Origin of the sequence: Sphingobium sp. AP49, from assembly GCF_000281715.2 — a bacterium.
GTDB lineage: Bacteria > Pseudomonadota > Alphaproteobacteria > Sphingomonadales > Sphingomonadaceae > Sphingobium.
The window spans coordinates 4,269,660-4,325,522 of the sequence record NZ_CP124576.1; the positions used below are offsets into that span (position 1 = coordinate 4,269,660).

Here is a 55,863-nt window from a genome sequence, read left to right on the forward strand (position 1 = left end):
CCATGATCGCCTGGCGTCCGACCTCGTGAAAGGCGATATTCTGCGCGCTGTGCCGGGCCGTAGAGGCGATGACGATGCAGCGTTCGACCCGGTCGGGGAACAGCGTCGGCCAGGTCAGCGCCTGCATGCCGCCCATCGACCCACCGATCACCGCCGCCAGCCGATCGACCCCCAGATGGTCGAGCAGCGCCGCCTGCGCCCGCACCATGTCGGCGATCGTCAGCACCGGGAAGCGCATTGCATAGGGATCGCCCAGCGCCGGATCGATGCTGGCGGGACCAGACGAACCCATGCAGCTGCCGATGACGTTGGAGCATATGATGAAATGACGCGCCGGATCGACCGGCTTGCCAGCGCCCACCATCCGCCACCACCAACCCGGCTTGCCAGTGACAGGATGGTCCGACGCGACATATTGATCGCCGGTCAGCGCATGGCAGATCAGGATGATGTTGGACTTGTCCGCATTCATCTGCCCATAGGTTTCATAGGCGATGTCGACCGGACCCAGGCTCGCGCCGCTCGACAGCGGCAGCGGACCGGTCAGGCGGGCCTGGCGACGCAGGCCGAAACGGCTGTCTTGCGATAAGGGGACACTGGCCATGATGCAGCGGGGCTAGGACCGGCGAAACGGCCTGTCAATCGGGCAGGCAGGGGTGGCGATCGCACGGCCCAGACCCTAGATGTCCGACATGACCGATCAGACCCGACCACCCATCGTCGCCTATGGCCCGCTTTACCCCTATCTGACCGAGCAACTGGAACGGCGCTTCACCGTCCATGCCGTGGCCGCCGACGCGGATCTGTCCACCTTGCCGGCCGACGTACGCGCGGCGCGCGCGCTGGTCAGCTTCGGATCGGTCGGGGCGCCGGCCGCAATCATGGACGCGCTGCCCAGGCTGGAGATGATCGGCCTCTTCTCGGTCGGCTATGACAAGGTCGATGTCGACCATGCCCGGGCCAAGGGCATCCGCGTCACCAACACGCCCGACGTGCTGACCGACGATGTCGCCGACCTGGCCGTCGGCCTGCTCTATGCCACGGTGCGCAACATCGCGGCCAATGACGCTCTGGTGCGGTCGGGCGGCTGGGCGCGCGGCGAGAAGCCGGCGCTGTCGGGCCGGGTGACGGGCGCGACCATCGGCATATTGGGCCTGGGCCGGATCGGCCGGGCGATCGCCAGGCGGCTGGAGCCGGTCGCGGGTGCAATCCTCTACCATAACCGCAAGCCGGCGGCGGACACGCCCTATCGCTATGTCGCCGACGCCATCGACTTCGCGCGGCAAAGCGACGTGCTGATCGTCGCCACATCGGGCGGGCCGGAAGCGGCCAAGCTGGTCGATGGCGCCATGCTCGACGCGCTGGGGCCACAGGGGGTGATCGTGAATATCAGCCGGGGTGGCGTAATCGACGAGGATGCGATGGTCGAGCGCCTCGCCGATGGCCGCATTGCCGGCGCCGGCCTGGACGTATTCGCCCATGAACCGCATGTGCCACAGGCGCTGTTCGCGATGAACCATGTCGTGCTGCAACCGCATCAGGGCAGCGCCACCGTCCACACCCGCAAGGCGATGGCCGATCTGGTGCTCGCCAATCTCGACGCCTGGTTCGGGGATCAGCCGCTGCTGACGCCGGTGGTGTAGCGCCCCGTCGCCGGACAACGGGTGATCTTCCATAGGGGAAATCGGGGATAACCCCGATGGGCCGTCCACCACGCAGCTTCTAGCCTCGCGCCGTGTCACAGGCGGCGACGAACGATGCCGCGCGAAACGGAGTCGTCCCCATGGCCGAAGCGAATGTCGATCGTAGCAAGCTACCCCTGCCGGAGCCGAAATTCACCGGCAAGATCGGCAAGACCTATGATGTGTCGGAATCGGCCTGGCCCGGCCTGCCGACGCCGCCCAAGGGCGCGCCCAATGTCCTGCTGATCCTGCTCGACGATGTCGGCTTCGGCCAGGCCGGCACCTTTGGCGGGCCGGTACCGACCCCGACGCTCGACCAGTTGGCGGCCGAGGGCCTGCGCTATACCCGTTTCCACACGACGGCGATCTGCGGCCCCTCGCGCGCTGCGCTGATCACCGGGCGCAACCACCATAATTGCGGCACCGGCTTCCTGTCCGAATGGGCGACGGGCTTCCCCAGCTACAATAATATGATGCCGCAATCGACCGCGACGGTCGGCCGCATCCTGAAGGACAATGGCTATGCCACGTCCTGGTTCGGGAAGAATCACAATACGCCCGACTGGGAAAGCAGCGTCGCCGGGCCGTTCGATCGCTGGCCGACCGGCATGGGCTTTGACTATTTCTACGGCTTCATCGCCGGCGAGACGCACCAATATTATCCGGTGCTGTTCGAGAATACGGTCGCCGTCGAGCCCGATCGCCTGCCCGAAGAGGGCTATCATTTCATGGAAGACATGACCGATCGCGCGATCAACTGGATCCGCTATTCCAAATCGGTCGCACCCGACAAACCCTTCTTCTGCTATTTTGCCCCGGGCGCCGCGCACGCGCCGCATCATCCCCCGGCAGAATGGCGCGACAAGTTCAAGGGCCAGTTCGATGCGGGCTGGGAAGCGGTGCGCGAGGAGACATATCAGCGCCAGCTGGCCGGCGGCATCATCCCCGAAGGCACCACGCTCACCGACAAGCCTGAATGGGTGCAGGAATGGGAAGGCCTGTCGGCCGACGAGAAGAAGCTGTTTTCGCGCTTCATGGAAAATTTCGCCGGCTATCTCGCCTATGCCGACCATGAGTGCGGACGGGTGGTGGAGGCCGTGAAGCAGCTGGCCGATGCCGACAACACGATCATCATCTATATCGTCGGTGACAATGGCGCATCCTCGGAGGGCGGCTTTACCGGCACGGTGAACGAGGTGATGAACCTCAATGGCGTGCCGTCCACGATCGAGGACAATCTGGCCGCCTATGACGATATTGGCGGCCCCGACACCGAACCCCATTATCCGCTGGGCTGGGCCTGGGCCGGCAATGCGCCGTTCCAGTGGGTCAAGCAGGTCGCATCCCATTTCGGCGGATCGCGCAATCCGATGGTCATTAGCTGGCCCGACGGGATCAAGGACGTGGGCGGCATCCGCCCGCAATTCACCCATCTGATCGACATCGTTCCGACCCTGCTGGATGCCGCCGGTATCCCCGCGCCCGAGTCCGTCAACGGTGTGCAGCAGAAGCCGATGGACGGCGTGTCGATCCGGTCGACCTTCCCCAGTGCCGATGCCCATGCCGTGCGCGAGCGCCAATATTTCGAGATTTTCTCCAACCGCGCCATCTATGACAAGGGCTGGATCGCCTGCGCCCAGCATACCTTCCCCTGGCGGCAGGATTATGCGCCGGGCCATTGGGAGAAGGACAAGTGGGAACTCTACCATATCGACGAGGATTTTTCCGAGGCGCATGATCTGGCCGCCCAGCATCCCGCCAAGCTGGAGGAGCTGAAAAAAATCTTCGACGAGGAAGCGGAAAAATATGGCGTCTATCCGCTCGACGATCGTGGATCGGGTCGGCTGGCCGAACCCAAGCCGTCGCCCGGCGGCGCCGATCCCAACCGGACCGAGTTCACTTATTATCCCGGCGCCTTCCGCCTGCCCGAAACCGCGTCACCCAATACCAAGAACCGATCGCACAGCATCATCGCCCATGTCGAAAATCCCGACGGCAAGGCCGAAGGCGTGATCGTCGCATCGGGCGGCATGTCGGCCGGCTTCTCGCTCTATGTGAAGGACGGCAAGCCGACCTATCATTATAACTGGTTCGATCGCGAGCGGACCAACGTCGTGTCCGCCAAGCCGCTGCCGACCGGCACGGTGAAGATCGAGCTGGCCTTTTCCTATGATGGCGGCGGACTGGGCAAGGGCGGCGAGGCGATCCTGCTGGTCAATGGCGAGGAAGTCGCGCGCGAGCGGATCGAGAATACCGTCGCGGGACGCTTTGGCATCGACACGTTCGGCGTCGGCGCCGACAGCGGCGCACCGGTGTCGGACCAGTATAAGCCGCCCTTCGCCTTCAAGGGCGGCAAGATCGACCGGGTCGATATCAAGCTGGCGCCGCGCAACCTGAGCGAGAGCGAGGAAGCCGAACTGCAGGAGCGCTATCTGGCCTTTGCCCAGCATATCGAGTGAGGCACGCCGTTGCGGCAGGATCGCGCGCCTACCCTGATCCTGCCGCGTCCCGCGTCTTCCATCCAGCCGCTTTGCCTTTGGCGCGGAAGCCGCTAAAGCCGCGCTCCATGAGCGACGCTGCAGCAAAACCCGCCCCCAAGGACTGGATTCTCGGCATTCATGCCTATGTGCCGGGCAAGTCCGCCGCCGATGATGGCCGGCCGTTGATCAAGCTGTCTGCCAACGAGAATCCGCTGGGCACCGGCGCGGCCGCCCGTGCGGCCATGGTCGCGGCGACGACGGACCTCGCCACCTATCCCGATCCGGGCGCGGCCAAGTTGCGCGAAGCGATCGGCGCGGTCCATGGGCTTGATCCGGCGCGCATCATCTATGGCACCGGGTCGGACGAGCTGCTGCACATCGCCGCCAGCGCCTATGCCGGGCCGGGCGACGAGGTGCTCTATGTCCGCTACGGCTTTTCGGTCTATGACATCGCCGCCCGCCGCGTGGGCGCGACGCCGATCGAGGCGCCCGACGCCGATTATGCGACCGATGTCGACGCCCTGCTGGCCTGCGTGACGGAGAAGACCAAGGTCGTTTTCCTCGCCAATCCCAACAATCCCACCGGCACCATGACCAGTCGGGAGGAGATTGCGCGGCTGCATGCCGGGCTGCGCCCCGACATATTGTTCGTGCTGGATCAGGCCTATGCCGAATATCTGGACGCGGACGAGGATGATGCGGGGCTGGAACTGGCAAAGACCGCGTCCAACGTGTTCGTAACCCGCACTTTCTCGAAAATCTATGGCCTGGCCGCCGAGCGGATCGGCTGGGGCTATGCTTGTCCCGACGTGATCGACATCCTGCATCGCATCCGCGCGCCGTTCAACGTGACGACCGCCGGCCAGGCGGCCGCCGTCGCCGCGATCCACGACCATGAATGGGTCGAGGCGAGCCGCGCCCATAACGCGCAATGGCGCGAATGGCTGGCGGGCGAGATCGCGTCGCTGTCCAACCATGGCCTGCGCGCCGTGCCAAGCCGCACCAATTTCCTGCTGATCCTGTTCGACGGCAAGCTGACCGCCGAGGCAGCAATGAAGGGGCTGTGGGACGAGGGCTATGCCACCCGCTGGCTGCCGGGCCAGGGTCTGCCCAACGGCCTGCGGATCACCATCGGCACCGAGGAACAGACCCGCGCCGTCGCCGCCAAGCTGCGCGCCATGGCGGAGGCCGCCTGAAGCGATGCTGCCCTTTTCCCGTATCACCATCATCGGCCTTGGCCTGATCGGATCCTCGCTGGCGCGGGCGATCCGCGAATATATGCCCACCGTCCGCGTCACCGGCCATGATGCCGACCCCGCCGTGCGCGAGATCGCCCGGCGTATCGACCTGTGCGACGACATCACCGACACGGCCGGCGCCTCCGTCACCGACGCCGAACTGGTGGTGCTGTGCGTGCCGGTACGCGCGATGGGCGCGGCGGCGGCGGAGATCGCCGATGACCTGCCAGCCGACGCGATCATCAGCGATGTGGGATCGTGCAAGGCGGACGTGCTGGCGCAGCTCAACGCCGCCCTGCCCGGCCGCATCATCATCCCGGCGCATCCGGTGGCCGGCACCGAAAATAGCGGGCCGGAAGCGGGCTTTGCCACCCTGTTCAAGGGCCGCTGGTCGATCGTCACCCCGCCCGCCGATGCCGATCCGACTGCGGTCGAGCGCGTGTCGGAACTGTGGCGCCGGGTCGGCGCCGATGTCGAGACGATGGACCCCGCGCATCATGACCTGGTGCTGGCGGTGACCAGCCATCTGCCGCACCTGATCGCCTATACCATCGTCGGCACCGCCAGCGACCTGGAGAATGTCACCCAGAGCGAGGTGATCAAATATTCGGCCGGCGGCTTCCGCGACTTCACCCGCATCGCCGCGTCGGACCCGACCATGTGGCGCGACGTGTTCCTGGCGAACAAGGACGCGGTACTGGAAATGCTGCAGCGTTTTTCGGAAGATCTATCCGCGTTGCAACGGGCAATCCGCTGGAACGATGGCGACGCGCTGTTCAACCTGTTCACCCGCACCCGCGCGATCCGCCGGTCGATCATCGAACAGGGTCAGGACGATGCCAAGCCCGACTTCGGCCGTTCGCATTGATAGCAAGCTGCCATGATGCTCCCGCATCAGCAGCTTGAAACGCTCAGGCGCCGCGCGGGCTTGGCAAAGCGCGAAAGGCGCTTTGCGAATCTGTTCAATTAAGTGCGTTGATCGCCGCATGGACGCGGATTTCGGCCTCCTTGCGGTCGAGGCCGGTGGGGACGATTTCGCCCACCTTGTAGGTGATCGTACCGGGGCGCTTGAGGAACTTGCCACGTGGCGACACGATGCCGCTGTTGATGGCGATCGGCACCACCGGCAGGCCGAGCAGGCTGTAGAGACCGGCAAAACCGGACTTGAGCGGCGGCGCTTCGCCATGGGGCACGCGCGTGCCTTCGGGGAAGAGGCAGACGGCCCGCCCCTGTGCCACCGCCGCCTTGGCCGCAGCGCGCAGAGTTCGCAGCGCGCTGGCACCGGCGGTCCGCTCGATCGGGATCAGGCCATAGCGGCGGGCGATGCCGCCCCAGAAGGGAATATCGAGCAGTTCGCGCTTCGCGCCGATCGCCGGCTTGTCGAACAGGCAGAGCAGGTCGATCGTCTCGAACATCGATTCATGCTTGACGATATAGAGATAGGGACCGTGCGGCAGCTCCCCATCAACCACCACCTTCTGCCCCAGCAGCCAACGCGCACAGAAACGGTGGTAGCGGCTCCAGCCGGTCGCGACCGAGGCGACATAGGCGGGATTGAAGAACCCACCGATCACCGCGCCGGTCACGAACAAGGCGGTGCCGACGTAGAAGGCCAGCATGAACAGGAGCGAACGGAGGGCGGTAAGCAGGATCATAGCCTTCATATGCCGATCAGGGCGGCCATGCGGCGCGCCAGATATTTATTATATTCCCGCACCAGAATGGTGAGGCTGGGCCGACTAGGCACGGCGTCATACACCAGGTTGATGCGGCCGGGCAGCGCCTGATGCAGTTCCAGTGCGGCGCGGCGCATGTGCCAGTCGGTGGTGATCAGGCGCACGCTCTGATAGTCACGCCGCTCCAACCAGCGCGCCGTCTCGATCGCGTTGGACCGTGTGTCGATCGCCTCGCGTCCCAGCGTGATGCAGCAAGTGAAGAGCGACAGCCGCGCTTTATATTCGGCTGCCAGCTCGACCGGACGCACCGCGCGATCGACGCCGGAGATCAGCATCCGCTTGGCCGCCCCTTCTTCCAGCAGGGCAAGACCGCGATCGATCCGTCCTGCCCCACCGGTCAACACGACGATAGCGTCGGTTTTCCGGCCATCCAGCGGCTGAGGCAGGAAAATCGCGAACCAGGCAAAGCCCAATATCCAGCCCAGCAGCGAAACGGCGAGGATACGAACGATCACAGTGCCCGCCCCAGCGCCCGCAAGACCGTCCAACGCCCCGCCAGCGTCGCGAGCAGGATGCCGGCAATCGGGACCGCCACCAGGACCGCCCAACTGGCCGGCGGCAAGGCGACTGCTGCCAGAAGCTGCGACCCGGTCGCCGACAGGCGCGCGCCGATAAGCAGGATCACCAATATTCCAAAGGCGAAGCCCAGCGCCCCGCCCATCAGCGCATCCAGTGCGATACGACGCTGGAACAGGCGGGCGATCTGTACGTCGGTCGCGCCCATCAGGTGCAGTACCTCGATCGTGCCGCGATGACTGTCATGCGCCCCGCGCGCTGCCAGCACGACGACGGCCCCCGTCGCCAGCCCCATAAGCACGACGACGCCAATGGCGAGCCAGGTCAGGGCCGTCAGCAACCCCGCCAACGGCAGCAAAAAGGCGGCATGCGGTTCGATCCGCAGCTTGGGCGAGAGGCGCGCGAGCAGACCGCGCACCCGCTCGACCTTCATTCCGGCATCCCCGGCGGTCAGGGTCACATCGATCAACGCCGGGATCGGCAGGTCTCCGCTCGTCACATCCTCGCCCAGCCATGGCCGCAGCTGATCGGCCAGCGTGGCCGGGTCCACCATGGCGACGCTGCGGACATCGGCCGCGCCGCGCAGCGCCTGCTGCACTTGCCCGGCCAGGCGATCGCGCTGTTCAGCATTGGCTTCCACAATTTGGACCGTTGCCCGGCCGGCAAGGTCGGCGCCCATCGCCCGGACGGCGGTGCCCAGCCCCAGACCCGCTGCGGCGGCCAGCACCGTCAGGAATATCATGATCGCGATGATCCACGGCATCGGCCCCGCCACCCGCCCGGCCGGCAGCAGACGATGGCGTGCGGCCGCAGCGGCACGGCGATTGCCCCCAGCCATCAGCCCGCCCCCTGCGGACGGGGCGGATAGCGCAGCGCTCCGGTCGGATCGGCCAGCCGCCCCTTGTCCAGCCGCATCATCTGCGCGCCCGTCACCTGTGCCATCAGCGGCAGGTCATGGGTGGCAACGACGATCGTGGTGCCCAGCCGATTGAGCGCCTCGAACAAGGTCATCAGGCGACGAGCCATGTCGGCATCGACGTTGCCGGTCGGCTCGTCCGCGACCAATATTTCGGGGCGGCCGATCACCGCGCGGGCGATGGCGACCCGCTGCTGCTCCCCGCCCGACAAGGTTGCAGGCCGTGCCAGGCCCCGGTCTCCCAGGCCGACCCAGTTCAACATCTCCGTCACTGGCGCATCGATTTCCGATTCCTCCATGCCCGACACGCGCAACGGCAGAGCGATATTGTCGTAGGCCGACAGATGCGGGACCAGGCGGAAATCCTGGAACACCACGCCGATACGGCGCCGAAATCCGGGCAGTCGCTTGCGTGGCAAGGTCACCACATCCTCGCCAAACAGGCGGATGACGCCCCGGCTTGGCCGCTGGGCAAGGTAGAGGAGCTTCAAGAGCGAGGTCTTGCCGGCACCCGACGACCCGGTGAGAAAATAAAAGCCGCCGCTGTGCAGCGAGAAGCTGACGTCGGACAGGGTCTCGCTGTCCAGACCATAGCGCAGACCGACATTTTCGAACTGGACGATGGCCGACATGACTGAATTATGGCGCCGATGCGCTCCCTGGTTCCCCGAAGCCCAGCCATGGCACAGCGGGCAGGGAGCCGTAAAGAGCCGTGCCAGAATAGAGGTCCGCAGATCGCCGCGAGTCGCGTCGATCTTCATGCGCCTGTCGCTGGCATCTTGCCCTAGAGTCCCTGGCATGCCTATGAAGCGAAATGATCCTGGTGTGCCCCAATTGCGCGACGCGCTACATCGTGCCGGACACTGCCGTCGGCCCGGACGGCCGCCAGGTCCGCTGCGCAGCCTGCAAGCATAGCTGGTTCCAGGAGCCGCCAGCGCTGGCGGCTCGGGAAGCGGTATCGCCACCGGCACCGCCGCCCGTGCCCCCGCCACCACCGCCCGTGGCCCCGCCAGCGCCGATCGTGGAAGCGCCAGCGCCATCTGCGCCCGAGCCCCAAAAGCCGGCCTTTGTCGAAACGCCGGTCGAGGCGCCCGTGGTGGAAGCGCCTGTGGTGGCGCCGAATAATCGATTCGACGACATTTATGCGGGGGTTATTCCGCCATCGACCGAAGCCGAGCGGATCGCCCCCCCGGCGGCGGCGAAGCGACGGCGCAACCCCCTGAAGCTGTGGACCTACGCGGCGATCGGTTTCTGCCTGATCATCGCCGCCGCAGGCGGGGCGCTCTGGTATTTCGGCCCGCCGGGATGGGCCATCAGCATGGGCTTGGTCGCCGAAGAGGGCGATCCCGACCTGCTATTCTACCTGTCCAAGCCCGCCGAGCGGCGCAAGCTGCCGACCGGCGAGGAATATTTCGCCTTTGGCGCGCGGATCGTGAACAGCGGCAAGCAGGCGCTGTCGGTGCCGCCGGTACTGGTACAACTGCGCGATCGGCAGAACCGGCTGGTGTTCAGCTGGACCACCAAGGCGGACAAGAGCCGGCTAAAGCCCGGCGAGGAAGCGTCGATCAACGAAAGCCGGATCGACATTCCCAAAAATGCCGAGAATCTGTCGCTGACCTTCGTGGAGTAAATGCGCGCCCTTACCGTCAGGGATAGCTGACGGTCTTGGGCCGCCCCTGCGGGATCGGGATAAATTCCTGATCGTCGCCCGGGATCAGCGGGAAGCGCATCGCGTCCCAATCCTCACGCGCCTGCATCAGCCGATCGGGGCGCGACGAGACGAAATTCCACCAGACATGGCGCGGGGTCGCGAACGCCTCTCCTCCGCACAGGACCAGATTGGCGCCCTGATCGCTGTGCAGCGTCGCGGGCACGCCGGGGCGCAGCACATAGAGGGTCTGGGGCAGCAGCTCGACGCCGTCGAGCGTGGCCGATCCCTGCCAGAGATAGAGCGCCCGCTCCTCCGCGATGGCATCGACGGGGATGGAGCCGCCGGGGCGGAGCTGGATATCGGCATAGATGGTGTCGGCATAGGTCGAGACCTGTGCCGTCTCGCCCCAGAGCGTGCCCATGATGACCCGCACCCAGGAGGCATGATCCTCCAGCACCGGCAGGCCGCCGCCCTCGACATGCTCGAACGCTGGGTCACGCTCCTCGTCACGCTCCGGCAGGGCGAGCCAGGTCTGGATCGCCAGCAATTTGCTGTCATGGCCGCGATCGGCAACCGGTGTGCGTTCGGAATGGACGATGCCCTTGCCCGCCGTCATCAGATTGACTGCGCCAGGACCGATCAACTGCTCCGTCCCCAGCGAGTCGCGATGGAGGAACGTCCCTTCCAGCATATAGGTGACGGTGGCGAGGTTGATGTGCGGATGCGGGCGCACATCAACCCCCTGACCGGCCGGCAGCGCGGCAGGGCCGGCCTGATCGAAGAAGATGAAGGGGCCGACCATGGTCCGCTCCTTCGCCGGAAGCGCGCGATGCACCTTGAAATCGCCCAGATCATGGGTCGTGGGCATGATCGTCTGAATGATCGGCGAATCATCGGTCATGGTGCATCAAGCTCCGGATAGTGGCGGAAAATCCCGTCCTCGCTGAACGGGAGCCGCTGGTCACTGGCTAGATAGTCCGCCAATTCCGGGAGCGCCGCAACCCGATCATGCAGCAGCATCACCCGGGAATAACCCGTAGCCAGAGCAGCCATGCGGCGCGGAAAGGCATAGCGCAGCCCGGCCACGAGCTGGAACAGCGAGAGATCCGCATAGCTCCAGCGGTCGCCCGCCAGCCAGTCGCCCGGCTCGGCGCCCAAGGCGCCATCGAAATAGGCGAGGAATTTGGGCATGCGCGTGGTACGAAAGGCCGTAGCACAGCGTGCGGCTTCCGGCTTCTGGTCGGCATAGTAAAGGTCCATGGCGACCGGATGATGGGTGCCATGCACCTCTGCCACCATGTCCATGATGGTGAGCTGTATCTGCGCCAGCCAATAGCGGTGCCGGAGCGTCAGCGGACCGCAATCATGGCGATCCGCCAGATAAGCCAGGATATTGGCGGTCTGCGCCACCGTCATCCCATCCGCCATCAGATAGGGCGGCGCAAAGGCCGGACTGCGATCATGGCCTGCCATGTCCGAAACCAGCGCGCCGCCCCCTTCGGACCGGGCGCGATCATGATAGGCGATGCCGCAGGCTTCCAGCATCAACCGGACAAATTCGCCCCGACCGGGAATGTCGGGCCAGTACCAGAGATCATAGGCCATGGCGTCTCCCTTCCAAAGCGGAAGGTCAACGCCGCATCGCGCCAAAAGTCTCAAGCTTCTCCGGGGGCGCGGGCCTTGATGGCGAGGGCGTGGACCTTGTCGCGCAGCAGGTCGGCGAGCGCGGCATTGACCAGCCGCTGGCGGGCGACGCGGTTCTGGCCGGTGAAGCGGTCGGCCACGACCTCCACCGTGAAATGGCTTTCGCCCGAACCATCATGGCCGGCATGGCCGCGATGCTTTTCGCTGTCGTCGATGACGGCAAGGTGTTCGGGCGTCAGGGCGGCGCGCAGGCGCGCCTCGATCTCGATGGCGACGGGGCCTTTTGAAACATCGGTCATGGCGACTATATAGCCCCTTTGCCCGGCATTTCATCAGGACAATCTTGAGTAGCGATCCCTTCTCGACCCGTCGTTTCAACCGTTTCCACGGTCGTGTGGAAAGCGAGCGCCCCTGCGCGGTGCCCGGATGCCCGGAGCCGGGCGAATTCCGCGCACCATCGCAGGACGGCAGCCGGTCGCACCAGGACGGGCCGCGCTGGCGCTGGCTGTGCCTGGACCATGTCCGCGCCTTCAACCAGGGCTATAATTTCTTCACCGGCATGAGCCCGGAGGAAATTGCCGCGGCCCAGCGCCCCTATGCCGGGTGGGAGCGGGAAACCCGCGCCTTTTCGAGCAACGCCGCCAGCCCGCCGCCCAAATGGTCGGACTTCCAGGATCCGCTCGACGCGATCGGCGCCAGGTTCAAGGAACGGGTCGCCAAGGCGCGGGCCGATGCGCAGGTGCGGCAGGATGGCCAGCTCCTGTCATCCGAAGATCGCAAGGCCCTGTCGGTGATGGGCCTGCCGATCGACGCCGACCGCAAGGCGCTGCGCACCCGCTATACCGAATTGCTGCGCCGCTATCATCCCGACCATAATGGCGGCGACCGCACCAAGGAGGGGCAGTTGCAGGATGTGATCGAAGCCTATGCCCTTCTGCGCAAGGCACCGGTGTTCGCCTAACGGGCGACAATCGCTAGAACAGGAACCAGCCGATCAGGGCACCGATCTGCACCACGGCGATGACCATCAGCCGGGTCGAGAAAGGCTCCTTGCGCGTCTTGTGACGGAACATCTGGCGGGCGGCGAACGCGCCGGGCGTGCCGCCGATGAAGGCCAGCATCAGGAGGTCCGCCTCTGCCACGCGCCGTTCGCCGGCGATCGCCTGCCTCTTGTCGAACCTGAACATCAACATGGTCCAGGCGTTGATCGCCAGGAAGAGGATGGTGAGAATGATGAGCATCGCGCATCCATGCCTAGGTCGATTTAACAAGCGGTTTCCGCCCGATTGCCGATGGTCCGGAATCGGCGTCCATTCCGCTTAACTTCGCATATTTCCCGCATATTTTGACATCAACTTACAAGAGTTGGAAATCTTGCTGCGCGTACCGGCAAAGCCCATCCGGTCTAGCATCAGCCCCCGATGTAGGACAGGATGGCCTTGCCGGGTGGGAATGACGCTGCCATAGCGCCCGGCCCTCGATTTTCCCGGAGAGACCCCCATGCAGGATCAGCCACGCGCGCTGGGCCTTGATTTCGGCACGACCAACAGCGTCGCCGCCATCGCCGATGCCGGCCAGTCCGACCTGGTCGAATTTGCCGGCGCGCAGGCGAGCGGCGCCGTGTTCCGATCGGCCCTGTGCTTCTGGCATGACAGCCATGTGAAGGGCGGCATGGCGCATGAGGCCGGCCCCTGGGCGATCAGTGAATATCTGGAATTTCCAGAGGACAGCCGCTTCCTGCAATCCTTCAAGTCGGTCGCGGCCAGCCCGATCTTCGAGAGCGCCAGCATCTTCGAGAAGCGCTATCGTTTCGAGGAACTGGGGCAGATGTTCCTGGGGCGGATGATCGGCCATGCCGGCGGGATGCTCGACAAGAGGCCCGACCGCATCGTCGTCGGCCGGCCGGTCGAATATGCCGGCGCCCGGCCCGACGAGGTGCTGGCGCGACAGCGTTATGACGCGATGTTCGCCGGCTTCGGCAGCGAGATCCATTATGTCTATGAGCCGCTGGGCGCGGCGTTCAGCTATGCCAGCCGGCTCGACAGCGCAGCGACCATCCTGGTCGCGGATTTCGGCGGCGGCACCAGCGACTTTTCGCTGGTGCGGGTCGAGGCGCCAGGCGCGGCGCGGCGCTGCGTGCCGCTGGGATCGGCGGGCATTGGCCTGGCCGGCGACCGGTTCGACTATCGCATCATGGACCAGCTGGTGCTGCCGATGCTGGGCAAGGGCGGCGCCTACACCTCCTTTGGCAAGGAGCTGGAGATACCGCGCAGCTATTTCGCCGATTTCGCCGACTGGTCGCGCCTGGCGCTGATGCGCAACCGGCGGACGATGGACGAGCTGGGCAAATTGCAGAAGGCGGCGCGCGATCCCGCCGCGATCGGCCGGATGATCACGGTGATCGAGAAGGAACTGGGATATCCGCTCAATGATGCGGTCGGCGCGCTGAAGCGGGCCTTGTCGGACTCGGACAATGCCACCTTCCGCTTCGAGGGTGGCGGCATCAAGATCGAGACCGAGGTTGCGCGCACCGATTTCGAGCGCTGGATTGCGGCCGACATCGCCGCGATCGAGGCGACCGTCGACAAGGCGCTGGCCAAGGCCAATGTCGCCCCCGACACCATCGACCGGGTGTTCCTGACCGGCGGATCGTCGCTGATCCCGGCAATCCGCGATATCTTCTTCCTCCGTTTCGGCCATGACCGGATCGCCACCGGCGGCGAGCTGACATCGATCGCCCATGGGCTGGCACTGGTCGGACAGGAGGCCAATCTGACCGAATGGGCCGCTTGATCGCCGGACGCTGAGCCCCCACTGTCTCGACACACCCTTGCCCGATCGTCTAGGGCGAGAGTGACTCGCAGGAAGATGATGACGACATGACCGACATTTCCAACATCCAGCCCGATGCCCGTACCGAGACGCTGATGGAGGCGCCCGACCGGGAGGTCGATGTGCGCGAGATGTTCGGCATCGACATCGACATGAAGGTTCCGGCCTTTTCCCAGGCCGACGAGCGCGTGCCCGACCTCGACCCCGCCTATGTGTTCGATCCGGACACCACGCTGGCGATCCTGGCCGGTTTCGCCTTCAACCGCCGCGTCATGGTGCAGGGCTATCATGGCACCGGCAAGTCGAGCCATATCGAGCAGATCGCCGCGCGCCTGAAATGGCCGTGCATCCGCATCAACCTGGACGCGCATATCAGCCGCATCGACCTGGTCGGGCGCGACGCGATCGTGCTGAAGGACGGCCAGCAGGTCACCGAGTTCAAGGAAGGCCTGCTGCCCTGGTCGCTGCAGCGCCCGGTCGCTCTGGTGTTCGACGAATATGATGCCGGCCGCCCGGACGTGATGTTCGTGATCCAGCGCGTGCTGGAAACCGACGGCAAGATGACCCTGCTGGACCAGAATCGCGTGATCCGGCCGAACCCGCATTTCCGCCTGTTCGCGACCGCCAACACGGTGGGCCTGGGCGACACGACCGGCCTCTATCATGGCACGCAGCAGATCAACCAGGGCCAGATGGACCGCTGGAACCTGGTGGTGGCGCTCAATTATCTGCCCGCCGCGACCGAGGCGCAGGTGGTGCTGGCGAAGTCGGGCGAGTACGACCATGAGGGCGGCCGCAAGGAGGTCGAGAGCATGATCAAGGTGGCGGAACTGACCCGCCAGGGCTTCATCAACGGCGATATCTCGACCGTCATGTCGCCCCGCACCGTGATCAGCTGGGCGCAGAATGCGCTGATCTTCAAGGATGTCGGCTTCGCCTTCCGCCTCTCCTTCCTCAACAAATGCGATGAGGCGGAACGGCCGCTGGTGGCGGAATATTATCAGCGCGTCTTTGGCAAGGATTTGCCGGAGAGCGTGGCGCGCCGCGCGAACTGAGCGTTCGCACGGCCCCTTGAACGAAAGGGCTGGACCCATGATCGTCGTCGAACGGATCGACCCCAATGGCGGCAGTGCACACCGGATCAGCATCCGGGGCCATGAGATCGTCGCCGACATGTCGGCGCCCGACGGCGATGACGCCGGGCCGGACCCGCATGACCTGTATGATTCGGCGCTGGGCGCATGCAAGGCGATGACCATGTTGTGGTATGCGCAGCGCAACGGCATTCCGGTCGAGAATATCCATGTCGGCGTGGTGCGTGATGCGAGCCAGGAGCGGGCCGGCATCTACAAGCTGACCACCCGCATCGCGGTGACCGGCCCGATTAGCGACGAGCAGCATGACAGGCTGATCGCGGTCGCGGCCAAATGCCCGGTCCACAAGCTGATGAGCGAGGTCGAGACGCAGATCGAGACCGTCGCCGTGCCGCGCGTGCGCGATCCGGAGGGCCGGTGACCGAACGTTCCCCCCTCGACGCCTTCAAGGATGTGCTGGCCGGTACCGCGCGGGCGATGACGCGCGACGCGGAGGTGGAGGTGAGCTTTACCGCCGACACCCCGCACATGGTGGGCAAGGCCATCAAGGTGCCGACGCCCAGCCGCGCTTTGCCCGCCGACCAGGTGGCGCTGGCGCGTGGCTTTGCCGACGCCAATGCGCTGAAGCTGCGCCACCATAATCCCAGGCTGCATAACGCAATGGCACCGGGCGAAGCGGTGGCGCGCGCGGTGTTCGATGCGGTCGAGCAGGCCCGGGTCGAGGCGATCGGATCGCGGGCGCTGGACGGCGTGCGCGCGAACCTGAACGAGGCGCTGGCGATGCGCCTGAAGTCCGACCCGATCCGCCGGGCGCGGGCGGCAGACGAGGTGCCGCTGTCGACCGCTCTGGCGCTCAAGGTGCGGGAACGGCTGACCGGCCAGGCGGTGCCCGAGGAATTGCGGCCGGCGATGAAGCTGGTCGACCAGTGGATCGAGGACAAGGCCGGCACCGATCTGGATGCACTGGGCCTGGCGATCGACGACCAGCGCGCTTTCCAGAAGCTGACCCAGGCGATGCTGGAGCATCTGCAGCTGGTCGACGCCGACGTGCCGCCCGAAACCGACGATCCCGAGCCCGAGGATGAAGGCGAGGACAAGGAGGAAGAGCAGGAAGAAGGCGATTCCGGCCAGGAGGAATCGGGCGACAGCGACATGAACGCCGAGGCCCGGTCCGAGGATCAGGGCGGCGAGACCGAAGAGGGCGACACCGACTATAGCGAGGAGTTCGACGCCGACGCGGAAGACGGCGCCGACGATATGGGCGAGGAAGGCATGATGCCGGTGCGGCCCAATCGGCCGACATCCGACCTGCCCCCCGGTTTCGACTATAAATCCTATACCCTAAAGCATGACGAGGTCGTCACCGCCGACGACCTGTGCGACGAGGATGAGCTCAATCGCCTGCGTGGCTTCCTGGACCAGCAACTGGTCAGCTTGCAGGGGGCGGTCACCAAGCTCGCCAACCGGTTGCAGCGCCGGTTGATGGCGCAGCAGCTCCGCTCGTGGGATTTCGACCAGGAGGAAGGGATTCTGGATGCGGCGCGGCTGGCGCGGATCGTGATCGATCCGACCCGGTCGCTGACCTACAAGATCGAGCGCGATACCGAGTTCCGCGATACCGTCGTCACCCTGTTGATCGACAATAGTGGATCGATGCGCGGCCGGCCGATCAGCATTGCCGCGATCAGCGCCGACATCATGGCCCGCACGCTGGAACGCTGCGGCGTGAAGACCGAGATATTGGGCTTCACCACGCGCGCCTGGAAGGGCGGGCAGAGCCGCGAGGACTGGCTGGCGGCCGGGCGTCCGCCCATGCCGGGGCGGCTCAACGACCTGCGCCATATCATCTACAAGAAGGCCGACGAACCCTGGCGCCGGGCGCGCAGGAATCTGGGCCTGATGATGCGCGAAGGGCTGCTGAAGGAGAATATCGACGGCGAGGCGCTGCTGTGGGCGCATGCGCGGTTGATCGCGCGGCCCGAGGAACGGCGCATATTGATGGTGATTTCCGACGGGGCGCCGGTCGACGACAGCACCCTGTCGGTCAATAGCGGCACCTATCTGGAACGGCATCTGCGCCAGGTGATCGACTGGATCGAGAACCGCTCACCGGTGCAACTGGTGGCGATCGGCATCGGCCATGACGTCACCCGTTACTATCGCCGCGCCGTGACCATCATGGATGCCGAACAATTGGGCGGTACGATGGTTGAACAGCTTGCGGGTCTGTTCGACGAAGACTGACCGGCCAGATCGCCGGTTGTCCCGCATCATTGAAATTCTGGAGAGGCAAGATGAGTGTCGCCTTTCGTCGCGAGAGCGACGATGAGCATATGGAGCCCAAGTTCGAGCTGCCGATCCCGCCCGGCCCCAATTGGGTCACGGCGCGCGGATTGCGGCTGACGCAGGAACAGGTTGCGGCGCTGGAAGCGGTGGTGACCGACGGCATGACCGAGGAAGAGGCGAAGAAGCATAAGCGCCTGCTGCGCTACTGGCGCACCCGGCTGGCGACGGTGGAACTGCGCCCGGTGGCGGATGGCGAAGCGGTTACGTTCGGGACGCGGGTGACCTATCGGCTGAACAGGCAAGAGAAGACGGTCGCCATCGTCGGCGACGACGAGGCCGATCCGCATGACGGACGGATCAGTTTTTCCGCGCCGCTGGCCCGCGCGATGATGGATGCCGAAGCCGGCGAGGCGGTAGACTTTGCCGGCAAGGACGGGGCGATCGAGATCGTGGCGATTGCGGTGGTGGACGAGGCCTAAGCCCCCTCACCGATTGCGATAATGAAAAAGGGCCTCCCGGTGCGTGACCGGGAGGCCCTTTATTATAATCCGTCAGACGGTTCAGGCGCCGCGGGCGGCCTCGAACAGGAACCAGGCGCGCTGTTCGGCCTGGTCGGTCCAGTCGTCGACAATGCCTTCGGTCGCATTGTCGCCCGCTTCGGTCGCGGCGGCCTTCACCGCGCGGAAGGTTTCGACCAGCGCCAGATTGTCGTCGCGCAGTTCCTTGAGCATGTCGGCCGGGCTGACGAAGTCGGCGTCATTGTCCTTGACGGTCTGATGACGGGCGACATCGCCGATCGAGCGCAGCGTGGTGTTGCCGGTCTTGCGTACGCGCTCGGCAATCAGGTCGGTCACGCCCAGGATTTCGGTCGCCTGATCATCGAACATCAGATGATAGTCGCGGAAATGCGGGCCAGAGACGTGCCAGTGGAAATTCTTGGTCTTGAGATAGAGGGCAAAGCTGTCGGCCAGGGCGCCGTTCAGGGCCTCTGCAACCGACTTGGTGGCATTGCTCTTGAGATCGGTGGGCGTCTTGAGATCGGGGGCGGTCATGCACTGTCCTCCTGTTAGGCGAAATTGATTTCGGACATATAATGATTGCGCGTCAATAAGGTGCCCCCGCAAGTCGGAAATCTTTGGGCAATTTATCGGTCAGGCTGATGGAGGGAATCGATCAGAGCCGGCCGATCGCGCTCAACGCCATGCCGGCGCCGACGATCAGGGCGATGCCGCCGCCCGTCAGGCGAATCGCCCGGACCGGCAACAAGGCCAGGAAACGATCGCGCATCAGAATGACCGGCACGGCTGCTGCAATCACACCGATGGCGCCGCCGATCGCCGCGAGCGCCGGATCGGCCGTGCGGGTGGCGATGCCCAGAATCAGAAATTGCGGTCCGTCGCCAAAGCCCAGGATGAAGACACCGAGCGCGGTGGTAAGGAACGGCCCGATCCGCCAGCCGTCGAGCGTGTCCGGCATCTTCACCGGCCAGAGCAGACCCACGCCAAGGAACAGCAGCGAAAGCGCCATGAACAGCAGCCGCGCATCATGGCCGAGCATAGGCCCGATCCAGGCGCCGGCAGCGGCGGAAATGGCGGCATTGGCAATAGCGGCAACCGCGACGCCGGCGATGATCGCCCCGTCGCGCTGATAGCGATGGGCGAGCGCCAGCACGAGCAACTGGCCCTTGTCCCCGATTTCCCCGAACAGGCAGCCCAGCAGGGCGATCAGCAAGGCGTCCATTCTCTATCCCGGTCAGGCGTGCAGGCGATGCAGCGTAGCGGGCGTGGGTACCAGCGGCAAAATATTCTCGAGCGGCGGCAATTCGGTCGTGATCGCGTCGCGCATCCGGTCGAGATAGGAGAGTATGACCGAATCGAGGCCATCGAGCGAAAGGACGGACTGAAGCGTGGCGGCAAGGTCGCCGACGCTGTCGACCCGGAAGGCGCGCGCGATATGACGGATCTGGTCGACCTCGTCATGCAGGCGCGGGACAGATACATGGCCGCGTTGCGCGGCCAGACCGTCAACCCGGCGCAGCAGGTCGGCCAAAATCGCCAGTTTCGGATCATGTCGCATGGAGACATCTCCCTTCATCCGTACCCCGGTTGGCAGCATGCGCGCATAGGGTTAAAGGCACGTAAAGCCTGTTCCAAACCGTCCACCCGGCGCGCAAGCCTTGACATCAGGACGAATCTGCCCCAAGGGGCACCGCTGAAACGGGGCGGTCCGACATGGGCCGCTTTTCTTTTTACGCTATTTCAAGACCAGGGACCAAGCCATGGCCAAGCCGGCAACTGTCAAGATCCGCCTCGTCAGCACGGCTGACACTGGCTTCTTCTACGTCACCAAGAAGAACCCGCGCACCACGACCGAAAAGCTGAGCTTCAGCAAGTATGACCCGGTCGTGCGCAAGCATGTCGAATTCAAGGAAGCCAAGATCAAGTAAGCCGTTGCGGGCTTCGCGCCCGCGCGCCTGATCTTTCGGCACCGAAAAAGGCCCGTCCCTGTTGGGAGCGGGCCTTTTCCTGTTGGCGTTCCCGCCGGGTAGGCCCCCGATCCGAAGATCGGGAGCCCGATGCCGTCAGTTGCCGACCGGCTGGCCGTCGGTACGGCGCACCACGATGGTCGAGGAACGGGGCTGCTGCCCCGCCACCGGCCAGTTGCCGGTCGGATGCTGGATGTTGATGAAGAAGTTCTTCAAGTCCGGCGTGTAGGCGATGCCGGTGATCTCGCAGCCCGCCGGGCCGACCAGGAAGCGCTTCGACTGCTTGCTGGTCTGGTCGATATAATACATCGAGTTATTACCGAACGCCCCGGTCATGTTGGTGGCGGCGCCGTTCAGCGTACCGGCATTGCCGGTGAGATTATGGTCGGTCTGGACCCACAGCCGACCTTGGGGATCGATGCGGATGCCGTCGGGGCTGGAGAAATAATCGCCGCTGATATTGCCCTTGAGATTATCCTCCGCGAGCGACGGATTGCCGGCGAGCAGGAAAATGCTCCAGGTGAAGGCGGTCGCCAGCGGCGAGTCGCCATTTTCACGGAACCTGATGATATGGCCATGCAGGTTGGTGACGCGCGGATCAGCCGCATCGGTGACGCGACGGCCGCTATTGTTGGTCAGGGTGACGAAGATCGCCTGCTTGTTGGGCGCCACCGTGATCCATTCCGGACGGTCCATGATGGTACCACCGGCGACGCGGGCGGCCGACTGGGCATTGACCAGCACGTCAGCCTGGTTGTTGAAATTGACCGTGACCGGGGCCGGCGGCGTGGTCGACTGGCTGACATTGCCCGGATCGGACGCACCGGCGACCAGGCCGTTCTGGCCCTGGACCAGCGCGCGCCATTCGCCCGTGCCGTCGGCGTTGAAGCGGGCGACATAGAGGGTGCCATAGTCGAGCAGGTCGGTGTTGGCGGCCCGATTGCTGCTGCTGAAGGCGCGGTCCGGCACGAACTTGTAGATGCAGCCCGGGGTCGAATCATCGCCCATGTAGAAGGCGACGCGGTTGCCGGCGTCGGTCATGTGGGCGACATTTTCATGGCTGAAACGGCCGAGCGCGGTGCGCTTGGTCGCGGGGGCCAGTTCCTGGAAGGGATCGATCTCGACCACCCAGCCATAGCTGGTGTTGGGCTGGGTCGGATCGAGATAATTGTTCGTCGTTTCCTCGCAGGTGAGGTAGGTGCCCCAGGGGGTCCGGCCCGAGGAGCAGTTGTTGAGCATGCCGCGGATCGTGCCGGGCAGGACGCCGGCAGCCGGGCCGCCGACGCGATAGTCGGTGTTGCCGCTATAGCGCTTATTATATTTCGACCCGGCCTTGACCGCGAACTTGCCGTCGGTGCCCTTGGTCACTTCGACGACGGCGATGCCGACGGCCGAAAGCGCGATCGCCTTCTGGTCGGCGGTGGCGGTCGACGCGTTGTAGCTGCCGCTGGCGAACAGGATATTATAGTCGGGCAGCTCGAAATTGATCGCGAGCAGGCCGCCGGCATTGGCGTCCGTGCCGGTCAGTTCGAAATATTCCATGCCGTCATGATTGCCGCCGGCCCAGGCCGCGGTCTGGCTGACATTGGTCGGGAAGGTGCCGTTGGCGAAGGCGGTGCCGGCTTCGACCAGGTCGCCGGCCTTGAGCAGCACATCGACGGTATAGCCCGACGGCACGGTCACGGTGTCGTTGGTGTTGATCGCGACCGAGGTGAAGGCGATGCCATAGCTGGGCGTGGGGGTCGGCGTGGGGGTGGGTGTCGGGGTCGGCGTGGGCGCCGGCGTGCTGTCGTCGTCGTCATCGTCGCAGGCGGCCAGCGCCCCCAGCATCGGCAGGACGGACAGGCCGAGCAGGCCGTTCTTCAGGACGGAGCGGCGGCCCGGATTGGCCGCGACGATGGCTTCCAGACTGTCTTCGCCCGCAACAATCGTGGGCTGCGCATCGCGGAAAGCCGCGCGCGCCTCGTCGGTCAGATGAGACATGATACAATACCCCTGTGCATGCGAGCGCCGGCATGACCGCCGCGCCCTTGGCGCGCATGACGTGACAGAGGAGAATGACGCGCAAACTGCGCTATGATGTCAGTGTCGCGACCAGGGGATGACGCATTTGTGACGACATGCCGCCTAGAGCAGCGCGTTCACCTGCTCGACGAAACGCAGCACCGAAATCGGCTTGGATACATAGGCCTGCGCCCCGGCAGCGCGAATCCGATCCTCGTCGCCCTTGCCGGCATAGGCCGTTACCGCCATGATCGGCACCAGCGACAGCCGATCGTCGGCCTTGAGCGATATGATGAGATCGAGGCCGCTGACATGCGGCAGATGTATGTCGGTGATGACGAGATCCGGACCGAAGTCGCGCGCCTGCGCCAGCACATCCCGGCCGTCGCGCAGAGGCAGCACCTCATGCCCGTGCGCACGCAGCAGGTCGCAAAAAAGTTTAAGGTTAAGTTCGTTGTCCTCGACAACGAGCACGCGCTTTGCCACCAGTCACCCGCACTGCCACTTGGAAGGCTGCTCTATAGCCGCCCCAGCCCAGAGAACCAAATCATGCGATCCGACATCCCAAATGGCAAGAAGGAGACCGATGGTGACGGCCATCCCGATGCCCCCACGCTGGCGCTGATGGCGCTGGCCTGGACGGTGGCGGACGACCGACGGGCAGACCGATTGCTGGGGCTGACCGGGCTGGACGCGGCGGCGCTGCGCCAGGGCGCTGGCGACCCGGCGATACTGGCCGCCATACTCGCCTTCCTGGCCGATCATGAACCCGACCTGGTCGCCTGTGCCGAGGCGATCGACAGCAGCCCGGCGGCGCTGATCGCCGCGAAGGAGAGATTGAGCCGATGAGCCGTCCGCTGATCATTACCGACTGCGACGAGGTGCTGCTGCACATGGTGGTGCCGTTCCGCCACTGGCTGGACGAAACGCATGACGTGCATTTCGACATGCGCGAACAGGGGTTCAGCGAGGCGTTGCGTCACAAGGACAGCGGCCTGCCGCTGGAACGCGAGCTGGTGTGGGAATTGCTGGTCGCCTTTTTCGATACGGAAATGGTTCGGCAGACGCCGATCAGCGGCGCGATCGCGGCATTGCAGCGGCTGGCCCAGATCGCCGATATCGAAGTGTTGACCAATATCGGCGAGCGCCACCATCAGTTGCGCGTGGCGCAGTTGGCGAGCCATGGCCTTGATCTGCCGGTCCACTGGAATCATGGCGGCAAGGGACGCAAGCTGGCCGCCATCCTGGCCGAACGCCAGCCGAGCTGTGCCCTGTTCATCGACGATCTGGGTGAGCACCACGCCTCCGTCGCGCGACATGCGCCGGATGTGTGGCGGCTGCACATGGTCGGTGAACCCGAAATCGCCGACATTCCAGTCGCGGACAAGGCCCATGCCCGGATCGACGACTGGGCCAGCGCCGAAGCCTGGATCATCGCGCGGCTGGCCGAAGGGCCTGCCCCCACCATTTCAACGCCCCTGAATGGAGCCATTGCATGAGCATCGACGCCCGCCTTGCCGAACTCGGCATCACCCTGCCTGCCGCCGCCGCGCCGGTCGCCGCCTATGTGCCGGCGGTCGAGGTCAATGGCCTGCTGCATATTTCCGGCCAGATCGCGCTCAAGGACGGGCAGTTGATGACCGGCCGCCTGGGCGAGGACCGCGACCTCGATTATGGCGTCGAGGCAGCGCGCGCCTGTGGCCTGAACCTCATCGCGCAGATGAAGGCAGCATTGGGCGGCGACCTCGACCGGGTCGAGCGGATCGTCAAGCTGGGCGCCTTCATCGCCAGCGCACCGGGCTTCACCGACCAGCCCAAGGTCGCCAATGGCGCGTCCGAACTGATGGTCGCGGTGTTCGGCGAAGCCGGCAAGCATGCGCGCAGCGCGGTCGGCGTGCCGGTGCTGCCACTGGGCGCGGCCGTCGAGATCGACGCGATCGTGCAGGTTCGTCCTGCGGCCTGAGAGGCCTGACTGGCTGATCGCCCGCCCCTTCGCCCATCGCGGGCTGCACGGGGCGGGGGTCAGCGAAAATGGCATGGCGGCCTTCCACGCCGCCATCGCCCTGGGGCTAGGCATCGAATGCGATGTCCAGTTGAGCCGCGACGGCGTTCCCTTCGTCTTTCATGACACCAGCCTGATGCGGATGACCGGACATCCGGGCACTCTGGCGGAATGCGCTTCGGCCGATATCGACATGTTGCGCCTGCCCGATGGCGGGGCGATCCCACGCCTTGCCAGGCTGCTGGATGTATGCGCACAAACGCCGCTGCTGGTCGAGATCAAGGCCAGGGGGCGCAATGTCGTGCCGATCTGTGCCGCCGTGGCGGATGCGATCGACGGGCGCGACCAGCCGGTGGCGGTCATGTCGTTCCATCCGCTGGCAATGCGCTGGTTCGCACGGCACCGGCCCGGCGTCCTGCGCGGGCTGGTGAATAGTAGCCAGGACAAGACGCATCTGCACGCGATTGTCGGCCGCACCCTTGCACTTTGGCTGGCCAATCCCGATTTTCTGGCCTGTGATATCCGCGACTTGCCTTTCCATTTTGCCGCCACCGCCCGTCGCCGGGGGCTGCCGGTGCTGAGTTGGACGGTGCGCAGCGACGCGCAGCGAGCCATCGCCGCTGTCCATGCCGACCAGATCATCTTCGAGGGGCCGGCATGAGCGAATTCGTCGCGCGCATCGCCGGCGGTGTCGCCGATCTGCCCCGGGACCAGTGGGACGCCTGCGCCGGCGACGCCAACCCCTTCGTCAGCTGGGATTTCCTGACCGCGCTGGAGCGATCGGAAAGCGTCGGACCCGGCACCGGCTGGCAGCCGCTGCCGATCGTCATCGACGGGCCGGATGGCGCCATCGCCGCCGCCGCGCCACTCTATGCCAAGATGCACAGCCAGGGCGAATATGTGTTCGACCATGGCTGGGCCGATGCCTGGGAACGGGCGGGCGGCCAATATTATCCCAAGATCCAGATCGCTGCGCCCTTCTCGCCCGTGCCCGGCCCCCGCCTGCTGCTGCGCGATTCGATGCTGGGGCCGGCGCTGATCGCGGGAATCGAGACTGTGGTCGAGCGCAACGCGCTGTCATCGGCCCATGCGACCTTCATCCATCCCGATCAGATCGCCATGTTCGAGGCGGCGGGTTGGCTGATCCGCGAGGACAGCCAGTTCCACTGGCACAATAAGGGCTATGCCGGGTTCGACGACTTCCTGGCAGACCTGTCGAGCGAGAAGCGCAAGAATATCCGCAAGGAACGACGGCGCGCAGTCGAGGGGCTGGACATCATCCACCTGACCGGCCGCGATCTGACCGAAGCCCATTGGGATATTTTCTGGGATTTCTATCAGGATACCGGCGCGCGCAAATGGGGGCAGCCCTATCTGACCCGGTCCTTTTTCTCGATCCTGGGCGAGACGATGGCGGACAAGGTGCTACTGATGCTGGCCCGGCGCGATGGACGGGCGATTGCCGGGGCGCTCAACCTGATCGGCACGGATAGCCTATATGGCCGCTATTGGGGCTGCATCGAAGAGGTCCCCAATCTGCATTTCGAGCTATGCTATTATCAGGCGATCGATGCTGCGATCACACGTGGCCTGGGCCGGGTCGAAGCCGGGGCACAGGGCGGGCATAAGCTGGCGCGCGGCTACACGCCGCAGCCGACCTATTCAGCGCATCATATTCCCAATGCCGGCTTTCGCCGCGCGGTGGCCGGCTTTCTCGACGCCGAACGGGAAGATATACAGCGCGACCGGGCATGGTTGTGCGAACGGACGCCCTTCCGCAAGGGCGGCAGCTAGACCGTCAAGCCGCGCGGATTTCCGTGGCCACGATCCAGGCGCGTGCCTGGCGCTGGGCTTCGGCGATTTCGCGTGCGGTCATTTCCTCGGCAATCTCGGCCCGCATGCTCTGCCCCAGTTCGCTGCCACTGCGGGCGGCAAGGTTGAACCATTTATGCGCTTCGACCAGATCGACCGGCATGCCGTTGGTCCCGCAGCTATAGGCCACGCCCAGCTCGAAACAGGCTTCTGCCGAACCACCAGCCGCATGGGCCAACCGGCTTTCCATCAGAAACTGCGCACTTTTTAGACTGTTCGCCATGACATACCCCCTGAATATCTAATCCAATGTTCGACCCTTGGTTTTGCGATTGATCGACAGGTTGGACCGGCAGCCGATAAAAATTGGTTAACGCGCCTACGCGGAAAAATGACATCTCCGCCCGTGCCGCCTGATCCAGACAGGGTTAACGGATCAAGGAGCCCCCGGTGTGAGGCAACGCGATAAGGGCTGGCATCGTCGCGCGATTGTCCGCATAGGCCCGAGCATGGCCGAAAACTCCCCCACGGGCGCGCAGTCCGCCGCAAAGGATATTCATTTCCGCGAGTTCGTGCTGCTGTGCGCGTGCCTGATGGCGATGAATGCCCTGTCGATCGATCCGATGCTGCCCGCGCTTCCGGATATCGGTCGCGACCTGCATGTCCCGCACCCCAATGACCGACAGTTGATCATCAGCATCTATTTCATGGGGCTAGGGGTGGGGTCGCTGCTGTTTGGCGTGTTGTCCGACCAGTTCGGGCGGAAGCGGGTGCTGGGCAGCGCGATGATGCTGTTCATCATTTCCTCGATCGCCTGCGCGGGCGCACACAGTTTTCCGATGCTGCTGGCCGCCCGTGCCTGTGCCGGTTTCTTCGCCGGGGCGAGCCGGGTCATCACCGTCGGCATCATCCGTGATCGGTTCAAGGGCGATGCGATGGCACGGGTCATGTCACTGATCTTCGCGGTATTCATGCTGATCCCGGTGATGGCGCCCAGCTTCGGTCAGGCGATCCTGTGGATCGCACCATGGCGCTGGATCTTCTGGGTGCTGGCGATCCTTGCGACCGCGATCCTGGGTTGGATGACATGGCGGCTGCCAGAGACGCTCCATCCCGACAACCGGATGCGCATCAGCCTCAAGGCAATCGGCCATACGGTCGGCACGATCTTTCGCACGCGCAGTTCGATCGGTTATATGCTGGCCAGCGGCGTGGTGATGAGCGGCCTGATTGGCTTCATCCTGTCGGTGCAGCAGATCTTCTTCGACGTCTTCCATGCGCAGACGATCTTTCCGCTCGCCTTTGCGACGATCGCGGGCAGCATGGGAATCGGTAGCCTGGTCAACAGCCGGCTGGTCTCTCGCTTCGGTGCCCGCAGGCTCAGCCAAAGCGCGCTGATCGCCTTCATCCTGATCGCCGCGGTGCATCTGGCGGTGATTCTGACCGACCGGGAAACGATCGTCACCTTCATGGTGCTGCAGGCGATGACGATGATGACGGTCGCCTTCACCGCGTCCAATTTCAGCGCGATCTCGATGGAACCTTTCTCCAAGGGGGCGGGTGTCGCCTCTTCCTTCCAGGCCTTCCTGACCACCGCCTTGTCGAGCGCGCTCGGCAGCCTGGTCGGCCGGGCGTTCGATGGCACGACCCTGCCCTTTACCCTGGGCTTGCTGGTCTTTGGATCGGGATCGCTGCTGATCGTGTTCTGGGCCGAACGCGGCAGGCTTTTCACCCGCCCCCACCTCAATGCCTTGCGCGACGAGTATGAGGCGATGCACTGAGCGCCACGGCCCGGACATAAAAAAAGGGGCGGTTTCCCGCCCCTTTTTTTATGTTTCGATCGACCAGATCAAGCGTCCTGACCGCCCGGCGTATGGGCGCCCGGCAGCGGCGGGACCGGCTGGGGCGGAATGCCCGCACCATTTTCGGCCACCTCGACGATGCCGCGACCGACATGGCTGCGACCGCGGCTATAGGCGAAATAGACGATCAGACCGATCGTCGCCCAGCCCACGAACATCAGCTTGGTCTCGACGCCCAGGCTCCAGAACAGATAGGCACAGCCCGCGATCGCGATCGGCGCGGTGACGTTGACCGCCGGGGTCCGGAACGGACGCGCGCGGCCGGCGTCGGTCTTGCGCAGCACCATCACCGCGATCGACACGGCGGCAAAGGCGAAGAGCGTACCCGAGTTGGAGATGTCGGCCAGGATGCCGACCGGGAAGAAGGCAGCGAACAGGGCCACGAAAATGCCGGTCAGGATGGTGATGACGTGCGGCGTCTTGTAGGTCGGGTGCACCTTCGAGAACAGCTCCGGCAGCAGGCCATCGCGGCTCATGACGAAGAAGATGCGGGTCTGGCCGAACATCATCATCAGGATGACCGAGGGCAATGCCAGGCCGGCGGCGAGGCCGAGCAGGTTGCCGATCTGGGGCCAGCCGATTTCACGCAGCGTCCAGGCGAGCGCCTCCTTCGAGCAGGTGACCGCTTCGGTACCAGCAGCGGCCAGCGCAGCGCATTGCTGCGAAAGCGCCGTCGAACCAGGGGCGAGCACTTCACCGGCCGGGCCGGCAACCGGCTGTGCGCCGACGGTGCCGATGACGCCAGCGGCAACCAGCATGTAGAAGACGGTGCAGATGGCGAGCGAGCCAATGAGGCCGATCGGCATGTTGCGCTGCGGATTCTTGGTTTCCTCCGCCGCGGTCGAGACCGCATCGAAGCCGACATAGGCGAAGAAGATCGAGGCAGCGGCGGCCGACACGCCCGAGAAACCGAGCGGCATGAAGGGCGTGAAGCCGTCCATGTTCATGACCGGCACCGACAGGACGATGAACAGCGTCAGCGCCGACACCTTGATCAACACCAGCACCGCGTTGACGGTGGCACTTTCCTTGGTGCCGATGACCAGCAGCCAGGTGACGAGCGACGCGATCAGCATCGCCGGCAGGTTGACCATGCCCCCGTCGAACGGCCCGCGCGTCAAAAGATCGGGTATGTCGAGATGGAATGTATGTTCAATGAGGCCGACCACATAGCCGGACCAGCCCACCGACACAGCGCCGGCGGCGACCGCATATTCGAGGATCAGCGCCCAGCCGACCATCCAGGCGATCAGTTCGCCCATCACCGCATAGCTGTAGGTATAGGCCGATCCCGATACCGGAACCATGGCGGCCATTTCGGCATAGCACAGCGCGGCGACCGCGCAGACGAAGCCGGCGATGACGAAGGAGAGCATCATGCCCGGCCCCGCCTTCTGCGCCGCTTCGGCGGTCAGCACGAAGATGCCGGTGCCGATCACGGCGCCGATACCCAGCATGGTGAGTTGGAATGCGCCCAGCGAGCGATGCAGTGATTTTTTCTCTGCCGTCGCCAATATGGCGTCGAGAGGCTTAACGCGCCCGAAAATCATCAATGAAACCCTTTATTGGAGTCTTCTGCCCGGGCGACGCGTCAGCCGCCCCCCCTTATTCTGTGGGACGGGAGACTATCGCCTAATCCGCCATGCGCAAGTATGTTGCGCTTCTGAGACATGCTTCTTCACTGATCGCGCGAAGGAAATTTTATGATCGAGTTGCTGCGGGCGCCCAGCCTGGGCACGCTGCCCCATGGCTTTGCCGGAAGAAGCGGCGGCGTTTCAACCGGCATATGCGCCGGCCTGAACGTCGGCCTGGGATCAGAGGATGACCGGCTGGCGGTGCTCCGCAACCGGGATCTGGCGCGCGACGCGCTCCTGCCGGGCGCGACGCTGGTGACCGTGCGGCAGGTGCATTCGGCCGATGTGGTGACCGTGACCGCGCCAATCGCCGAGACGGAACGCCCGGATGCAGACGCGATGGTGACCCGCACCCCCGGGCTGATCCTGGGCATATTGACCGCCGATTGCGTGCCCGTGCTGTTCGTCGACGCCAAGGCCGGCGTGATCGGCGCCGCCCATGCGGGATGGAAAGGCGCGATCGCGGGCGTGACCGACAGCACCATCGCGGCGATGGAGGCCCTGGGCGCATCGCGCGACGGCATCGCCTGCGCGATCGGCCCGTGCATAGGGCGCGCCGCCTATGAGGTGACGCTCGATTTTGCCGAGCGGTTTGAACGCGACAACGCAGACAATGCGCGCTTCTTCGGTGCCGGCCGGCCGGGCCACTGCCAGTTCGACATTGCCGCCTATGTCGCCTCGCGACTGCAGGCGGGCGGGATTGGCCAGATCACGCTGCTTGACGAGGACACCTATAGCCAACCCGAGCGCTTCTACAGCTATCGGCGGTCCTGCCACCGCGGCGAAGGCGATTATGGCCGGCAGATATCGATGATTGCGCTGCCGGTTTAAGGTGGGGCTTCAATCCGGAACGGGATTGGTGCAGGGATGTGGGCGATTATGAGCGCGCCCCTTCCCCCGATCGACCCGGCTCTGCCAGGCTGGAGCCATGAAGGCGGCGGCCGGCTGTATCAGCAGCTCGCCCGCAAGCTATTCGCGCAACTGGCGAGCGGACAATATGCAGTTGGCGACCGGCTGCCACCCGAACGCGAACTGGCGATCGACCATGATGTCAGCCGCCCCACCGTCCGTGAGGCGATCATCGCGCTGGAGGTCCAGGGATTGGTCGAGGTCCGGATCGGGTCGGGCGCCTATGTCGTGCGCATCCCGGGCCAGGTCGATGCACCGGGCTTCAGCATCACCGCCTTCGAGATGATGGAGGCCCGGCTGGCGATCGAGGGCGAGGCTGCGGCGCTCGCTGCCCGGCATATCCAGGACGACGAACTGGACATGCTGGATATGCTGGTGGAGCGCATAGCCAGCGCCAATCTGCACCATGGTGACGCCTATGAGGTCGATCGCGACTTCCATATGCTGATTGCTCAGGCGACCCGCAACGCCGCGCTGATCGAAATCATCGGGCGGCTTTGGGAGATGCGGCGGAGCTCACCGGAAACCCGCCTGCTGCTGGCCAAGGCACGGACAGCCAAGGTGACGCCGGTGGTTGAGGAGCATCGCGCCATTGCTCTGGCGATCCGATCGCGTGATCCGGACGCGGCACGTGCGGCCATGCGGGGCCATCTCGCGGCAGTAATCGATCATCTTCTGTTCGCAACGGGGGATGGAGCGGTTGGTGTTGCTTGTGCTGAAGCGGCTGACGATGGTTCAGGTCAGCTGGGATGAGCCGAGATGCGCGGCTTTTGGGTCTGACGAGGGCGCATATGGGTTTAGAGAAGACATAAAAAGCCGCCCCGGGATGATCCGAGACGGTTTGGTCTGTTGGTGTTGGTTGCGGGAGTAGGATCTCTCACGGGCCTCAGGACAAGACTAACACAATGATGTTTCGTGATATTTCCCAACAACCTTCCGAACAGTCCCCTTGCAGTACCCCCATAAAGAACAATATGTGATGAGACGTGCAGATGTTTCGCTTAACCGAAATTCCTACACCCCCAGCTCGATAACCAGTGCAAGCGCGATGTCTCATTTTGGCCGATTTCAGTCAGGCAGCTTATGAAACGCAGATCACAAAAAGCTGACATCGCTGGATCAATTAAACAGCAGAATTCATGCTCCAAGCAAGGAAATGCTGATAAGGTAAATTCAGCTAACGCGCGTTCCCCAAACGTTTCCTCGCTCGTTTACGAGGGGTCAATTTGGCGCTCCTCCAACCTCCTTAACAGCACAGAAGCAAGCGAAAGATGATCTAAGCAACGGCCTATCGGATCAACATTAATGTCATGACCACGCGGATTGCGTATGGCAGCCATGGCACCAGCAAATATGAAACGGTAGCCACTTTGCTCGTCGATGTCGCTCGTTGTCAGCAAAGGCGTCAGTTTTATCTTAGGTGCGTTATCTGAAAATGCGGCCATCATGAGTTTCTGGCCGCTTTCATTAACGCCTGAAATTTTCTTAACCTCCAAGTCGATAAATTTGAACGCCTCAAATGTTGCTTGAGAGTAATGGCCGTCATCAAACAGCTTGATCGATGTGACCGCAATTGCCGGATGTATATTCCGCTCCTCGAACGGATGCACCTCGTTACTGCTCAGATCAGAGGTGACGCCTAGGCTTGCCGCGGCACGCACCAGCCGTTCGAATGCGACCAAAGACTCACTCATCAATCAAGTTCGCCCGGATGCTCTTGAATATGGCATCGTACGTTTCTTGTGTACCGCCCGCTGGCAGGTTAATCTCGATCCGTACCGTCATGGCCATCTCTCGACGACCATCTTTCGGACCGTGTTTCAAATCGGGCGTATCTCCAGAGCGAGCTGTATCAATGACCACGTCTGCTGTCCTAGTACGCTTAGCAGACGTCGCGCGTGTTTTCATTTGCCTAGTCTTGGGCACGCCGTTTTTCGGAGATGTCTCGTTAGCTTGAGCATGACCGGCCAGTGTACGGAATGCTTGAAAAAGACCTGCCTGTCGCCCTCCGATAACTTCACTAGTCTTATCAGTAGTGCGAAAATATGATATAAGGTCCTGCCGCCCTAAAGACCAAGCATCGTCGCCACGTATTTCAAAGAGATCCTTGTAAGAATCTCTGATCAAACCTTCAAATGCCGACTGAAAAGCGTCCTCACCGAGGACAAAAACATCGTGTCCGATCTTGGTTCTCTTGCCTTTTTCATCAAGGACACCAATGAACTGCAATGCGTTGATAACATAGCTTTCGTTGTTTGGAGCAAGCGAAAATTTTTTGACCGTTTCAGACGAGACAGACACCGGGAAATTTTTTCGAAGGTAGCCGATCATCTGAACCACGCTGCCGGGACCAGAAATGTATGGATGCGATGCCAAACCGATGCCCCTTATGCCGTGCGATCCCCATCGCGACATTTGAAGAGTAGCTAGAGTTGAAAGTAATCGCAACGCAACTTGGACTTACTGAATTCTGAGAGCGGGAAAGCGTGGGACCAGACGATCCCGTTACCATTTCACCTGCAATTGCGAACATCGGTGCTTTGCGCGAACCTGGTCACCGGTAGAATTTGCCGTTTCGGCTCGCCCAACAAAATGTCGGGAAGAATCTCGCCGATCTATGGCTGCTTTCGGGATCGCCGAATATGTTGCCGAACGACCGAAACGGGCGCATAGACGACGCCCGTCACATGCCGATGCCAATTCCCCTTGCCCGCCCACGTTCGATATCAATCCCGTGATTGAACGCCAGATCGGCAGCCAGCGACCGGCGGCCCTCTACGGATATGCCCAGTTGGCTCTTTCGATTGGCAAGGACCGATTCAAGTTGCGGATCGCGCTCCAACGATAGCGCCATCGAACGCATGCTGTTCTGGATGACCCGACGCCGCGGCTCATCCCCATCAACATAGGCCTGCTCAGCCGCCTGGGATTTCCGGTTCCAGTCAGCAACAAAGCGATCTGCCCGCAGGTTCGGATCGGCGCGAACATCCCGCTCTTGCAGAATGGCGCGGCGCGCCGGCTCGGTGTCCCCCTGCGCCGCTCGACCGATCAGCGATGGCCGACGGATATAGGCGGCCTCCGCATCGCGAGCCGCATGCTCGCGAATGTCGTTGAGCCCTCTACGCGCCGCGCCCAGCTCTGCTGCCTGGTCAGGCGTCATGGCGCTGCCCTGATCATGCATGGCGAAGATGGCTTGTACGGCGCGGGCGTGATGCTGGATGGCACCGGGGATCTCCGCTGCGACTTCGCTCGCCGTGGTGACCTCTGGCGGTGGTGCGGCCGCTTTTCCGACGGTCGGGGCAGCATTAAGCCTGAGTCCTGTAAAGGGGCTCGACTCGGGCTGCCGCACTGGCACGCGCGCCTGATCATAATCCGACGCCATATCCTTGCCCCGCTCGCGGCCGAGCGTGCGCACGAGCTTTCCCCGATCGGCAAAATCATCCCGGCCATAATGAATGTCGACCGATCGGCGATGACGCGAGAGCGCTACATAGCTGGCATGACGATCAAGGCCTGGCGTGGCCAGCACATGGACCTTGTCCACCGTCATGCCCTGCGCCTTGTGGATGGTGGCGGCATAGCCATGATCGATGTCGGCATAATCCTTATGGTCGAACCCAACGGATCGACCGTCATCCAGCATCACGCGCATGCCCAACTGACTTACCTGGGCTACGGTGCCCAAACTGCCATTCTTCACGCCCAGGCTGCGCTCATTGCGCAAGAACATGACCCGATCGCCCTGAGCAAAGCTGCGCGCACCACGCGCGACGGTCAGGCGGACCTCCTCTCCCAATATGTCAGCGGCGCCGAGCCGCGCACGGGCCGCCTGGTTGAGGTCATACACCGCGTCATTGGTGTGGGTGAGAATGATGCGGCTGGCCTGTGGGTCTGCGATGCGATCCCGGTCCCACCGCTCGATCAGGCTGCGTCGCGCATCCTCTCTGGTCTCGGCAGCATGGACATGGCCCTTCTCTTCATAGGCAGTGATCGCCTCATCCGTCCGACCGGTCGCCAGCGCCCGGGTGGCGTCACGCTGCCAGTCCAGCTCCTGCCGGCGGATGGACGTTATCTCCACGCTGCCATGGCGCTCGGCAATGGAGCGGAAGGATGCACCGGCCTCGATAGCCTGTAACTGCTCGGGATCGCCGACCAGGACGACCTTGGCGCCACGCTTCTCTGCTTCCCTGCGTACTCTTTCCATCTGCCGGGTGCCAATCATCCCGGCTTCGTCGATCACCAGAATCGACCTGTCGGTCAGCAGTTCACGATCCTGCGCCCATTGATGCTCCATGCCTGCGATCGTCCGCGAGGCTATGCCTGACCCGCTTTCGAGATTTTCCGCAGCGATGCCCGAGAGCGCAGCGCCGCGCACATCATAGCCGGCCAGTTCCCATGCATCGCGGGCCACGCCCAGCATCGCGCTCTTGCCGGTGCCGGCATAGCCGATGACATTGCTCAGATCCTTCGCGCCGGTCACATGCTCGAGCGCGCCACGCTGTTCGGCCGAGAGGTCGAGCCCGCTTGCGCTGGCCTGTGCCAGCGCGCGTTCGACATGGCGATCGGCGACGCCATGATGCCGCCGCGCGTCGAGCATGGCGGTGGCCTTTTCGAGCCGCTGTTCGGTCTCCAGCATCCCGCGGGAGGTGAACCGCTCCTCCCCTCGCCCATCCTTGCCCAGCGCAACCAGATCGGGTGCGGCTTTGACCGCCGCCATGATCGCATCGAACTGATCCTTTCCCTCGCTATGGCGGTGGACGAACATGGCGAGGTCACGGGTGGTGAAGGTTGCCTGACCGTGGGTAATGCCATCCAGGGCGATATTGGGATTGGCGAGGATCTTCTCGCCATTGGCGCGGGCAATATCGTGATGCTCTTCGAGCCTCTCGCTGGCGTGCCCTTGCTCCACCATGCGCGAGGCGGCCGGGCCGATCTTGTGCTGGGGCTCAAGTTCGATGCCCTGTGCGTCCAGGCTGCGATGATCGATGCGTGCATCGATATCCAGTTCGGCCATGCGCTCATTGACATGGTCAGCCCAGGCCTCGCGCCAATGGGTAAGAAGCTGCGTGCTGTTCCAGTCGCGGACCTTGGCGCCAAAGCCGTCTTGCGTCACCTCGCGCAGGCCCAGCATCACATGGGCATGGGGCTTGGGTTCGCCATCAGCGCCCACATCCCAATGGACATTGAGATCGGCGACCATGCCCTGATCAACAAACTCGCGTTGGACAAAGTCACGGGCCAGGGCGATGCCTTCAGCCTGGGACAGTTCGCGGGGAATGGCGAACTCCACTTCGCGCGCCAGTTGCGCGTCCTTGCGGATCTCGGCCGCCTCGGCAGCATTCCACAGTTGCTCGCGATCCTGCCACTCTTCAGGCGCCCCGTCGGGCAGCATCACTTCGCTGTGGACGACGCCGGCCTTGTTGGAAAAGTCATGGTGGCGATCGAGCCGCTGATCGTGCAGCCGGGAGGCGGAGCGATAGGCGGCCGCGGCCAGCGCCGAGGAGCCGACGGCGCGCGAGATGACTTTGACCGAGAAATGGTAGATCGCCATGATGGCGCACCATTTACACCCAAAGCAGCACGTCGGCACGATGTATAAGCGCGCCCTCAAAAGATTTCATCTGTCTCGGGATCGCACAATCTCAGGAAATTTCAGCGCATTGAGCGTGATCGAGACGGTCGATAACCCGAATGGCCTCACACTCAACAGGAGGCTATTCTCCATGCGCAAGCCACGGGACTATGATGCAGAGCTGAGAGCTCTCAACGACAAGGCCAGACAACTCAAGATCCGCAAGCAAAGCCAGCTTGGCGAGCTGGTGATGGCGACGGGGGCCGATGGGCTCAGCGCCGAGGAGCTGGCCGGGGCGCTGCTGGCGGCGGTATCGAACAGTAGCGACGCCGAGCGGGAGGCGTGGCGCAAGCGGGGCGCGGCCTTCTTTTCAGGGCAGCGGCATGACGCTGGTCCAGGCGCTGGCGACAAATCGGGCAGCGCTGCGCCGGGTGAGGGTCGCGCGCAATCGGCTGCAGCTGAGCCAGGCGCGACATGATCGGCGGGACTGGCAGGTGAAGCGGCGCGAACGCACCCGGCATCTGATCGAGCTGGGCGGTCTGGTCGTGAAGGCTGAGCTGGTCACGCTCACGGATGATGACCGCGCGGTCATCCTCGGGATGCTCGTCGAGGCCGCGGCAAAGCTGCGTGACGATGATCGCGAGCGGCATCTGTTACTCTGGCGGCGGCGCGGACGCCGGGCGTTCGAGGCGGACGCATTGCCGCCAGCCGATTGAGCCGCCATAGCGCCGCAGATGACCCAAGCTGCAATAGACCTGCTGACCAGGACCGTGACTCGCCTGCCCGACTGGATCCGCCATGATCTGGCGGCAAAGGATAGTGCCGTGCGTTTGCGCGCAGAAGAAACGCTGGTCGCGATGATCGCCAATGCCCTGAGCGAGGGAACGAACGACGCCCCGCGCGATTAAGGGGACGCGCCAAGCAACGGAGGATAACGGGGCGATGCGTTCGGACAGCAACATCCGCCGACCGATCATCAGGACGCACGCAAGCGGGCTGCTGACCATCATAGTCGCAACCCTTTCCTCAGCGGCTTGCGCTCAGAGCCAGCCGCGCGAGGAACCTACGATGGTCGTCTGCGCTGGAGGACGCAGTTTCCAGATCGAGGCGCGGGAAAAGGTGGCCCGCATATTCATGGAAGGACGGCAGCTTGGCCTGACGCGGCGCGCCTCGTCCCTCGGCCAGCAATATCGTTCAAGCGACGCCGCCCTGATCATCGATGGGGATTATGTGGCATTCGTTCTGAACGACGATCTTGCCTATGAAGATTGCCGTATCCGCGCCGCAAACTGACGCGATGGTTCAGCCTTGCGCCAATCGTTGTTCGCAGACCTGCTCGACCAGCTGCTGCAGAATGGCGACCCGTTCGCCCAGCCAGTTCAGCTCTTCATCGCTCACGCTATATTGTTCGGAATAACGGGCGTTCACATAGGCCTGACGCAGCAGCTCGAAACAGCGGCGACTGAACTTGTCGTCACGCGGCCAGGCTTCGATCAGCGCTGGCGCGATCGCCTCGGCATGGCCGCGCAGGAAATTGAGCTTGTGCGACTTGGGGCTGTAGAGGGTCAGGGTGAGCAGCACACAATGGTAGAACCGTTCAGCCGCCTGATGGAACTCAAAAGCTGCAATATTTGCCCGGCCATTCTCTTTCGCGAATAGAGCTTGCTTCAGAAAGCCGCTGGCGCTGTCGAACCATCGCGTGAAATGCGCCTGCGCTTCGGCGCGCGCTTCATCCTCTGGCAGGTCGCGCGGCTGGGTGAAGCAGAAGCCCTCCGCCTCATAGAGCGGGATGCCATCGCGCACGATATCGATGAAGAAAGGCCGCCCCTTTCCAGCTGGCGGTTCACATCAGACAGCGAGTGGACGATGAAATTGACCGGCGCGCTCAGCGTGCCCGCGATCGTCATGTCGCGCATCAACCGGTCCTCGGCCGCCGACCAATATTCAAAATCGACCAGATGCTCGTCATTGACGACGATCAGTATGTCATAATCCGACGTGTAGCCGCTGACCGGATCCTCGACCCAGCCGCCGCGCGCATAGGAGCCGTAGAGCATCAGCTTGAGGATGCGCGCCTGCTTGTTCCATTTCTGGTTTCGCCGCGCCTGGGCAGCCTCGAACGCCTCGAACAGCACGCGCACCACATGGGCCAGCTCCTGCTGTTTGGTCTGGGGCAGATGATCAAGCTCGTTCCTCATGCCCGACCTTCCTAACGCGATGAGAGGAAAGCGCAAAGCGCGCCCGGCATTGCCAGGCGCGCGCGCACCGATCAGCCCAGCCATCGCCGCCACGCATGTCGATCTGGATCAGCCAGATTGCGCTGAAAATTGATCAGCGCACGGACCATCATCGCCTCGACCTGTCGCTGGCCGAGCCCGGTGCGCTCGGCGATCTGGGCATAATCCATATCGTCGAGCCGGACCGCGAGCATGATCTCGCGCTGCAAGCGGGACAAGCGCCGTATCGCATCCTCCAACCGATCAAGGACAGCCGGATCGACATCGACATGCATGTCGCGCTCAGACGCTTTCGCCAGCGTCCGGCGCAGCGCCTCCCTGGCCCTTGCATCAGTCATGCTCGCCTCCCTCTGCCGGGAGAAAGTCGAGCAGATAATGAGCCGCCTTGCTGGCCTGACTGGCGGCGCGAAAGATGGCACGATTATCCTCGCGCAACACCTCGAACCAGCCGCCGATATAGTCGGCATGACGCACGGTCGGGACGATGCCCAGCTCTGCGCACATGAAGGCGCTGGCCATCTCGGCGCACAGTTCCTCACGGGCATAATCATCACTGCCGAAGTTGGCGCCGGTCAGCCGGTCGAGCCGTGATGCATGGCCGGTCCAGTGGCCCTTATGCCGATATCGGCATAAGACCCATAATGCCGTGATCCGGATTATGCCGCATGGCTTCCGCTGGAAGCCGGTTTTCCGGGCATCGGCCATGCGGCTATTCGGCATAATCAGAGCCCTTCCAAGAACGCGAGGAGTTGATCGTCGGGCCGGAACCGGCCTGACGGAGTGGGCGGAGCCGCGACGCGAGCGAGCGCTTTCTCCTTCATCCGCATGTCGGCGTGGATGTAGATCTGGGTGGTCTCGACGTTCTCGTGACCAAGCCAGAGCGCGATCACCGCTGGATCGACGCCGTGGTGAAGCAGGTCCATCGCCGTGCTGTGGCGCAGCGTATGCGGCGTGACCCGCTTCGTGCCGATGCTCGGACACGCGCGCGATGCCGTGAGGCAGTGCTTACGCACCAGATGTTCGAGCGCATCGCGGCTCAGCCGTTCGCCCCGGATCGACGGGAACAGCGGTCTGCTCTCATCCTTGTCGTTGCCGATCCACGCCGCCAGCATCTTGCCCGTCTCGCGGCGAAGAGGGGTGGCGCGCTCCTTCCGCCCCTTGCCCATGCAGCGGATGTGCGCGCCGTTTCCGAGCACGACATCGCCGCGCGTGAGGCCGACCAGTTCGGATGCCCGGAGGCCGGTCTGAACCGCGAGCAGCAGCAGCGCATGATCGCGCCGCCCCGCCCATGTCGTGCGGTCCGGCGCTGCCAGCAATGCCGCCATTTCGTCGGCGTCGAGGAACGTCACCGTGCGCTTCACATAGCGCTTGTTCGGCATGGCGAGGATGCGCTGGCAGTGCAGCAGCCAGGTCGGATCGCTCATCGCCACGTAGCGGAAGAACGAGCGGATCGCGGCGAGCCGGGTGTTGCGGCTGCGCGCGCTGTTGCCACGCGTCGTCTCGGTATGGACGAGGAAGTCGGCGACCAGATCGGCGTCGATATCCTCGACCGTGAGCCTGACCGGCGGCTTGCCGTGGCGAGCGCTCGCATATCGGAGCAACAGCCGGAACGTGTCGCGATAGCCTGCGACCGTATGACGGCTCGCCTCCATCTGGACGCACAGCCGGTCGGTGAAGAAGCGCTGGATCAGCGCGGGCAAGGCAACCGCGCTCATTGGACTGCCTCCCGGCCATCGGCTGTTGCTCGCGCCATCGCCAGATCGAGCAGTTCCGGGACCGCTTCCAGATACCAGTATGTGTTGGAGGGATCGCTATGGCCCAGATAGGTCGTCAGCCGGATCATCTCGCGAGCCGGGTCTTTGCCCGTGCGATACCAACCGATCATCGTCTTCACCGCGAAGGTGTGGCGAAGGTCGTGGATGCGCGGCCCGCGACCATGCTTGCAGTATGGCTGATGAGCCCGAAGCCCGATCTGCTGGCAAGCCCGCGCGAAGTTGTAGCGGGCCGCGCAGTCGGTGAGCCTCGTCCCCTTGTCTGTGACGAACAGCGGCTTGGCCAGATGGCCGAGCAGCCGGTCGCGTTCGGCAAGATAGTCGATCAACGTCGCGACGACGCTCGGATCGAGCGGCAACAACCGCTCTTTGCCGAGCTTGCCCTGCCGGACGCGCAGCACGCCATGATCGGTATCGAGGTCATCACGATCGAGCCCGAGCGCCTCGTTGATCCTCAGGCCCGTGACCGCTATCAGCCCGAACAACGTCGAGCAGGTCAGCCCGCGCAGGCCGTAGATCGATGGCAGCGTTTCGGCCGCTGCGATGATCGACCCGATCTCGGCATCAGTGTAGATATGCGGGCGCGACCGCTGGAAGCCTCCCGGCAAGAGGCCGCGCGGCGGCGGTTCGTGCCCCGGATCGAAGCTGCTCAGCCACTGCGCGAACAGCCGCACGACGCTGAGCCTCGCCGCTCGCGTCGATGGGCAGGCTTCGGCCAGTGTGGCGTGCCAGCGCAGGAACAGCGCCGTATCGATATGAACGGCACCTTCGCGGTCGGCGAACCGGGTGAAGCGACGCAAGATGCGCTCGCTGGTGCCAAGGTCGTAACCGAGGCTGCGGCGAACGCTCAGATAGCGGTCGAGCTGGGAGGCGAGGCTCATTGCGCGCCTCCCGCCACCGGCCAGGGCTGCGCGACCGACCGCAGTCCGTCGATGTCGAGCCGGGCATATATCATTGTCGATGATCGGGAGCGGTGCCGCAGCACGTCGCCCACTTCGTCGAGCGACGCGCCCGTATTCACGAGCTGGGTGGCAAGGCTATGACGCAGAAGGTGCGATCCCACATAGGGCGTCGCCGGCTTCTTGCCGGTCGCCTTGAGGGCATCCTTGAGGATGGCGTTGACGATCTGCCCATCCTTGAACGGGCGATGCGGCGCGCGATGGGCGACGAACATCGTGCGGCAAGCCGCCGGTCCTCGCTCCTCGCGAAGATAGCGGCTCAGCGCGTCGCCGACCTCCACCGTGATCGGCAGGCGGTCGTGCAGCTTGCCCTTGCCGCGCACCGTAAGCTCGCCCGAGCGCCAGTCGATGTCGTCGAGCTGGATCGCAATGACCTCGGCCGCGCGCAGGCCAAGCCGGGCCATGAGCAACAGCATCGCATAGTCCCGCGCGCCGTGACGGGGATTGTCGCGCACGCAAGCCAGCACTGCCTCGACGCCTTCCGGCGACAGGTGGCGCGGCAATCGCGCTCCCCAGACCTTCGCCGTCTTCGGCACGCTCAGCGCCAGATTGGTCGCCGTGGCCCCGCAGCCGAACAGATATTGAAGGAAGATACGGACATGGGTGGCGACCGTCTTGTCGCGACGGGCGGTGGTCAGCACATGTTCCATGAAGCCGATCACGTCGGCGGGACGCAGGCTGCCCGGATCGATTATCGTCTCGCCGAAGCGATCGTCGAGGAAGCGGCGCGCGAAGCCTATCGTATGGGGGATGCTCCGCGGACTGAGGCCGCGCTGTTTGACGAGATAGGTCTCGAAGTCCGCCAGCAGTGTCGCGCGCGCCTGCTGCACCTCGGTCAATGGCACCGGCTGCGTCACGCCGATATCGAGCAGATGCTGCGCGAAGCGACGGGCCAACTTATACGGCCATGCCGTGCCCGCATGCTTGCGCGGCACTTTGCGGCCCACCTGCTCGGCCATGTCGAGGGTCAACGCCGGAGGGTCGATCCCCTCAGCATCCATCACGTGGCCCACTTTCCGCAGGATCCATCGATAGGCATTGATCGTGGCGGGTGTGTAGTTCTCCGCCGCAAAACTCTCGGCGAACGAGTCCAGATAAGGCTCGATGCTGGTCTGCAAATATTGAGGCATGATCGTCGTGCTCCATGTCGTTGGAGCGACGAAGATTATGCCGAATGGGATTGGCGCGATCATACTGCCAACCGCGCGCTGCCGATCAGATGCGGCATAATCCGGATCACGGCATTATGGCCCAGCTCATGGAGGATGGTGCGATACCAGTTGATCGGTTCATGGAAGGCAGCCTGATCGGGCACCCGGATATAGTCAGGGCTTGACGCATAGAAAGCGCTCTCGCCGCCCACCCGGATGTCGGCCCCGCATGCCCGGATCAGCCGGTGCGCCTGCGGCACCAGTTCCTCGAATGGTCGCGCCTCCGTCACGGTCATCAGCTTTTCGGGCAGGCCCTCGCACTGCTCGACATTGAACAGGGTGAAGCGCTTGAGGAAGGCCACCTGCCGCGCCTCGCGCTGTTCGTCACGGGCCTTTTGCTGCTCGTCCTTGGGCGTGAAACGGTCGGCATAGCAGACGGTCGTGCCTGCCTCGCCCTTGCGGACATTGCCGCCCAGCGCCTGCGCCTGTCGATAGGTGATCCAGCGCTGCGCGCCATAGCCCCGCTCGAACAGGCGGTCCCACAGGATCAGGATGTTGATGCCTGAATAGCAGCGGCCCGTTGCCGCATTGCGGGGAAGCCCGGTGGCAGTGAGGCTCGTGTCCCAGGGCTGCACCCATGGCAGCCGCCCCTCTCCCAGCTGCGCGATAATATGCTGCGTCACATCGTCATAGAGCGATCCGTTACCCTTACCCATGTCCTTTCTCCTGCCTCTCCAGCACCGGCCGCCGGAATGGCGGGGGTGGGCGGCAAGGAGGCGCACGGCAGGCCCGTGCCCATGAGGCGGGCTGCACCCGCAGGGCCGCAACGTAAGAGGAGGAGCCGGCGTAGCCGGCTTGCAGCCCGCCGGCACGGGCCTAGAGAAAGCCGACGCCCACCCCCGTCATTCTGGCGGCCCCAGACAAACCGACGTCAGCGCGGCGCAGCTGCGCTGGCCGCAGCCAGCAGCCCAATGGGCTGCAAAGCGTCAGCGATCATCGCCCGGCAGGGACGAGACAAGCGCAGCGCCGACTCGGTGGAGCACAGCGGAGCAGAGCGCGATCCGCCACAGGCGGAGACGCCCGTTCCCATCTGCTGTTCTATGTCAGTTTACGCCAGATCATGACAAAGCCCGCCAGACACGGCTCAGTCGCTTGCTTCCGCTCAAGCCGCTGCCGAGGCTCATCGCAAAGGGGATCAGACTTATCCACAGCAGCAAGGACCAGCCATGACCATGCCCCCGACCGACCGTATCCTGCGCCTCAACACCGTCCTCGACCGAACCGGCCTCAGCCGCACGACCCTCTATTGCAAGGTCCAGGCCGGCACCTTTCCCAAACAGATCAGGATTGCCACCCGCTGCATGGGCTGGCGCGAATCCGCCATCAACGACTGGGTGCGCAATCCCATGTTCTGGACTGTCGAGGATGCCGACAAGCGGCGGCAGGCATCGTCATTGTAAAGTCATCGATACGCACCATATCAGCTCTGTCGCTCCTTCCCCCCTTGGGGCGGCACCTCCCTGAACTATGGCCCCGCCGTGGAGTTTTCTCCGGCGGGGCTTCTTTTATCGATGCCGCATGATCTTGCCACTGCTTGGTGCCTGTCTCCAGTCTTGCCATGGGCATGCAGAAGCCCGATCGGTGCAGGCTTGATGGGGGACAGGGGCAAAGCATGAGAGCGATATTCACCGAGGCGGCATCATTGCTGGGCCGCCATGTGGAAAGCGTCACGCGCGTCGCAGGCGGCGATCTTTCCTTCGTTGCGCGCCTTTCCCTGTCAGGCGGTGATAGTGTCATCGCAAAACGGGGCGACAGAGTTGTCGAGGAAGCCCGCATGCTCGCAGCGATCGCGGCGACCGGCACGAGCGTTCCGCAGATATTGGCTGTTCAGGATGATCTTCTGCTGCTTGAAGACCTTCCCTCGGGTGGCCGGCTTGCCCGCAATTGGGCGCATCTTGCCGAACTGCTGGACCTTCTCCATGCCCCGAGCCAGGCGGCCTATGGCTGGGATCGCGATTATGGCTTCGGCGATGTGTTGATCCTCAATGGCCGATCCGACAACTGGGTCACCTTCTGGGCGGAGCAACGCCTGCGCTGCCATATTCCGCATCTCAGTGCCCAGTTGGCCCATCGCGTCGAGCGGCTCGCCGATCGTCTTGGCGAGCACCTACCCAATCGCCCGCCCTCAGCCCTCCTCCATGGCGATCTGTGGGGTGGCAATATCCTTGTCGGTCAGGACCGTATCAGCGGGCTGATCGACCCTGCATGCTACCATGGCGACCGCGAGGTCGATCTTGCCATGCTGGGTCTGTTCGACCAACCGCCACAGATATTCTACGATGCCTGCGGCCTCACCCAGGGCTGGGAAGAGCGCCAGCCCGTCTATCGGCTGTGGCCGCTGCTCGTCCATGTCCGGCTCTTTGGCGGCACCTATCATCAGCAGGCTGGGGCATGTCTTGAGCAGCTGGGGCTCTGACCGGCCCGCAATCGTCCTCAGTTGCGCTAGGTGCAATCGCACTCCAGCCTTTCTCAATTGGTAGGACAGCGCCGCCCAACCACAGAGGCCCGGCCTTTCAGGCATCCTCTCCTCAAACTCATCGGCCGGTCTACTGATCGGCCTTTTTTTGTCTCGCTCGGCTTTACTTGGCGTCAGTGAAAGCGCTTTTGTCATCGTACTGCAGAGGATCAAACGCGCGCCCTCGCCCTGCTTCTTGCCGACGCTGTTTGAGCGTCCGCAAAAATCTGTAACACGCGAGAGCGGGTGGCTCGGCGCGGTTGCTAAGAGTGGTTCCCCCGGCTGCTTTTCGGCAGGGGATGATTGGTCCAGTAGGGCCGCTAACGGCAAGGCATGGGACTTACCAGACCGTCAGCTTAAGAGTTTCGTACCGGAATAAGCCGACGGCGCACCGATGGACTGAGGGCCACAACGCCCCATGCCCCCACTGAATTTCCCGATCTCCATTCCCAGAACTGGGCATTCGCAGATATGCCATCAACCACCGGCGGGAGCGGCTGGGCCTGCCCATTTACGATGGTCAGCTTCGGTGGCTTGTTTGGCTAACGGCTAACCTTGGCCCAACAGGGAGACGGCGAGGCAGATTCGCGAAAAGTGCCTCGCTGCTGCAATGTTGCGATCGGCACGATCTCAGAAGATGAATTTCATCCCGACATTGGCGGAGGCGCGACGATCATCCTCGCTATAGGTCTGTGATGCATTGGCGAAGAGCGAGAGGGACGAACCTACCCGCATTTCCGCGCCGCCGCTCACGCTGCCGACCAGACCACCGCGACGGGCGCCGAGCGATAGCAATCCCTGCTCCGATCCGGAGAAGCCGGCCAGTGCCTCAACGCTGCGGCCCTGCAACTGATATTGCACGCCCAGTCGCACGAAGGGACGCAAGCGGGCATCGGAAGCCCGGCTGCGTCCAAAGGCGACGCCGCCGTCGGCGAACAGCGCATCATGCTTATCCTTCGCGACATCGAGCGCCCAGACGTTGCTGCTATCTTCGCGAAGGCCGGTGCGGGTCGTCGCGACATAGGTAAGGCCGATGTCCGGCTGTGCCGCCCAGTCACTGCCCAACGCCGCCTCATAGGAAAGCGACAGGTCGCCAATCCAGTTCTTAAGGCGGAAGCGGCCATGGGCCTTGCCGCCATCGGGCGTCAGGCGATCGGTGTCGGCGTCGAGCTGGTGATAGGCCAGCGTTGCATCGAACCGCAGGGCGCCCAGCGCGTAGCTGCCGGCCAAACCTGCCAGCCAGCCGTCGGCATCGGTCTGCGACCCCAACTGGCGTAGCGTCTGGCGCGAGTCCAGATAGCCGCTGAAGCCGGCGATCGACCAGCGGTCCGTGCCGATGCCCAGGCCACCAAGCAGGCCATAGCTGCGCGAACGGCTGGCAGACAGGCCGGCCTGATCATCGGCCGCAATCCGGCCAAGGCCGCCCAGATATTGGCCGATGCTGAAGGCGCGGGGCGCTTCGTCCGCCGACAGGCGCGCGATGCTACGCGCCGCATTGGCAATCGCCAGGCCATTTTCCACGCCCATCTGGGTTGCAGAGGCATAGGGTTCGGCGGTCAGGCGCGCGAAGGCCGCAGGGTTTGATGCGCCCGATGCCGTGGCCAACACAGGCAGGGCATCGATCAGTCCTTCGCTAGCCGTTCCCGATGCGATCACCGCATTGGTGTAGTCGATCGCCCGCTGGACCTGCGACGTGTAGCTGGCATTGTTGAGGAACTGGCCGAGCAGGCGGATGCTGTCATCGTCCTGCACGATGAAACCGAACAGCGTGTCGGGCTTCACGATATTGGTGTAGTTGCCGGAAATGCCGCCATTGGCGATGATGAGATCCAGCGTGGTGCCCGGCTTGATCTGCTGATCGGCGCTCAGCACCAGGCTTGCCCCTTGCGCGATCGTCAGCGTGCCGGAAATGAGCAGTTGATCGGACACGGCCGGCGTGATTTCCATCAAGGTGGTCGAGCTGCCGGCCAGCGCGACATTGCCGGTCACGCTCATCGTGCCCGGCGACGCGCCCGGGCTCAGCGTGCCTGCGACATTGATGTCGCCGACGACCGTGCCGGCCGATCCGAAGGTCGCACCCTGGCGCACCAGGATGCTACCGCCCCGGATGATCGAGCCGGCAAGGCCGACCAGCCGGCCGCCGCTCAGGTCGATTGCGCCGAGGTCGGCCGCGCCCGAAACCGTGGCATAGCCGCCGCTTATGTCCAGCCCAGCGATATTGCTGACGCTGGTGAAACGCACCGGTGCGCTGGCGCTGCCGCTGTTGAGCAGGATGCGGTTACTGCCCGCGCCACCATCGACCGCGCCCGCGAACAACCCGTTGATGGTGAAGCGATTGTCGCCGCTGCCGAACGTCAGGCTGTTCGTGGCAAGCGAGGCGCCCGCTGCCAGCGTCAGGTCGCCCTGTGCGCTCAGGCTCTGCAGCGTGAAGCCATTGACCAAGGTCAGCGTGCCGCTGCCCTGCGCCATGAGGCCCTCGAAGCCGTTCAGGCTGTTGCCGTCCAGCGTACGCGCGCTCGACAGGGTGAGCGACAGACTGTCCTGACCCGCGCCGCCCGACAAGATGCCCTGCCACAAGGCGCCATCGGCAAGGCGTACGACATCGTCGCCGCCGCCCATGTCGATCTGGCCCAACAGGCGGCCGCCGGCCGCGATGTCGAGCTGTTCGCCGGCATCGCCGAAGCGCAGCGCGCCATCCGCGCTGCCGAGCTGGCCGGTCACGATCAGGTGGCCACCGGCTAGCGAGAGGGTCTCGAAGCCGATGGCGGTACCGGCCAGCGTGACCGGGCCTTGCGCCGTAAAGGCCAGGCTGTCCTGGCCCGCGCCGCCATCATAGCGGCCGGCCGCTCGCGTCAGGTCAAAGGTCAGCGCGTCAGTGCCAGCGCCGAGTTGTATGGTGCTGGCATCGCCGGTCAGGCGCAGTTGCTCCTGCCCGTCGCTGCCCAGTATCTGGCCGACGAACTGGCCGTTGGTGGCCAGGTTCAGGTTTGTACCCAGAAGCATGATGGCGTCATAGCCCTGGCCAAGGCCCAGCGTCAGCGCGCCCTGCCCCTCGATCGACAATTGCTCAAAGCCGGTCTGGGCGCCGATGCCGCTGCGATCCCCCGCCAGGATGACGCGATAGAGATCGGTTCCGGCACCGCCATCGACCGGGCCTGCGCTGCTGCCGGCCGCTTCGGTGAAGCTGTCATTGCCCGCGCCCAGCATCACCGGGCCACCGAGGACACCGGCATTGACGATGCTGTCATTACCGCCGGCAAGATCGATACCGCCGCTGATCGTGCCGGCATTGCGCACGCTGTCATTGCCCGCGCCGCCGGTGATGGTGAAGGCGCCGCTGCTGCTCAGCGTTTCGCCGGCAGCTACGGTCACGGTGCCCCCGTCAAGGCCGATTGTGTCGAAGCTGAAGTCGCCCGAATAGGTGACATTGCCTTCTCCGATCTGGGAGAAGCGCTCGAAATTGATGAACTGGTCGGCATTGATCGTGCCGCCGCCAATGGCGTCGACGATGAAGCTGTCAGTGCCGGCGCCGCCATCGACAATGCCCTGCATGATCGCGCTGGCAAGCTGGGTGAAGCTGTCGTCGCCGTCGCGCAGATAGACGTCGCCGATGATCGTACCGCGGTTGACGATCACGTCGTCGCCCGCACCCAGGTCGATCGACCCGATGATCGTGCCGCTGTTGCGGATATTATCGGCGCCATTGCCGACGGTCTGGATCGCGCCGGCAAGGTAGGGATTGCCGAGCGCAAGCGCCAACTGGTCCGTGTCGGCCAATATCGTGCCAGCTCCGCCGTGGATCATGCCGGCATTGTCGAGCGTCAGTGCCGCATCGGTCACCCAGATCGCCGTCGACAAATCGCCGGTCGCCTCGATCGTCCCGCTTTCCGCATTGTTCAGGGCCAGCGTGGTCGTGCCATTGCCGGTCAATGCGATGGCCGAGGAAGGCCTGCTATTGATGAACAGGTCATCGGGACCGTCCATGTCCTCGACCACCCCGCCCGCATTGGCACGGATTGTCCCGCTATTATCGAACGCGACGGCCACCGCCCGGTCTCCATAGCCCATGGACAAATCGATGGCAGCACTGCCGACAGCGCCCGTTTCAATCAGGCCACTATTATCCAGGCGAAAAGTGCCGCTCGCGGCATTGGTATAATATTGATTGCTGACTCGCAGCGCGACGCCGGCATCACTCAGGATGGAGCCACTATTGTCGATCGTGACCGGCGCGGTCGCATCGGGCGACAGAACAGCGATGATGTCCATGCCGCCATCGATCAGGCCGCTATTGCTGGTGGAAAGACTGGCAACGCCAATGCCCGTCAATGCCACGCCGATACCCTGATCCTGGCGTGCGATCGTGCCAGAATTGACGAACTTCAGGTTATTGTCGGAATATTGGCTTACTGCGGCGCCATAATAGGAGGATGTCGCACTGATCGTTCCATCATTGACGATGCTGTCGAACTGGCCGATCAGGCCGTTGTTCAACTGTCCCTGGTTGGCGAAACTGCCCAGACTGCGTGACAGAGAAGATGGCAGCTCGCCGTAGAAATAATAAGAGAGATCGGTCGTCACCATGCTGTCGAGCGACGCATTGTTTATGATCATGCCATCGCCGCCGACGAATAGATAATCGCTGGCACTTGCGCCCGGGGCAATGGTCAGGACGGTGCCATTACTGGCCCCGATATAATCCAGTTCGAAACTTCCACCCGGTCGATCATCGAGCGCAAGCGTCGCGTCGGATTCATAGATACGACCATAAATGTCGGTGCCATATCCGCCGTCGATCGTGCCGGTGACGCCCGAATTTTCACCGACCTGGATGAAGATGTCGCTGGCCATGCCGAACAGGACATCACCGTTGACGATACCACCGTCGGCATAGAAGATACCGCTCTGGAAGCCGTAATAGGCGGGCGCGAAGCTGACATTGCCGTTGATGACGCCCGCATTGCTGACGCTGCCACCAGAGGAAAGGTAGATCGCATCATTGCCGTTACCGGTTTCGATAACGCCGCCGGCATCATTCCGTATCGAGACAGGATAGCTGTAAGCTGCGATCGCTGACGCGTTTTGACTGCGGATAAGGCCTGAATTGGTCAGCGTTGGATCAATGCTGGCATAATAAATGATCGCCTCATCCGCCATGTCGATGATGCCGCTGTTGGTGATGCTGCGGGCATCGACAAAGGCATGAGACGTGCGCGTGCCGATCTGCGTGATGGTTCCGCTGTTGATGACATTAGGCACATTGTAGGTGACATAGCTGCCTTCCAGTTCGATGCGTCCATTGTTGATCAGCGTGCCGCCATAGGCGAGCGCGGCATTGAATGCGTCCCCTCCATTGGTCGCGGTATAAGCGGCCCTGATGGTGCCTTCATTCTGTAAGATGTCATTCCCATAAAGCGATACAACGCCGAAACCGCCGCCCCAATAGTCGTTCCTCGTGCCCGACAATGTTCCGCGATTGATGATGCGCAAGGCCGCTGGAGTCTGTGCGTTCCCCACCATGGTGTAGGTACTGGCCCTGGCGATCGTCGTTTCATTGGTCGTGCCGATGTCTGCGGTCAGATCCACCGTGCCATCGCCGGCCAACAACAAGGGCAGACTTTGGGGGGAGGAAGCGGTCAGCGTCAGATAGGCATTGTCGACCAGTTCATAGCCTGTGGTTGCAAATGGACCGACCGGGCCGATCATCGCCTGAACCTGATCCGTCACGCGGTAGCGCAGCAAGCCGCCACGGCTTTTCACCGTGCCGTTGATGCCTGCAAACTGACCGGGACCGTCATTGATGAGCTCGGTGACCAGCGTGTCGCCATAACCCAGTTCCAGATCGCCATTCAGCATGCCGCCTGGCAGCGACACATAGCTGTTGTGATGTTCACTGTCAGGATAGCGGGAAGACGGGAAGCTGACATCGCCGTCGATCATTCCGGCATTGATGACGGTCGCATTATCGACGTTGTTCGATCCATAATAATCGCGGCCTGTGATCGCATAGGGCCCATCGCTGGAGATCGTTCCTCCAGCCAGATTGGTCAGGACGGCATAATTGTTGAGGCCGATTGCGGTGCCGCCGCCTGAGGCGCGGATCGTTCCGCTATTATTCAATGCATAATTGAAGACTGCGCCGAAGGCCTCGCCCTCGATCAGGCCACTATTGATCGCAGCGACATTGTTCGTGTTGCCGCTGAGAAGGATGCCGATATCATTTGTCGATCGGATCGTGCCGCTATTGTTCAGCGTCCCCCCGAACATCGACAGCGCCGTGCCGGCAGCGGTGATCGTGCCGGAATTAACGGTAATGCCATCGCTGCTGACCCCGTGGCCGCTCGACCAAATCAGACCGCTATTGTCCAGCGATCCATAGCTGCTCAGGTCAATGGCATATTGATAGCTTTCCGACAGTTGGGCCTCGACCGTCCCCCTGTTTACCAGGCTGGGGGCCCCTGTCAGCATGTAGGAGCTGGCAAAGGCCGGACCATTCGTAGCGATGGCAGCATCGTTTATAATCCTGCCATGTCCCGCCAGAAACAACGTACCGGGCGTGATAAAGCCGTCGGCAAGAGACAAGGTGGCGCCCTTGTCCGGTGCGATGCGAAGATAGGTGAAGCCTGTCGGCAGCGAGATGGCGGTCGACAGGGACAGGTCACTCGCCGGGGCAAGGATTATACTATTATTGTCACCCGCAACGCTGATCGTGCCTGTTATCCCGGTTTGCAGCGTGGGCGTGCCATCATAGCGGGCATAGACTTCGTTACGGTCGCCACCCAGCGTCACATTTCCTTCGATGCGCCCTTGCGTGGAGTCGATCGAGCTGAAGGAAGAATAGCCAAAGGCAGGCATGGTCACGATGTCACCCACGATCGTGCCCGCGTTGCTCAATTCAAGGGCGTTAGCGGTGATCGCGACAGTGCCGGCCGTGGAAATGCGCGCGCCGGCAAGATTGTCTATCGCGATGCCCTGGCCATTCCCACTGTCCTGGATCGCGGCGCCGCTGCCGCCATTGGCAATGGTACCACTGTTGGACAAAGCAAAAAACACGGTCCTCAGATTAGCGATCGTTGCGGCAGTGGATGTCGAGCGGATCGTGCCGCTATTGGTCCAGCCATAGGGATAGGCAGCCGAATTATAGTCGCTCGTCTGATCGATCGCACTACGCGTGCCGCCATCGATCAGACCGGCATTGTTCAATCTGCCGATCGTGCCCACGATCGCGCCGATCTTGCCGCCCCCCTGATTGTCGATCGACGCGAAGCCATTGCGTGACGGGGTGATGGCCTGCATGGCGATACCATTGCTGCCGCTGATCGTCCCGGCATTGGTAAGGCTGATCAGAGCGGCGCCATATTCATTGCCGGCCGAGGATTCTGCGGTGATGCCGACAGCGCCGGTTATGCGTGCGCCGGAGGTGACGACGATATTGGCCTGCGTCCCATAAAAATCATAAAAACCAGGCTGGATTGCCCCCGACAGGGTTGCAATCCCGTTATAAAGACCGCCATCGACTTGGCCATCGACCATAATTGTGGTCAAGCGCGGTTGGTAGGTGTTCACGGCGCCCATGATGTCCACGACGATCGCCGAACGGTCGCTTCCCATGACCTGTGCGGAACTTGCCACGATGATGGTGCTGCCATCGGTGTTGATCCGAAGGCCGTCGGTATCAATGCCCGAACATTCCGTTACGCCATTAGCGATGGTCGGATCCGGCGCGCATTGTGCCCAGGCGGACGAGGCGGAAGCGCTCGCAACTGCAACCACGCTGCTACCCAGCGCCAACGTCCAGCGGCGCATTCCCAACTTGTTCCGACCGATCACTTAAAACTCCCCCGCGAAAATATTGCGCGTTCGTAGCGCTAAAATTCAACCCCATGAAAGTTCATATCATTGTTATCGAGATGTAAAATTCGCTATCGCGCGGTAAAACGGTTAAGAGCGAATATCGCGGATTTTCTACTTTCATAACGCTGCTGAACATATGTTTAGATTAATGGGCGAACGCAATCCGTCCCGTTATTGGTATATCCAAATCAATGTCTTGGTATGAAAATTCGCAATTTCGACGGATGCCTTGCTGATCAGTGCCCACATTAGGGTCGATTTCGGTTCTTGCGCCCGCACAATGCCGGGTCAGGCCTAAATTTTGTCAATTGTGAAAGTGCGGGGCCAACGTTCGCAAAAGCGGCGGGCTACCGGCCAGTCTTGAGCATCAAGAATGGAAAAAGCAGACTGTCTGCAGTTGGGGATCGAAAATCTGGCCCTGAGCATCCGGCGTGGGTCGGCGACGGAAATACTGATACGCGCCCATTTCCGTCGTTCACGCATGTTATAGCCGATCCAAGGCGGCCGCGCCTTCCACTGCGTCCGTCAAAGCGTTCGCGGATCGATCACGGTGCGGATGGGCGCCAGCGGCCCGGACATTCGGGCGAGCGCGTCGGCCACGCTGTTCAGGCCTATGCGCTCGCCGATCCAGGGCCGGATGTCGATCCGGCCGTCGGCGATGGAACGCAGCGCAAGTTCCATGTCCTGCCCTTCCTCACCGCCGGCAAAATGCACCGTCAGCCGCTTATTTTGCGCGGCAAAGACATAGAATTGCTCCTGCTCCATGCAGTAACCACCCATGACGATCCGCGCTTCGAATGCACAGGCCGCGATGATCTCGGGCAACAGCCCGGGTATACCGACATTCTCGTAGATCAGGTTGGCGCGCAGATTGCCGAGATCGGGAAGCGAGGCATAAGGGGAGAGTTCGCGGGGATCGATGACGATATCCGCGCCCATGCGGATAGCCATCTCGCGCCGGCCGGCGTGAAAGTCGGCGGCGATGACAGGACCGATGCCCATCAGCTTGAGCCCAGCGATGACGCCGAGGCCGATCGCACCGCACCCAACAACGAGCGGAATGTCGTCCTTTGTCGGTCGCCCGCGTCGCGCGTGCTCCAGCCCCACGGCAAGCGGCTCGGTCATTGCGGCAAGGTCGTCATCGAGTTCGCTGGGAACTTCGATCAGCGTCGCCTCATCCAGTAGCATCAGTTCACCCCAGCCGCCCGGGCAATCATGGCTGAAGCCGATCACCGCATGGGCACCCTGCTGGCGCATCACCGGCAGGGAAACGACCCTTCGCCCCGGCTTAACGATACGCTGGCTACCCGGTCCATAGTCGATCACCTCGCCGACATATTCGTGGCCGGGCACGAACGGGCGGCCGAAATCCAGTCCCGCATAAGGGCCGCCAAAACGCCGCGACAGGTCGATGACATTCTGCCCCGAATGCAGGAAATGCTGTTCCGACGCGCACATGCCGCAACTGTGCGTGCGAACAAGCGCTTGGCCTTGGGCGGGGACGGGTTCGTTCACGTCGGAAACGCGCACCGCACCATTTACGATAACTGCGGCCTTCATGACCCTACCTCGCACCCATAGGGCATGGTATCCTCGGCTTCGGGATAGCACCCTAGAACCTCGTACGAAGCATCGGTACGGTCACGGCGCCCCCGGTCATGGCGCTGCATTTCCGAAACTGCGCGTATCTCGTCGAAATCGCGGATCGTGAGACGCTTCACCAACCCCCAGCGACCGGCACGCTTTCCCATTGATCGACGTAGCGGTTCCAGACCGTTATTTGCTGCACCCCACCTTCGCGTTCGATCCGCAGCGAAGCGGTGCAATAGGCCTCGCTTCCAGCGCGATCGCCATTCAGCGCGATCACGATGTTCGAGATCTGATGGGAGTGGTGGAGTATGTGGAGGTGCTGCGCGCAAATCAGATCGATCACGCCTTTGCCCGGCCCCTGATAGACGTCAGCGCCATAGTCCGCCCAGCCATCCTCGTGCCAGATCGAATGGCCGAGCGCGATGTCCAACCGATCGACCGAGCGGCAGTACCGATAGATCAGCTCTACGACGGCGGCGTGATCCGCCTGCGCGGCGAGTGTGGCAGCTTCGCTCAATGTCCGGTCCCGTAAAGCTCAGCGGTGACCTTGCTCACCGCAACAACACGTGCGCGCCGTTCCGCCGCCGATTGGGGTGACATTCCTGATTGATCGTCCGCTTGTCCGACGTTCTGGATCGGGCCGTGGGGCAGACGCTCCAGACCAAGACGGGCAACCGCCTCCGCGCTCCATACATCCTCAGGCATATCCATGCCCTTCTCGGCCAGGAACCGACGAAATTCAGGCGTATCGGTCCTCCCCAGAACCAGGGTCAGAACATCGACACCGTGCGGTTGCAGATCGGCCCATAGCCCTTCGGCGAACCCCAGCATGAACGCCTTGCTGCCGCTGTACGGCCCCATGGTGGCGGCACCACCATAGCAGGCCCCGGAATTGAGCAGGAGGATGCCGCCTTGGCCCCGCGTCCGCATTGGCCCCGCAAAATGGTGGCAGACCGCCATTGTCGTCATGACATTGCGCTGGATCAGATCCAGCCACGCCGAAAGCGGCACGTCGAGAAAGACTTTGCCATTGGGATCACCGCCGGCGTTGCAGATAAGCAAGCCAACTTCGCGATCATCGACTACCGCCACGATCCGCTCCAGCGCGTCGCCGTGGGCCAGATCGATGGTCGCGTTGATGCATGCAACGCCGTATTCCTGCGCAATTTCGGCTTTCAACTGCTCCAGCGGAGCCTCGCGGCGAGCAATCAGAATAGAGGGAATGCCCTCCGCCGCGAGCTGCCGCGCGAACTCGCGTCCCGTTCCTTCAGATGCACCCAGAACCAATGCCCAAGGCCCATACCGTTTCGGCAGACTCATCCGGCTCTCTCCCTTATGGCTTTGCCGGAAAATCTAACGGTCCGCGTGATATGCCGCCAATACAATTCCTGTTCTCATGATATAACGGATTTGCATATCGTGGGGAGGAG

At 63.4% G+C, this 55,863-nt stretch carries 56 protein-coding genes and 1 pseudogene (1 of these 57 cut by a window edge); 26 read left to right on the top strand and 31 right to left on the bottom strand.

Annotated features, from left to right (window positions below; translation table 11 throughout):
* A protein-coding gene (locus tag PMI04_RS20150; RefSeq protein WP_007711839.1) for a homoserine O-acetyltransferase crosses the window boundary here: on the bottom strand, nucleotides 1-604 show its 5' portion. It extends 548 nt beyond the left edge of the window; only the first 604 of its 1,152 coding nucleotides appear in the window; its start codon is at nucleotides 602-604; its stop codon lies beyond the left edge, outside the window.
* A 79-nt stretch (nucleotides 605-683) separates the two neighbouring features.
* Between PMI04_RS20150 and PMI04_RS20155 the strand changes: the two genes are divergently transcribed.
* From PMI04_RS20155 to PMI04_RS20170, 4 genes are all read left to right on the top strand, one after another.
* Complete coding sequence (locus PMI04_RS20155) at nucleotides 684-1,643, top strand: 2-hydroxyacid dehydrogenase (protein WP_007711837.1); 960 nt, start codon at nucleotides 684-686, stop codon at nucleotides 1,641-1,643.
* Nucleotides 1,644-1,783: 140 nt separating this feature from the next.
* Entirely contained in the window at nucleotides 1,784-4,141 is a 2,358-nt protein-coding gene (locus PMI04_RS20160; protein WP_007711835.1) for an arylsulfatase, read from the top strand.
* Nucleotides 4,142-4,248: 107 nt separating this feature from the next.
* Nucleotides 4,249-5,358, top strand: coding sequence for a histidinol-phosphate transaminase (gene hisC, locus PMI04_RS20165; RefSeq protein ID WP_007711832.1), 1,110 nt, complete (start codon nucleotides 4,249-4,251; stop codon nucleotides 5,356-5,358).
* 4 nt (nucleotides 5,359-5,362) lie between these two features.
* Nucleotides 5,363-6,268 carry a prephenate/arogenate dehydrogenase family protein gene (locus PMI04_RS20170; RefSeq protein ID WP_007711830.1) on the top strand — a complete coding sequence of 302 codons (906 nt, stop codon included), beginning with the start codon at nucleotides 5,363-5,365 and terminating at the stop codon, nucleotides 6,266-6,268.
* A 94-nt stretch (nucleotides 6,269-6,362) separates the two neighbouring features.
* Here the strand turns inward: PMI04_RS20170 and PMI04_RS20175 are convergent, their stop codons facing one another.
* From PMI04_RS20175 to ftsE, 4 genes are read right to left on the bottom strand one after another with little or no spacing between them, the layout of a single operon-like run.
* Nucleotides 6,363-7,055, bottom strand: coding sequence for a lysophospholipid acyltransferase family protein (locus tag PMI04_RS20175; protein ID WP_283184820.1), 693 nt, complete (start codon nucleotides 7,053-7,055; stop codon nucleotides 6,363-6,365).
* Nucleotides 7,056-7,060: 5 nt separating this feature from the next.
* Nucleotides 7,061-7,591: a YdcF family protein gene (locus PMI04_RS20180; RefSeq protein WP_007715363.1), complete on the bottom strand. Its 531-nt coding sequence runs from the start codon at nucleotides 7,589-7,591 to the stop codon at nucleotides 7,061-7,063.
* Nucleotides 7,588-8,490: an FtsX-like permease family protein gene (locus PMI04_RS20185; RefSeq protein ID WP_007715361.1), complete on the bottom strand. Its 903-nt coding sequence runs from the start codon at nucleotides 8,488-8,490 to the stop codon at nucleotides 7,588-7,590. The genes PMI04_RS20180 and PMI04_RS20185 overlap by 4 nt, the downstream gene beginning before the upstream one ends.
* Nucleotides 8,490-9,200 (bottom strand): cell division ATP-binding protein FtsE, encoded by a 711-nt coding sequence (gene ftsE / locus PMI04_RS20190; RefSeq protein ID WP_007715359.1) that lies wholly within the window; start codon nucleotides 9,198-9,200, stop codon nucleotides 8,490-8,492. The genes PMI04_RS20185 and ftsE overlap by 1 nt, the downstream gene beginning before the upstream one ends.
* A 182-nt stretch (nucleotides 9,201-9,382) precedes the next feature.
* Between ftsE and PMI04_RS20195 the strand changes: the two genes are divergently transcribed.
* Entirely contained in the window at nucleotides 9,383-10,198 is an 816-nt protein-coding gene (locus PMI04_RS20195) for an MJ0042-type zinc finger domain-containing protein (protein WP_007715357.1), read from the top strand.
* A 16-nt stretch (nucleotides 10,199-10,214) separates the two neighbouring features.
* Here the strand turns inward: PMI04_RS20195 and PMI04_RS20200 are convergent, their stop codons facing one another.
* From PMI04_RS20200 to PMI04_RS20210, 3 genes are read right to left on the bottom strand one after another with little or no spacing between them, the layout of a single operon-like run.
* A complete protein-coding gene (locus PMI04_RS20200) occupies nucleotides 10,215-11,120 on the bottom strand; it encodes a pirin family protein (RefSeq protein WP_007715354.1) in 906 nt (301 codons plus the stop codon).
* The gene (locus PMI04_RS20205; protein ID WP_007715353.1) at nucleotides 11,117-11,824 is read right to left on the bottom strand and encodes a glutathione S-transferase; all 708 of its coding nucleotides are present in this window, start codon (nucleotides 11,822-11,824) and stop codon (nucleotides 11,117-11,119) included. The genes PMI04_RS20200 and PMI04_RS20205 overlap by 4 nt, the downstream gene beginning before the upstream one ends.
* A gap of 50 nt (nucleotides 11,825-11,874) precedes the next feature.
* Entirely contained in the window at nucleotides 11,875-12,162 is a 288-nt protein-coding gene (locus tag PMI04_RS20210) for a BolA family protein (protein WP_007715352.1), read from the bottom strand.
* Nucleotides 12,163-12,206: 44 nt separating this feature from the next.
* Here PMI04_RS20210 and PMI04_RS20215 point away from each other — a divergent pair, with 44 nt between their 5' ends.
* Entirely contained in the window at nucleotides 12,207-12,824 is a 618-nt protein-coding gene (locus PMI04_RS20215; protein ID WP_007715351.1) for a J domain-containing protein, read from the top strand.
* Between the two features lie 13 nt (nucleotides 12,825-12,837).
* On the opposite strand, the gene PMI04_RS20220 is transcribed toward PMI04_RS20215, so the two are convergent.
* Nucleotides 12,838-13,104: a DUF1294 domain-containing protein gene (locus PMI04_RS20220; RefSeq protein ID WP_007715350.1), complete on the bottom strand. Its 267-nt coding sequence runs from the start codon at nucleotides 13,102-13,104 to the stop codon at nucleotides 12,838-12,840.
* Between the two features lie 259 nt (nucleotides 13,105-13,363).
* On the opposite strand from PMI04_RS20220, the gene PMI04_RS20225 reads away from it, so the two are divergent.
* From PMI04_RS20225 to PMI04_RS20245, 5 genes are all read left to right on the top strand, one after another.
* A complete protein-coding gene (locus PMI04_RS20225; protein ID WP_007715349.1) occupies nucleotides 13,364-14,656 on the top strand; it encodes an Hsp70 family protein in 1,293 nt (430 codons plus the stop codon).
* A gap of 86 nt (nucleotides 14,657-14,742) precedes the next feature.
* Complete coding sequence (gene cobS / locus PMI04_RS20230) at nucleotides 14,743-15,750, top strand: cobaltochelatase subunit CobS (protein ID WP_007715348.1); 1,008 nt, start codon at nucleotides 14,743-14,745, stop codon at nucleotides 15,748-15,750.
* A 37-nt stretch (nucleotides 15,751-15,787) separates the two neighbouring features.
* Entirely contained in the window at nucleotides 15,788-16,210 is a 423-nt protein-coding gene (locus PMI04_RS20235) for an OsmC family protein (protein WP_007715347.1), read from the top strand.
* Nucleotides 16,207-18,033, top strand: coding sequence for a cobaltochelatase subunit CobT (cobT, locus tag PMI04_RS20240; RefSeq protein WP_007715346.1), 1,827 nt, complete (start codon nucleotides 16,207-16,209; stop codon nucleotides 18,031-18,033). The genes PMI04_RS20235 and cobT overlap by 4 nt, the downstream gene beginning before the upstream one ends.
* A 50-nt stretch (nucleotides 18,034-18,083) precedes the next feature.
* A complete protein-coding gene (locus PMI04_RS20245; RefSeq protein ID WP_007715344.1) occupies nucleotides 18,084-18,554 on the top strand; it encodes a GreA/GreB family elongation factor in 471 nt (156 codons plus the stop codon).
* An 81-nt stretch (nucleotides 18,555-18,635) separates the two neighbouring features.
* Here the strand turns inward: PMI04_RS20245 and PMI04_RS20250 are convergent, their stop codons facing one another.
* The 3 genes from PMI04_RS20250 to PMI04_RS20260 all read right to left on the bottom strand — a co-directional run bounded on the left by PMI04_RS20250 (nucleotide 18,636) and on the right by PMI04_RS20260 (nucleotide 20,151).
* Entirely contained in the window at nucleotides 18,636-19,127 is a 492-nt protein-coding gene (locus tag PMI04_RS20250; RefSeq protein ID WP_007715342.1) for a DNA starvation/stationary phase protection protein, read from the bottom strand.
* A gap of 121 nt (nucleotides 19,128-19,248) precedes the next feature.
* Nucleotides 19,249-19,815 carry a TMEM165/GDT1 family protein gene (locus tag PMI04_RS20255; protein WP_007715340.1) on the bottom strand — a complete coding sequence of 189 codons (567 nt, stop codon included), beginning with the start codon at nucleotides 19,813-19,815 and terminating at the stop codon, nucleotides 19,249-19,251.
* A gap of 12 nt (nucleotides 19,816-19,827) precedes the next feature.
* Nucleotides 19,828-20,151, bottom strand: a complete 324-nt coding sequence (locus tag PMI04_RS20260; protein ID WP_007715337.1) for a hypothetical protein — start codon at nucleotides 20,149-20,151, stop codon at nucleotides 19,828-19,830.
* A 202-nt stretch (nucleotides 20,152-20,353) separates the two neighbouring features.
* Between PMI04_RS20260 and rpmG the strand changes: the two genes are divergently transcribed.
* Entirely contained in the window at nucleotides 20,354-20,521 is a 168-nt protein-coding gene (gene rpmG, locus PMI04_RS20265) for a 50S ribosomal protein L33 (RefSeq protein ID WP_004208953.1), read from the top strand.
* A gap of 135 nt (nucleotides 20,522-20,656) precedes the next feature.
* Here the strand turns inward: rpmG and PMI04_RS20270 are convergent, their stop codons facing one another.
* Nucleotides 20,657-22,543: an alkaline phosphatase PhoX gene (locus tag PMI04_RS20270; protein WP_007715332.1), complete on the bottom strand. Its 1,887-nt coding sequence runs from the start codon at nucleotides 22,541-22,543 to the stop codon at nucleotides 20,657-20,659.
* A gap of 144 nt (nucleotides 22,544-22,687) precedes the next feature.
* Nucleotides 22,688-23,050 carry a response regulator gene (locus PMI04_RS20275; protein WP_193378320.1) on the bottom strand — a complete coding sequence of 121 codons (363 nt, stop codon included), beginning with the start codon at nucleotides 23,048-23,050 and terminating at the stop codon, nucleotides 22,688-22,690.
* 63 nt (nucleotides 23,051-23,113) lie between these two features.
* Between PMI04_RS20275 and PMI04_RS20280 the strand changes: the two genes are divergently transcribed.
* From PMI04_RS20280 to PMI04_RS20300, 5 genes are read left to right on the top strand one after another with little or no spacing between them, the layout of a single operon-like run.
* Entirely contained in the window at nucleotides 23,114-23,413 is a 300-nt protein-coding gene (locus PMI04_RS20280; RefSeq protein WP_007715328.1) for a DUF3572 domain-containing protein, read from the top strand.
* Nucleotides 23,410-24,063 (top strand): hypothetical protein, encoded by a 654-nt coding sequence (locus tag PMI04_RS20285; protein WP_007715326.1) that lies wholly within the window; start codon nucleotides 23,410-23,412, stop codon nucleotides 24,061-24,063. Before PMI04_RS20280 ends, PMI04_RS20285 begins: the two co-directional genes overlap by 4 nt.
* A complete protein-coding gene (locus PMI04_RS20290) occupies nucleotides 24,060-24,527 on the top strand; it encodes a RidA family protein (RefSeq protein WP_007715324.1) in 468 nt (155 codons plus the stop codon). The genes PMI04_RS20285 and PMI04_RS20290 overlap by 4 nt, the downstream gene beginning before the upstream one ends.
* Before the next feature lie 43 nt (nucleotides 24,528-24,570).
* Nucleotides 24,571-25,227, top strand: coding sequence for a glycerophosphodiester phosphodiesterase family protein (locus PMI04_RS20295; protein ID WP_283184882.1), 657 nt, complete (start codon nucleotides 24,571-24,573; stop codon nucleotides 25,225-25,227).
* Nucleotides 25,224-26,360, top strand: a complete 1,137-nt coding sequence (locus PMI04_RS20300; RefSeq protein ID WP_283184821.1) for a GNAT family N-acetyltransferase — start codon at nucleotides 25,224-25,226, stop codon at nucleotides 26,358-26,360. The genes PMI04_RS20295 and PMI04_RS20300 overlap by 4 nt, the downstream gene beginning before the upstream one ends.
* Before the next feature lie 4 nt (nucleotides 26,361-26,364).
* Here PMI04_RS20300 and PMI04_RS20305 read toward each other — a convergent pair whose 3' ends face one another.
* Nucleotides 26,365-26,661: an SEL1-like repeat protein gene (locus tag PMI04_RS20305; RefSeq protein ID WP_007711123.1), complete on the bottom strand. Its 297-nt coding sequence runs from the start codon at nucleotides 26,659-26,661 to the stop codon at nucleotides 26,365-26,367.
* Nucleotides 26,662-26,887: 226 nt separating this feature from the next.
* Here PMI04_RS20305 and PMI04_RS20310 point away from each other — a divergent pair, with 226 nt between their 5' ends.
* Nucleotides 26,888-28,159 (top strand): multidrug effflux MFS transporter, encoded by a 1,272-nt coding sequence (locus PMI04_RS20310; protein ID WP_007711121.1) that lies wholly within the window; start codon nucleotides 26,888-26,890, stop codon nucleotides 28,157-28,159.
* A 68-nt stretch (nucleotides 28,160-28,227) separates the two neighbouring features.
* On the opposite strand, the gene PMI04_RS20315 is transcribed toward PMI04_RS20310, so the two are convergent.
* Nucleotides 28,228-29,790 carry an amino acid permease gene (locus PMI04_RS20315; protein WP_007711115.1) on the bottom strand — a complete coding sequence of 521 codons (1,563 nt, stop codon included), beginning with the start codon at nucleotides 29,788-29,790 and terminating at the stop codon, nucleotides 28,228-28,230.
* 153 nt (nucleotides 29,791-29,943) lie between these two features.
* On the opposite strand from PMI04_RS20315, the gene pgeF reads away from it, so the two are divergent.
* The gene (gene pgeF, locus PMI04_RS20320; RefSeq protein ID WP_007711113.1) at nucleotides 29,944-30,705 is read left to right on the top strand and encodes a peptidoglycan editing factor PgeF; all 762 of its coding nucleotides are present in this window, start codon (nucleotides 29,944-29,946) and stop codon (nucleotides 30,703-30,705) included.
* Nucleotides 30,706-30,753: 48 nt separating this feature from the next.
* Nucleotides 30,754-31,536: a FadR/GntR family transcriptional regulator gene (locus PMI04_RS20325; RefSeq protein WP_052028071.1), complete on the top strand. Its 783-nt coding sequence runs from the start codon at nucleotides 30,754-30,756 to the stop codon at nucleotides 31,534-31,536.
* 458 nt (nucleotides 31,537-31,994) lie between these two features.
* Here the strand turns inward: PMI04_RS20325 and PMI04_RS20330 are convergent, their stop codons facing one another.
* From PMI04_RS20330 to traA, 3 genes are all read right to left on the bottom strand, one after another.
* A complete protein-coding gene (locus tag PMI04_RS20330) occupies nucleotides 31,995-32,477 on the bottom strand; it encodes a TIGR02391 family protein (RefSeq protein ID WP_037486634.1) in 483 nt (160 codons plus the stop codon).
* Nucleotides 32,470-33,159 carry a DUF5343 domain-containing protein gene (locus PMI04_RS20335; protein WP_157178142.1) on the bottom strand — a complete coding sequence of 230 codons (690 nt, stop codon included), beginning with the start codon at nucleotides 33,157-33,159 and terminating at the stop codon, nucleotides 32,470-32,472. The genes PMI04_RS20330 and PMI04_RS20335 overlap by 8 nt, the downstream gene beginning before the upstream one ends.
* Nucleotides 33,160-33,466: 307 nt before the next feature.
* Entirely contained in the window at nucleotides 33,467-36,334 is a 2,868-nt protein-coding gene (gene traA, locus PMI04_RS20340; RefSeq protein ID WP_007711107.1) for a Ti-type conjugative transfer relaxase TraA, read from the bottom strand.
* Nucleotides 36,335-36,506: 172 nt separating this feature from the next.
* Here traA and PMI04_RS20345 point away from each other — a divergent pair, with 172 nt between their 5' ends.
* The 4 genes from PMI04_RS20345 to PMI04_RS20360 are packed head-to-tail and all read left to right on the top strand — an operon-like array spanning nucleotide 36,507 to nucleotide 37,648.
* Entirely contained in the window at nucleotides 36,507-36,833 is a 327-nt protein-coding gene (locus PMI04_RS20345; RefSeq protein ID WP_007711105.1) for a conjugal transfer protein TraD, read from the top strand.
* A gap of 16 nt (nucleotides 36,834-36,849) precedes the next feature.
* Nucleotides 36,850-37,071: a conjugal transfer protein TraD gene (locus PMI04_RS20350; protein ID WP_007711102.1), complete on the top strand. Its 222-nt coding sequence runs from the start codon at nucleotides 36,850-36,852 to the stop codon at nucleotides 37,069-37,071.
* 18 nt (nucleotides 37,072-37,089) lie between these two features.
* Entirely contained in the window at nucleotides 37,090-37,263 is a 174-nt protein-coding gene (locus PMI04_RS20355; protein ID WP_007711100.1) for a hypothetical protein, read from the top strand.
* Nucleotides 37,264-37,297: 34 nt separating this feature from the next.
* Nucleotides 37,298-37,648, top strand: a complete 351-nt coding sequence (locus PMI04_RS20360; RefSeq protein WP_157178141.1) for a hypothetical protein — start codon at nucleotides 37,298-37,300, stop codon at nucleotides 37,646-37,648.
* 9 nt (nucleotides 37,649-37,657) lie between these two features.
* On the opposite strand, the gene PMI04_RS21280 is transcribed toward PMI04_RS20360, so the two are convergent.
* From PMI04_RS21280 to PMI04_RS20395, 8 genes and pseudogenes are all read right to left on the bottom strand, one after another.
* Complete coding sequence (locus PMI04_RS21280; RefSeq protein ID WP_349293601.1) at nucleotides 37,658-38,098, bottom strand: HEPN domain-containing protein; 441 nt, start codon at nucleotides 38,096-38,098, stop codon at nucleotides 37,658-37,660.
* On the bottom strand, nucleotides 38,023-38,637 hold the full coding sequence (locus tag PMI04_RS21285; protein ID WP_349293590.1) for a nucleotidyltransferase domain-containing protein: 615 nt from the start codon (nucleotides 38,635-38,637) through the stop codon (nucleotides 38,023-38,025). The genes PMI04_RS21280 and PMI04_RS21285 overlap by 76 nt, the downstream gene beginning before the upstream one ends.
* The gene (locus PMI04_RS20370; protein WP_007711092.1) at nucleotides 38,625-38,930 is read right to left on the bottom strand and encodes a sigma-70 region 4 domain-containing protein; all 306 of its coding nucleotides are present in this window, start codon (nucleotides 38,928-38,930) and stop codon (nucleotides 38,625-38,627) included. The genes PMI04_RS21285 and PMI04_RS20370 overlap by 13 nt, the downstream gene beginning before the upstream one ends.
* A pseudogene (locus PMI04_RS20375) lies at nucleotides 38,923-39,204 on the bottom strand (zincin-like metallopeptidase domain-containing protein); the annotation flags it as partial. The pseudogene PMI04_RS20375 and the gene PMI04_RS20370, both read right to left, overlap by 8 nt.
* Before the next feature lie 110 nt (nucleotides 39,205-39,314).
* Nucleotides 39,315-40,307 carry a tyrosine-type recombinase/integrase gene (locus tag PMI04_RS20380; RefSeq protein WP_007711089.1) on the bottom strand — a complete coding sequence of 331 codons (993 nt, stop codon included), beginning with the start codon at nucleotides 40,305-40,307 and terminating at the stop codon, nucleotides 39,315-39,317.
* A complete protein-coding gene (locus PMI04_RS20385; protein ID WP_007711087.1) occupies nucleotides 40,304-41,245 on the bottom strand; it encodes a tyrosine-type recombinase/integrase in 942 nt (313 codons plus the stop codon). The genes PMI04_RS20380 and PMI04_RS20385 overlap by 4 nt, the downstream gene beginning before the upstream one ends.
* Nucleotides 41,242-42,453: a tyrosine-type recombinase/integrase gene (locus PMI04_RS20390; protein WP_007711085.1), complete on the bottom strand. Its 1,212-nt coding sequence runs from the start codon at nucleotides 42,451-42,453 to the stop codon at nucleotides 41,242-41,244. The genes PMI04_RS20385 and PMI04_RS20390 overlap by 4 nt, the downstream gene beginning before the upstream one ends.
* A 59-nt stretch (nucleotides 42,454-42,512) precedes the next feature.
* Nucleotides 42,513-43,190: an ArdC-like ssDNA-binding domain-containing protein gene (locus tag PMI04_RS20395; protein ID WP_283184822.1), complete on the bottom strand. Its 678-nt coding sequence runs from the start codon at nucleotides 43,188-43,190 to the stop codon at nucleotides 42,513-42,515.
* Nucleotides 43,191-43,700: 510 nt separating this feature from the next.
* Between PMI04_RS20395 and PMI04_RS20400 the strand changes: the two genes are divergently transcribed.
* Both PMI04_RS20400 and PMI04_RS20405 read left to right on the top strand, forming a co-directional pair.
* On the top strand, nucleotides 43,701-43,934 hold the full coding sequence (locus PMI04_RS20400) for an AlpA family phage regulatory protein (protein ID WP_007705665.1): 234 nt from the start codon (nucleotides 43,701-43,703) through the stop codon (nucleotides 43,932-43,934).
* A gap of 212 nt (nucleotides 43,935-44,146) precedes the next feature.
* Nucleotides 44,147-44,950 (top strand): fructosamine kinase family protein, encoded by an 804-nt coding sequence (locus PMI04_RS20405; RefSeq protein ID WP_007705667.1) that lies wholly within the window; start codon nucleotides 44,147-44,149, stop codon nucleotides 44,948-44,950.
* Between the two features lie 669 nt (nucleotides 44,951-45,619).
* Here PMI04_RS20405 and PMI04_RS20410 read toward each other — a convergent pair.
* The 4 genes from PMI04_RS20410 to PMI04_RS20425 form a co-directional block, all read right to left on the bottom strand.
* Nucleotides 45,620-52,819, bottom strand: coding sequence for a hypothetical protein (locus tag PMI04_RS20410; protein ID WP_007705669.1), 7,200 nt, complete (start codon nucleotides 52,817-52,819; stop codon nucleotides 45,620-45,622).
* A gap of 549 nt (nucleotides 52,820-53,368) precedes the next feature.
* Entirely contained in the window at nucleotides 53,369-54,403 is a 1,035-nt protein-coding gene (locus PMI04_RS20415) for a zinc-binding dehydrogenase (protein ID WP_007705670.1), read from the bottom strand.
* Nucleotides 54,404-54,560: 157 nt separating this feature from the next.
* Nucleotides 54,561-54,950, bottom strand: a complete 390-nt coding sequence (locus tag PMI04_RS20420; RefSeq protein WP_007705673.1) for a nuclear transport factor 2 family protein — start codon at nucleotides 54,948-54,950, stop codon at nucleotides 54,561-54,563.
* A complete protein-coding gene (locus PMI04_RS20425) occupies nucleotides 54,947-55,753 on the bottom strand; it encodes an SDR family NAD(P)-dependent oxidoreductase (RefSeq protein WP_007705677.1) in 807 nt (268 codons plus the stop codon). Before PMI04_RS20425 ends, PMI04_RS20420 begins: the two co-directional genes overlap by 4 nt.
* Between the last annotated feature and the right edge of the window lie 110 nt (nucleotides 55,754-55,863).

Bases quoted from the DNA above. Each gene is read 5' to 3' on its own strand.
- PMI04_RS20270 (WP_007715332.1), bottom strand. From the start codon at position 22,543: ATGTCTCATCTGACCGACGAGGCGCGCGCGGCTTTCCGCGATGCGCAG.
- PMI04_RS20185 (WP_007715361.1), bottom strand. From the start codon at position 8,490: ATGGCTGGGGGCAATCGCCGTGCCGCTGCGGCCGCACGCCATCGTCTG.
- PMI04_RS20385 (WP_007711087.1), bottom strand. From the start codon at position 41,245: ATGAGCCTCGCCTCCCAGCTCGACCGCTATCTGAGCGTTCGCCGCAGC.
- PMI04_RS20360 (WP_157178141.1), top strand. From the start codon at position 37,298: ATGCGTTCGGACAGCAACATCCGCCGACCGATCATCAGGACGCACGCA.
- PMI04_RS20225 (WP_007715349.1), top strand. From the start codon at position 13,364: ATGCAGGATCAGCCACGCGCGCTGGGCCTTGATTTCGGCACGACCAAC.
- PMI04_RS20205 (WP_007715353.1), bottom strand. From the start codon at position 11,824: ATGGCCTATGATCTCTGGTACTGGCCCGACATTCCCGGTCGGGGCGAA.
- PMI04_RS20415 (WP_007705670.1), bottom strand. From the start codon at position 54,403: ATGAAGGCCGCAGTTATCGTAAATGGTGCGGTGCGCGTTTCCGACGTG.
- PMI04_RS20355 (WP_007711100.1), top strand. From the start codon at position 37,090: ATGACCCAAGCTGCAATAGACCTGCTGACCAGGACCGTGACTCGCCTG.
- PMI04_RS20330 (WP_037486634.1), bottom strand. From the start codon at position 32,477: ATGAGTGAGTCTTTGGTCGCATTCGAACGGCTGGTGCGTGCCGCGGCA.
- ftsE (WP_007715359.1), bottom strand. From the start codon at position 9,200: ATGTCGGCCATCGTCCAGTTCGAAAATGTCGGTCTGCGCTATGGTCTG.
- PMI04_RS20310 (WP_007711121.1), top strand. From the start codon at position 26,888: ATGGCCGAAAACTCCCCCACGGGCGCGCAGTCCGCCGCAAAGGATATT.
- PMI04_RS20175 (WP_283184820.1), bottom strand. From the start codon at position 7,055: ATGATCCTGCTTACCGCCCTCCGTTCGCTCCTGTTCATGCTGGCCTTC.
- PMI04_RS20390 (WP_007711085.1), bottom strand. From the start codon at position 42,453: ATGCCTCAATATTTGCAGACCAGCATCGAGCCTTATCTGGACTCGTTC.
- PMI04_RS20235 (WP_007715347.1), top strand. From the start codon at position 15,788: ATGATCGTCGTCGAACGGATCGACCCCAATGGCGGCAGTGCACACCGG.
- traA (WP_007711107.1), bottom strand. From the start codon at position 36,334: ATGGCGATCTACCATTTCTCGGTCAAAGTCATCTCGCGCGCCGTCGGC.
- PMI04_RS20160 (WP_007711835.1), top strand. From the start codon at position 1,784: ATGGCCGAAGCGAATGTCGATCGTAGCAAGCTACCCCTGCCGGAGCCG.
- PMI04_RS20170 (WP_007711830.1), top strand. From the start codon at position 5,363: ATGCTGCCCTTTTCCCGTATCACCATCATCGGCCTTGGCCTGATCGGA.
- cobS (WP_007715348.1), top strand. From the start codon at position 14,743: ATGACCGACATTTCCAACATCCAGCCCGATGCCCGTACCGAGACGCTG.
- PMI04_RS20245 (WP_007715344.1), top strand. From the start codon at position 18,084: ATGAGTGTCGCCTTTCGTCGCGAGAGCGACGATGAGCATATGGAGCCC.
- PMI04_RS20155 (WP_007711837.1), top strand. From the start codon at position 684: ATGTCCGACATGACCGATCAGACCCGACCACCCATCGTCGCCTATGGC.
- PMI04_RS20380 (WP_007711089.1), bottom strand. From the start codon at position 40,307: ATGAGCGCGGTTGCCTTGCCCGCGCTGATCCAGCGCTTCTTCACCGAC.
- PMI04_RS20405 (WP_007705667.1), top strand. From the start codon at position 44,147: ATGAGAGCGATATTCACCGAGGCGGCATCATTGCTGGGCCGCCATGTG.
- PMI04_RS20400 (WP_007705665.1), top strand. From the start codon at position 43,701: ATGACCATGCCCCCGACCGACCGTATCCTGCGCCTCAACACCGTCCTC.
- PMI04_RS20425 (WP_007705677.1), bottom strand. From the start codon at position 55,753: ATGAGTCTGCCGAAACGGTATGGGCCTTGGGCATTGGTTCTGGGTGCA.
- PMI04_RS20300 (WP_283184821.1), top strand. From the start codon at position 25,224: ATGAGCGAATTCGTCGCGCGCATCGCCGGCGGTGTCGCCGATCTGCCC.
- PMI04_RS20285 (WP_007715326.1), top strand. From the start codon at position 23,410: ATGAGCCGTCCGCTGATCATTACCGACTGCGACGAGGTGCTGCTGCAC.
- PMI04_RS20255 (WP_007715340.1), bottom strand. From the start codon at position 19,815: ATGGACGCCTTGCTGATCGCCCTGCTGGGCTGCCTGTTCGGGGAAATC.
- PMI04_RS21285 (WP_349293590.1), bottom strand. From the start codon at position 38,637: ATGGCTGGGCTGATCGGTGCGCGCGCGCCTGGCAATGCCGGGCGCGCT.
- PMI04_RS20315 (WP_007711115.1), bottom strand. From the start codon at position 29,790: ATGATTTTCGGGCGCGTTAAGCCTCTCGACGCCATATTGGCGACGGCA.
- PMI04_RS20325 (WP_052028071.1), top strand. From the start codon at position 30,754: ATGAGCGCGCCCCTTCCCCCGATCGACCCGGCTCTGCCAGGCTGGAGC.
- PMI04_RS20260 (WP_007715337.1), bottom strand. From the start codon at position 20,151: ATGCGACATGATCCGAAACTGGCGATTTTGGCCGACCTGCTGCGCCGG.
- PMI04_RS20290 (WP_007715324.1), top strand. From the start codon at position 24,060: ATGAGCATCGACGCCCGCCTTGCCGAACTCGGCATCACCCTGCCTGCC.
- PMI04_RS20250 (WP_007715342.1), bottom strand. From the start codon at position 19,127: ATGACCGCCCCCGATCTCAAGACGCCCACCGATCTCAAGAGCAATGCC.
- PMI04_RS20195 (WP_007715357.1), top strand. From the start codon at position 9,383: ATGATCCTGGTGTGCCCCAATTGCGCGACGCGCTACATCGTGCCGGAC.
- PMI04_RS20345 (WP_007711105.1), top strand. From the start codon at position 36,507: ATGCGCAAGCCACGGGACTATGATGCAGAGCTGAGAGCTCTCAACGAC.
- PMI04_RS20395 (WP_283184822.1), bottom strand. From the start codon at position 43,190: ATGGGTAAGGGTAACGGATCGCTCTATGACGATGTGACGCAGCATATT.
- pgeF (WP_007711113.1), top strand. From the start codon at position 29,944: ATGATCGAGTTGCTGCGGGCGCCCAGCCTGGGCACGCTGCCCCATGGC.
- PMI04_RS20210 (WP_007715352.1), bottom strand. From the start codon at position 12,162: ATGACCGATGTTTCAAAAGGCCCCGTCGCCATCGAGATCGAGGCGCGC.
- rpmG (WP_004208953.1), top strand. From the start codon at position 20,354: ATGGCCAAGCCGGCAACTGTCAAGATCCGCCTCGTCAGCACGGCTGAC.
- PMI04_RS20305 (WP_007711123.1), bottom strand. From the start codon at position 26,661: ATGGCGAACAGTCTAAAAAGTGCGCAGTTTCTGATGGAAAGCCGGTTG.
- PMI04_RS20200 (WP_007715354.1), bottom strand. From the start codon at position 11,120: ATGACCGATGATTCGCCGATCATTCAGACGATCATGCCCACGACCCAT.
- hisC (WP_007711832.1), top strand. From the start codon at position 4,249: ATGAGCGACGCTGCAGCAAAACCCGCCCCCAAGGACTGGATTCTCGGC.
- PMI04_RS20220 (WP_007715350.1), bottom strand. From the start codon at position 13,104: ATGCTCATCATTCTCACCATCCTCTTCCTGGCGATCAACGCCTGGACC.
- PMI04_RS20370 (WP_007711092.1), bottom strand. From the start codon at position 38,930: ATGACTGATGCAAGGGCCAGGGAGGCGCTGCGCCGGACGCTGGCGAAA.
- PMI04_RS20280 (WP_007715328.1), top strand. From the start codon at position 23,114: ATGCGATCCGACATCCCAAATGGCAAGAAGGAGACCGATGGTGACGGC.